The 57,671-nt window shown below is 56.1% G+C and carries 56 protein-coding genes (1 of these 56 running past the window's edge); 23 read left to right on the top strand and 33 right to left on the bottom strand.

All coding sequences use genetic code 11. The features are described 5' to 3' along the window. Positions 1-589: 589 nt before the first annotated feature. The 6 genes from G512_RS0102510 to htpX form a co-directional block, all read right to left on the bottom strand. A complete protein-coding gene (locus G512_RS0102510; RefSeq protein WP_028480332.1) occupies positions 590-1,039 on the bottom strand; it encodes a hypothetical protein in 450 nt (149 codons plus the stop codon). A 52-nt stretch (positions 1,040-1,091) separates the two neighbouring features. After that, positions 1,092-2,621, bottom strand: a complete 1,530-nt coding sequence (locus tag G512_RS19780) for an ArnT family glycosyltransferase (protein ID WP_051268811.1) — start codon at positions 2,619-2,621, stop codon at positions 1,092-1,094. A gap of 134 nt (positions 2,622-2,755) precedes the next feature. Continuing rightward, positions 2,756-4,372 carry a bifunctional phosphoribosylaminoimidazolecarboxamide formyltransferase/IMP cyclohydrolase gene (gene purH, locus G512_RS0102520; protein WP_028480333.1) on the bottom strand — a complete coding sequence of 539 codons (1,617 nt, stop codon included), beginning with the start codon at positions 4,370-4,372 and terminating at the stop codon, positions 2,756-2,758. 150 nt (positions 4,373-4,522) lie between these two features. Further along, complete coding sequence (locus tag G512_RS0102525; RefSeq protein WP_028480334.1) at positions 4,523-6,241, bottom strand: heparinase II/III family protein; 1,719 nt, start codon at positions 6,239-6,241, stop codon at positions 4,523-4,525. Between the two features lie 127 nt (positions 6,242-6,368). Next, entirely contained in the window at positions 6,369-7,814 is a 1,446-nt protein-coding gene (gene rsmB, locus G512_RS0102530; RefSeq protein WP_028480335.1) for a 16S rRNA (cytosine(967)-C(5))-methyltransferase RsmB, read from the bottom strand. Positions 7,815-8,027: 213 nt separating this feature from the next. Beyond that, positions 8,028-9,005: a zinc metalloprotease HtpX gene (htpX, locus tag G512_RS0102535; protein ID WP_028480336.1), complete on the bottom strand. Its 978-nt coding sequence runs from the start codon at positions 9,003-9,005 to the stop codon at positions 8,028-8,030. A 222-nt stretch (positions 9,006-9,227) separates the two neighbouring features. On the opposite strand from htpX, the gene G512_RS0102540 reads away from it, so the two are divergent. Beyond that, a complete protein-coding gene (locus G512_RS0102540) occupies positions 9,228-9,494 on the top strand; it encodes a DUF1674 domain-containing protein (protein WP_036488319.1) in 267 nt (88 codons plus the stop codon). A 23-nt stretch (positions 9,495-9,517) separates the two neighbouring features. Here G512_RS0102540 and G512_RS19785 read toward each other — a convergent pair whose 3' ends face one another. Continuing rightward, positions 9,518-10,507 carry a CorA family divalent cation transporter gene (locus G512_RS19785; RefSeq protein WP_051268813.1) on the bottom strand — a complete coding sequence of 330 codons (990 nt, stop codon included), beginning with the start codon at positions 10,505-10,507 and terminating at the stop codon, positions 9,518-9,520. 196 nt (positions 10,508-10,703) lie between these two features. Between G512_RS19785 and G512_RS0102550 the strand changes: the two genes are divergently transcribed. The 4 genes from G512_RS0102550 (at position 10,704) to G512_RS0102565 (ending at position 16,751) form a co-directional block, all read left to right on the top strand. Then, positions 10,704-11,900, top strand: coding sequence for an aminotransferase class I/II-fold pyridoxal phosphate-dependent enzyme (locus tag G512_RS0102550; RefSeq protein ID WP_028480338.1), 1,197 nt, complete (start codon positions 10,704-10,706; stop codon positions 11,898-11,900). Positions 11,901-11,904: 4 nt separating this feature from the next. Continuing rightward, the gene (locus G512_RS0102555) at positions 11,905-14,838 is read left to right on the top strand and encodes a DNA translocase FtsK (protein WP_028480339.1); all 2,934 of its coding nucleotides are present in this window, start codon (positions 11,905-11,907) and stop codon (positions 14,836-14,838) included. Between the two features lie 107 nt (positions 14,839-14,945). Beyond that, on the top strand, positions 14,946-15,608 hold the full coding sequence (locus G512_RS0102560) for a LolA family protein (protein WP_028480340.1): 663 nt from the start codon (positions 14,946-14,948) through the stop codon (positions 15,606-15,608). A 72-nt stretch (positions 15,609-15,680) separates the two neighbouring features. Continuing rightward, positions 15,681-16,751, top strand: coding sequence for a hypothetical protein (locus G512_RS0102565; protein ID WP_036488321.1), 1,071 nt, complete (start codon positions 15,681-15,683; stop codon positions 16,749-16,751). Here the strand turns inward: G512_RS0102565 and G512_RS0102570 are convergent. From G512_RS0102570 to G512_RS0102580, 3 genes are all read right to left on the bottom strand, one after another. Beyond that, positions 16,741-17,667, bottom strand: a complete 927-nt coding sequence (locus G512_RS0102570; protein WP_081657345.1) for an AEC family transporter — start codon at positions 17,665-17,667, stop codon at positions 16,741-16,743. The two genes, G512_RS0102565 and G512_RS0102570, sit on opposite strands and share 11 nt — an antisense overlap. 129 nt (positions 17,668-17,796) lie before the next feature. Next, positions 17,797-18,003: a DUF1737 domain-containing protein gene (locus tag G512_RS0102575; protein WP_028480343.1), complete on the bottom strand. Its 207-nt coding sequence runs from the start codon at positions 18,001-18,003 to the stop codon at positions 17,797-17,799. A gap of 98 nt (positions 18,004-18,101) precedes the next feature. After that, a complete protein-coding gene (locus G512_RS0102580) occupies positions 18,102-19,004 on the bottom strand; it encodes an HpcH/HpaI aldolase/citrate lyase family protein (protein WP_036488324.1) in 903 nt (300 codons plus the stop codon). Between the two features lie 368 nt (positions 19,005-19,372). On the opposite strand from G512_RS0102580, the gene G512_RS0102585 reads away from it, so the two are divergent. After that, positions 19,373-19,840 carry a GNAT family N-acetyltransferase gene (locus G512_RS0102585; protein ID WP_028480345.1) on the top strand — a complete coding sequence of 156 codons (468 nt, stop codon included), beginning with the start codon at positions 19,373-19,375 and terminating at the stop codon, positions 19,838-19,840. On the opposite strand, the gene G512_RS0102590 is transcribed toward G512_RS0102585, so the two are convergent. Then, positions 19,837-20,862 carry a DUF2125 domain-containing protein gene (locus tag G512_RS0102590; RefSeq protein ID WP_051268815.1) on the bottom strand — a complete coding sequence of 342 codons (1,026 nt, stop codon included), beginning with the start codon at positions 20,860-20,862 and terminating at the stop codon, positions 19,837-19,839. The genes G512_RS0102585 and G512_RS0102590 overlap by 4 nt on opposite strands. Positions 20,863-20,959: 97 nt before the next feature. On the opposite strand from G512_RS0102590, the gene G512_RS19790 reads away from it, so the two are divergent. Continuing rightward, a complete protein-coding gene (locus tag G512_RS19790; protein WP_036488327.1) occupies positions 20,960-21,508 on the top strand; it encodes a gamma-glutamylcyclotransferase in 549 nt (182 codons plus the stop codon). Here G512_RS19790 and G512_RS0102600 read toward each other — a convergent pair. The 5 genes from G512_RS0102600 to ftsE form a co-directional block, all read right to left on the bottom strand. Then, positions 21,505-21,888, bottom strand: coding sequence for a hypothetical protein (locus tag G512_RS0102600; RefSeq protein ID WP_051268817.1), 384 nt, complete (start codon positions 21,886-21,888; stop codon positions 21,505-21,507). The genes G512_RS19790 and G512_RS0102600 overlap by 4 nt on opposite strands. Positions 21,889-22,011: 123 nt before the next feature. Then, the gene (locus G512_RS0102605; RefSeq protein ID WP_028480348.1) at positions 22,012-22,809 is read right to left on the bottom strand and encodes a lysophospholipid acyltransferase family protein; all 798 of its coding nucleotides are present in this window, start codon (positions 22,807-22,809) and stop codon (positions 22,012-22,014) included. A 78-nt stretch (positions 22,810-22,887) separates the two neighbouring features. Further along, positions 22,888-23,658 carry a YdcF family protein gene (locus tag G512_RS19795; protein WP_081657346.1) on the bottom strand — a complete coding sequence of 257 codons (771 nt, stop codon included), beginning with the start codon at positions 23,656-23,658 and terminating at the stop codon, positions 22,888-22,890. 120 nt (positions 23,659-23,778) lie between these two features. After that, the gene (locus G512_RS0102615) at positions 23,779-24,855 is read right to left on the bottom strand and encodes a cell division protein FtsX (protein ID WP_208974919.1); all 1,077 of its coding nucleotides are present in this window, start codon (positions 24,853-24,855) and stop codon (positions 23,779-23,781) included. Continuing rightward, positions 24,848-25,507 (bottom strand): cell division ATP-binding protein FtsE, encoded by a 660-nt coding sequence (gene ftsE, locus G512_RS0102620; RefSeq protein ID WP_028480350.1) that lies wholly within the window; start codon positions 25,505-25,507, stop codon positions 24,848-24,850. Before ftsE ends, G512_RS0102615 begins: the two co-directional genes overlap by 8 nt. Before the next feature lie 282 nt (positions 25,508-25,789). Between ftsE and G512_RS0102625 the strand changes: the two genes are divergently transcribed. The 3 genes from G512_RS0102625 to G512_RS0102635 are packed head-to-tail and all read left to right on the top strand — an operon-like array spanning position 25,790 to position 27,678. Beyond that, the gene (locus G512_RS0102625) at positions 25,790-26,725 is read left to right on the top strand and encodes an MJ0042-type zinc finger domain-containing protein (RefSeq protein WP_051268820.1); all 936 of its coding nucleotides are present in this window, start codon (positions 25,790-25,792) and stop codon (positions 26,723-26,725) included. Next, complete coding sequence (hpt, locus tag G512_RS0102630) at positions 26,722-27,267, top strand: hypoxanthine phosphoribosyltransferase (protein WP_028480352.1); 546 nt, start codon at positions 26,722-26,724, stop codon at positions 27,265-27,267. Before G512_RS0102625 ends, hpt begins: the two co-directional genes overlap by 4 nt. Before the next feature lie 12 nt (positions 27,268-27,279). Next, positions 27,280-27,678 (top strand): response regulator, encoded by a 399-nt coding sequence (locus G512_RS0102635; protein WP_028480353.1) that lies wholly within the window; start codon positions 27,280-27,282, stop codon positions 27,676-27,678. 92 nt (positions 27,679-27,770) lie between these two features. On the opposite strand, the gene G512_RS0102640 is transcribed toward G512_RS0102635, so the two are convergent. The 4 genes from G512_RS0102640 to argH form a co-directional block, all read right to left on the bottom strand. After that, entirely contained in the window at positions 27,771-30,329 is a 2,559-nt protein-coding gene (locus G512_RS0102640) for a TIGR02302 family protein (protein ID WP_036488329.1), read from the bottom strand. 102 nt (positions 30,330-30,431) lie between these two features. Continuing rightward, positions 30,432-31,697, bottom strand: coding sequence for a diaminopimelate decarboxylase (lysA, locus tag G512_RS0102645; RefSeq protein WP_028480355.1), 1,266 nt, complete (start codon positions 31,695-31,697; stop codon positions 30,432-30,434). Positions 31,698-31,750: 53 nt separating this feature from the next. Further along, positions 31,751-31,978, bottom strand: coding sequence for a lipoprotein (locus G512_RS0102650; protein WP_028480356.1), 228 nt, complete (start codon positions 31,976-31,978; stop codon positions 31,751-31,753). Between the two features lie 145 nt (positions 31,979-32,123). Then, positions 32,124-33,521, bottom strand: a complete 1,398-nt coding sequence (argH, locus tag G512_RS0102655) for an argininosuccinate lyase (RefSeq protein ID WP_028480357.1) — start codon at positions 33,519-33,521, stop codon at positions 32,124-32,126. A gap of 30 nt (positions 33,522-33,551) precedes the next feature. On the opposite strand from argH, the gene tlpA reads away from it, so the two are divergent. Further along, a complete protein-coding gene (tlpA, locus tag G512_RS0102660) occupies positions 33,552-34,211 on the top strand; it encodes a thiol:disulfide interchange protein TlpA (protein ID WP_028480358.1) in 660 nt (219 codons plus the stop codon). A gap of 35 nt (positions 34,212-34,246) precedes the next feature. Here the strand turns inward: tlpA and tesB are convergent, their stop codons facing one another. Next, the gene (gene tesB, locus G512_RS0102665) at positions 34,247-35,122 is read right to left on the bottom strand and encodes an acyl-CoA thioesterase II (RefSeq protein WP_028480359.1); all 876 of its coding nucleotides are present in this window, start codon (positions 35,120-35,122) and stop codon (positions 34,247-34,249) included. Positions 35,123-35,265: 143 nt separating this feature from the next. Between tesB and G512_RS0102670 the strand changes: the two genes are divergently transcribed. The 8 genes from G512_RS0102670 (at position 35,266) to G512_RS0102710 (ending at position 41,804) form a co-directional block, all read left to right on the top strand. Further along, on the top strand, positions 35,266-36,477 hold the full coding sequence (locus tag G512_RS0102670; RefSeq protein WP_028480360.1) for a ubiquinone biosynthesis hydroxylase: 1,212 nt from the start codon (positions 35,266-35,268) through the stop codon (positions 36,475-36,477). A gap of 36 nt (positions 36,478-36,513) precedes the next feature. After that, positions 36,514-37,377: an SDR family oxidoreductase gene (locus G512_RS0102675; RefSeq protein ID WP_036488332.1), complete on the top strand. Its 864-nt coding sequence runs from the start codon at positions 36,514-36,516 to the stop codon at positions 37,375-37,377. Positions 37,378-37,403: 26 nt separating this feature from the next. After that, positions 37,404-37,925 carry a TspO/MBR family protein gene (locus G512_RS0102680; protein WP_208974920.1) on the top strand — a complete coding sequence of 174 codons (522 nt, stop codon included), beginning with the start codon at positions 37,404-37,406 and terminating at the stop codon, positions 37,923-37,925. A 29-nt stretch (positions 37,926-37,954) separates the two neighbouring features. Then, positions 37,955-38,146 (top strand): twin transmembrane helix small protein, encoded by a 192-nt coding sequence (locus G512_RS0102685; RefSeq protein WP_028480363.1) that lies wholly within the window; start codon positions 37,955-37,957, stop codon positions 38,144-38,146. A 51-nt stretch (positions 38,147-38,197) separates the two neighbouring features. Beyond that, the gene (locus tag G512_RS0102690) at positions 38,198-38,773 is read left to right on the top strand and encodes a cob(I)yrinic acid a,c-diamide adenosyltransferase (protein ID WP_028480364.1); all 576 of its coding nucleotides are present in this window, start codon (positions 38,198-38,200) and stop codon (positions 38,771-38,773) included. 301 nt (positions 38,774-39,074) lie between these two features. Beyond that, positions 39,075-39,824 carry an electron transfer flavoprotein subunit beta/FixA family protein gene (locus G512_RS0102700; protein ID WP_028480365.1) on the top strand — a complete coding sequence of 250 codons (750 nt, stop codon included), beginning with the start codon at positions 39,075-39,077 and terminating at the stop codon, positions 39,822-39,824. Between the two features lie 25 nt (positions 39,825-39,849). Then, the gene (locus G512_RS0102705) at positions 39,850-40,779 is read left to right on the top strand and encodes an electron transfer flavoprotein subunit alpha/FixB family protein (protein WP_028480366.1); all 930 of its coding nucleotides are present in this window, start codon (positions 39,850-39,852) and stop codon (positions 40,777-40,779) included. A gap of 143 nt (positions 40,780-40,922) precedes the next feature. Beyond that, a complete protein-coding gene (locus G512_RS0102710; protein WP_028480367.1) occupies positions 40,923-41,804 on the top strand; it encodes a 3-hydroxybutyryl-CoA dehydrogenase in 882 nt (293 codons plus the stop codon). 55 nt (positions 41,805-41,859) lie between these two features. Here G512_RS0102710 and G512_RS0102715 read toward each other — a convergent pair whose 3' ends face one another. Continuing rightward, the gene (locus G512_RS0102715; protein ID WP_036488334.1) at positions 41,860-43,053 is read right to left on the bottom strand and encodes a CobW family GTP-binding protein; all 1,194 of its coding nucleotides are present in this window, start codon (positions 43,051-43,053) and stop codon (positions 41,860-41,862) included. Positions 43,054-43,085: 32 nt separating this feature from the next. After that, positions 43,086-44,510 (bottom strand): D-alanyl-D-alanine carboxypeptidase family protein, encoded by a 1,425-nt coding sequence (locus G512_RS19800; protein ID WP_051268822.1) that lies wholly within the window; start codon positions 44,508-44,510, stop codon positions 43,086-43,088. Between the two features lie 291 nt (positions 44,511-44,801). On the opposite strand from G512_RS19800, the gene G512_RS0102725 reads away from it, so the two are divergent. After that, positions 44,802-45,221, top strand: a complete 420-nt coding sequence (locus tag G512_RS0102725; RefSeq protein ID WP_028480369.1) for a lysozyme inhibitor LprI family protein — start codon at positions 44,802-44,804, stop codon at positions 45,219-45,221. Positions 45,222-45,291: 70 nt separating this feature from the next. On the opposite strand, the gene yiaY is transcribed toward G512_RS0102725, so the two are convergent. Continuing rightward, positions 45,292-46,440, bottom strand: a complete 1,149-nt coding sequence (gene yiaY / locus G512_RS0102730) for an L-threonine dehydrogenase (RefSeq protein WP_028480370.1) — start codon at positions 46,438-46,440, stop codon at positions 45,292-45,294. Positions 46,441-46,948: 508 nt separating this feature from the next. Between yiaY and G512_RS19805 the strand changes: the two genes are divergently transcribed. After that, a complete protein-coding gene (locus G512_RS19805) occupies positions 46,949-47,353 on the top strand; it encodes a DUF1761 domain-containing protein (RefSeq protein WP_028480371.1) in 405 nt (134 codons plus the stop codon). 237 nt (positions 47,354-47,590) lie between these two features. Then, positions 47,591-49,537: an acetate--CoA ligase gene (acs, locus tag G512_RS0102740; protein WP_028480372.1), complete on the top strand. Its 1,947-nt coding sequence runs from the start codon at positions 47,591-47,593 to the stop codon at positions 49,535-49,537. Positions 49,538-49,619: 82 nt separating this feature from the next. Here the strand turns inward: acs and G512_RS0102745 are convergent, their stop codons facing one another. The 6 genes from G512_RS0102745 to trmD form a co-directional block, all read right to left on the bottom strand. After that, positions 49,620-51,020 carry a pilus assembly protein TadG-related protein gene (locus tag G512_RS0102745; protein ID WP_028480373.1) on the bottom strand — a complete coding sequence of 467 codons (1,401 nt, stop codon included), beginning with the start codon at positions 51,018-51,020 and terminating at the stop codon, positions 49,620-49,622. 123 nt (positions 51,021-51,143) lie between these two features. After that, positions 51,144-51,701, bottom strand: a complete 558-nt coding sequence (locus tag G512_RS0102750; protein WP_028480374.1) for an HNH endonuclease — start codon at positions 51,699-51,701, stop codon at positions 51,144-51,146. Between the two features lie 255 nt (positions 51,702-51,956). After that, on the bottom strand, positions 51,957-53,363 hold the full coding sequence (gene leuC / locus G512_RS0102755; protein ID WP_028480375.1) for a 3-isopropylmalate dehydratase large subunit: 1,407 nt from the start codon (positions 53,361-53,363) through the stop codon (positions 51,957-51,959). Positions 53,364-53,600: 237 nt separating this feature from the next. Next, on the bottom strand, positions 53,601-54,482 hold the full coding sequence (locus tag G512_RS19810) for a metallophosphoesterase (protein ID WP_051268824.1): 882 nt from the start codon (positions 54,480-54,482) through the stop codon (positions 53,601-53,603). A 130-nt stretch (positions 54,483-54,612) separates the two neighbouring features. Continuing rightward, positions 54,613-55,077 (bottom strand): 50S ribosomal protein L19, encoded by a 465-nt coding sequence (rplS, locus tag G512_RS0102775; protein ID WP_028480377.1) that lies wholly within the window; start codon positions 55,075-55,077, stop codon positions 54,613-54,615. Between the two features lie 207 nt (positions 55,078-55,284). After that, the gene (gene trmD, locus G512_RS0102780; protein WP_028480378.1) at positions 55,285-55,989 is read right to left on the bottom strand and encodes a tRNA (guanosine(37)-N1)-methyltransferase TrmD; all 705 of its coding nucleotides are present in this window, start codon (positions 55,987-55,989) and stop codon (positions 55,285-55,287) included. 201 nt (positions 55,990-56,190) lie between these two features. On the opposite strand from trmD, the gene G512_RS0102785 reads away from it, so the two are divergent. Next, positions 56,191-56,664, top strand: a complete 474-nt coding sequence (locus G512_RS0102785; protein ID WP_028480379.1) for a hypothetical protein — start codon at positions 56,191-56,193, stop codon at positions 56,662-56,664. Here the strand turns inward: G512_RS0102785 and rimM are convergent. The 3 genes in view from rimM to G512_RS0102800 are tightly spaced (at most 35 nt apart) and all read right to left on the bottom strand, a layout consistent with a single transcriptional unit that may run on beyond the window. Continuing rightward, positions 56,661-57,212, bottom strand: a complete 552-nt coding sequence (gene rimM / locus G512_RS0102790; RefSeq protein WP_028480380.1) for a ribosome maturation factor RimM — start codon at positions 57,210-57,212, stop codon at positions 56,661-56,663. The genes G512_RS0102785 and rimM overlap by 4 nt on opposite strands. Before the next feature lie 35 nt (positions 57,213-57,247). Then, the gene (rpsP, locus tag G512_RS0102795; RefSeq protein ID WP_028480381.1) at positions 57,248-57,640 is read right to left on the bottom strand and encodes a 30S ribosomal protein S16; all 393 of its coding nucleotides are present in this window, start codon (positions 57,638-57,640) and stop codon (positions 57,248-57,250) included. Between the two features lie 11 nt (positions 57,641-57,651). Then, a protein-coding gene (locus G512_RS0102800) for a chorismate mutase (protein WP_028480382.1) crosses the window boundary here: on the bottom strand, positions 57,652-57,671 show its 3' portion. The gene runs 304 nt beyond the window's last position; the window shows 20 of its 324 coding nt (coding positions 305-324); its start codon lies beyond the right edge, outside the window — the gene reads right to left on this strand; the stop codon is at positions 57,652-57,654.

Below are 57,671 nucleotides of genomic sequence, written 5' to 3' on the forward strand. Positions count from 1 at the left end.
AATCTGGATGCCGGAGCAAGTCCAACATGACAGCCGAGGGGAAGGCGATGGAAGGTTCGGGGGCAACGAGGCAGGACAGGGCAAAAGTGAACCGCGAAAAGCAAACAGGATCAGGTCCAGCAGCAACGCGGCGCAAAGATAAAAGGGCCAGAGCCCTACAATGAACTCTCTGCAAATTGTCCGACCGAAACCCTACCGACCTCATGCTCACGCAAAACAACAAGACCAAGATCCAACCTCGCCCCTACCCCACGCAGGTCATCCCGCGCTTGACGCGGGATCCAGACCAGCAACTACGCGCACCCGCGAGGCCCCGTGAATCTGGAGGCCGGAGCAAGTCCAACATGACAGCTGAAAAAGAAGCGAGGTTCAGGACTGGTAGGACAGCCGAGGGGGAGAAAGAGACCGAGAGAAACTCGAAGCGCCGCATGAAAAAGCCGGCACCCCATTTGGTGCCAGACACAGAATCCGGAACGCCAAATCCGGAACGTCAGGCGCTGGGGATCAGGCTTCGAGGGACAGAACAAGCTGCGTTCGTCTACTGCTACACGAACTAGCGCGGGTTTTCACCCTTCGATTCGAGAGGCTCTCATGTCTTCGGTTGCTCCAACGACTGGCGAATTTTCTGAACCCGGCGCTGAATCCCAAAAAGGATCTGATCCCACACCTCGTCGTCAACAAGGGTACCTGGCTCACTCAAACGAGTCAGCGCCATTTCTATAGTAGCGATTTGCGTTGAAAGCCGCGACAACTGCTCAGCGACTTTTGGGTTGGCGTGACAGTCTCGGCGCAGGGCGGTCAGCTCATCATTCAAATGGGCCAATTGCTCGTGCCATTCTGCTGGCTTCAGACCGCTGGCAGACAGTACAGCGACAGTGGTGCGTTCTGCAGCTGTTTCCGCCACATTCAAGACCGCATGCACGGCCCAACCTACAGAAAGGGCTGCTACAATGGTCAATATCAATGTCGCGTTCACCAACGCAAGGCTGAGATCCTTGAGCGCACGCCGGAATCGGTGGGGTTTGCCTAGATAAGCCATTGGCTCGTTCTCCCATTCAGATCATGGGAAAACAGTATCAAACAACCCTTCCCTAACGGTTAGAACTCTCACCTCCTGCCGGAACCACCAGTTCATAATAGGAGAAGTAAGTGTCGCTGTATCCCTTGTAAGGCAGGTGCACCGATGTGCCTGTGGTACGCAAAAGCGGCTGTTCGTAGAGGCGCTCATAAAGATCCTTGAGCTTTTGTGGAACCTCCTCGGACGGTGGATAGCGCCAGATCAGAAGTACAGGCTTGTCAAAAGGAACCTGAAGGGCTGCGTATTCAGGACTGGCTATGGTTTCCGTGTCCAAGTGATACCCCACAGCACCTATGAACTCCTTCGGCTCACCGAGGACGGTCGCAATGCCTTGCTCACGCACTCTTTCGGCAATTGCTGCTGAAGGAATACGGTGTGCGCTGGGGCCTTTTGAGCTTTCCCGGTTCATGTTGATGGGAAGGGCAATCACGATGGCAAGGCAACAAACACCCGCCAGAGCGAAGACCCCGGCCGACCGCGCCATCGACAGGCGTGACCACGCCGCCCCGACAACCAGAACAGGCGTGATGAACAGAGTGGGTTGTAACCATCGGTCCTTGACTACGGTTGTGCCGCTAACCAGCATGGCCACAAAAACAAGGACCAAGGCCAGCACCAACACCGCGGTTAGAAATCGAAGCTTCCTCCGATCCAAAGCACCTTTGGCGTCTCGCTCTGTGGGTTTCTTCAAAAAGAAAACCGGCAAATACACGGCAAGCAGAACAGCGATAAAACTGATCGCCGCCCGGCCCAAGGAATAAGGCCCCGCATACCAGGGCGCCTCTCCCCGGTGAATGCCGAACTTGTGAACACGTGAGAAAAGGAGATCTGCGTGCTCCACCATCCACAAGGCTGGAAACACGAGAATCCCAGCAGCGACGGCCGCCGCTCCAACAGCATATCTGGACAGAAGAAATCGGCGCCCCTCCGGATAAAGAGCCCCCGCCGCGCAAATGGCTGCAAGAAGAAAGAAGTAGTTGAACTTGGCAAGGACACCCGCCGCCACGACAGCACCCAAGGCAACCGCGCGACCCCATGCGGGGCGCTCAAAGCACAAAAGGGCGATGTAAACCGTCCATGACGCGGCAGCAAACAGCAACACTGAATGCGACAGGGCGCGCTGTGCTTCCCACGATATCTGAGGCAAAAAGAAAACCGAAGCCGTTGCCACGGCGGCAAACACCCGGCCTCCAATCCGTTTGGCCGCAAGCCAAACACCCAGATAGCCCAAAAACAGGAGGCTGTTTTTCAAAAGAGAGAGAGCGAACAGGCTTTTCCCGAACACGGAAAACATAGCAATGACCAGCCAGGAATAAAGAGGTGGCTGGGGGCCATAGCCCCACTCCAAGCTTTGGGCTGCGATAATCTGTTCAGCCTCATCCAGACCCAGATTGGAAGCACTGAGAAGACGAAGCCCAACATGAAGGAGAAAGTATCCGCCCAGTATCAGAGGAAACCAGCGCACCACCCAGTCACTGGCTGACGCTGCCTTTGTCTGAAACGATGTAACCTGACGCGTCTGGGGGTGCTGCGGGCGTACCACTGAATCTCCCGGATCTCACATGAACCTCACGAGCTGCAGGTAATGTGCAAATATCGGAAATCCAGAAAATTCTAGTAAAAATATCTCAAAGAAGGCCCGCAGACTGATCCGCGGGCCCAAACCACGGCTGGACCCTAGTGCCGGAAGTGACGCATGCCGGTAAAGACCATGGCAAGGCCGGCCTCATCTGCGGCCTTGATGACTTCGTCATCACGCATGGACCCGCCCGGCTGGATGACAGCCGTTGCACCTGCTTCTGCTGCCGAAAGCAGACCATCTGCAAATGGGAAAAACGCATCAGAAGCGACCACGCACCCCTTGGTCAAGGGTTCTGCGATCCCTGCCGATGCGGCGGCATCCTCGGCTTTGCGGGCAGCAATGCGCGCACTGTCAACGCGGCTCATTTGGCCAGCCCCGATACCAACGGTTGCGCCATCCTTGACATAGACGATCGCGTTGGACTTCACATGTTTTCCAACCCGGAAGGCCATTTTCAAATCCGCCAGTTCCTGGTCTGTCGGCTGACGTTTGGTGACCACCTTGAGTTCCAAATCGTCGACAACCCCATTGTCTCGACTTTGAACCAGTAGACCGCCGGAAACGCTCTTGACGAAAACGCCATCCGCGCGCGGATCAGACAACCCTCCGGTCAGCAACAAACGCAGGTTCTTCTTCTTGGCAACGATCGCCATGGCGTCATCCGTCGCCTCTGGTGCAATGATGACCTCGGTGAAAATCTTGGTAATCTCGAGCGCAGCATCCGCGTCCAGCGTCCCGTTCAGAGCAACAATACCTCCAAACGCGGAAACAGGGTCACACGCCAATGCCTTTTCGTAGGCCTCTTTCAGCGTTGGGGCTTCGGCAACACCGCATGGATTGGCATGCTTGATGATCGCAACAGCGGCCGTGCGGGCCGGGTCAAATTCCGAAACCAGCTCGAATGCAGCATCAGTATCGTTGATGTTGTTGTAGGACAGCTGCTTGCCTTGCACCTGGCGTGCCGTCGCCACACCCGGGCGCCGCTCCCCTGTCAGATAAAAGCCCGCCGCTTGGTGCGGGTTCTCACCATAGCGCATGACTTCATTGAGCTTGCCACCTACGGCCCGATAATCGGGAGCACTCTCGCCGATCTGCGCAGCCATCCAATTGGAAACAGCCGCATCATACGCCGCCGTGCGGGCGAACGCCTTCTGAGCGAGTTTCTTTCGCAGCACAAGCGGCACCTTGCCATCATGGCCATCCAGCGCATCAACAAACGCATCATAATCTGACGGATCGACAAGGGTGGTCACATAGGCGTGGTTCTTTGCAGCCGCCCGTGTCATCGCAGGACCGCCAATGTCGATGTTCTCAACGCCATTGGCATAGTCCGCGCCGGAAGCCACCGTATCTTCAAACGGATAAAGGTTCACACACAGAAGATCGATGCCGGTGATATCATGTGTAGCCATGGCAGTCTGATGGTCAGCATCATCGCGAATGGCAAGCAATCCCCCATGAACCTTGGGGTGCAGGGTCTTGACCCGCCCATCCATTATCTCCGGAAAGCCGGTCACCTCGGCGATATCCTTGACCGCCAGACCAGCCTCTGCAATCGCCTTGCGTGTCCCACCCGTGGAGACCAGCTCAACGCCGCGATCCACGAGCGCCTTTGCGAACGCTACCAATCCGGTTTTGTCGGAAACAGACAATAGAGCACGCTTTACCGGAACCAGATCTGGAACAGGTATGCCTTTTGACACGACAGCCATGAGCCTCAAGCCTTATGTATTTGTGGAGTTAAACTACGCAGATGGCGTGGCCGTACCATGCTTTGGCGAGATTATAAAGGCTGAGAATGCTGTTTTTTCAGGCACGAGCCCGGGGAGCACTCGTGTAACACTCTCCTGAGCCAGCTAACACTATCCAGACTTGCGCCGCCCTTTGGCCGCCGCCACACGGCGGAACATCCACGTCACATTGGGTCGCTCACTTGCGCGACCATAGATCACGATTTGATTGGTGCGCCGATGGCCGAACACATCCGACAGATAGATGGATTCTTCCAGATCGACCGCACCATCTTCAGCCATGAATTCCCATGCCTCTCCATCCGGGCATTGCAGGATCACGGCTTGCCCCGAATTCAAGGTGGAGCACTTGACCGAAGGGTGAAGATGAAACCGGAGCGTATAATGGTCGTTACCGGTAAGATCCGCGACCTTCTGAAACCGATCCACCCCATCGAGAACCGTTCCATCTCGAGACAACGTCAAGTCCCGCTCATGGATCAAGTGAAACCGCGCCGCATAGCCGTCATGGCTTGCTATGACACGTTCGGCCAACTCGTCATCATGGCGCTCGACCTGCACCTTTCTCGGCCCCGAAATCACGGGACTGCCCAGATAGCGCTCATAGCGGGCACTGTTTAGAAAGCGACAGGACGATGTTTCACCGACAGACGCAGTGGAATGCGCGGCTGTGGAGCGCGCAACCGACCGCCATTCAACGCGGTCACGCGCGGACACACCACAATTGACCACAATGCGATTGCGCAAAGAAGAAAACTCGAAGGACAGAGCCCCGGCATGAGCGGCCGCACTGAACTGGATTGGCGGCGGAGTTCCCGCATCCATGATCACAAGGCTGTCTGCTGCCGATAGACGCTGATAACCGGAATAAGGAGCGCTGGGGGACGGCGCGCCCCGCGCATCATCATAAGCCAAGACCGTGGCAACCACGTCGCCGGGGGTCGCCCCCATGCCATTGAACAGCGCGAATGACCCATCGCCATGACGGAAGAACCGGACCATGGGCATCATTCGATCAATCGCTTCCATCATCGCTGGCGAGGCGGATTGACCTTGCATGACGAGCGCTTGGCGAATGGGCAGCAAATCCACCAGAATATCCAGAACCGCTCCGGGATGGCGGGAAACATGGCCCCCATCGGGCAGTATCTGGCGCTGCAACTCCGTATCGAGACGCTTCAGCGCCTTTTTGACATGGCGTTCCTGCCCTTCGATCGAAACTGCTGCACAGGCCACTGCCATGGCGACAGTCAGACGAGGCACCCCGTCGGTGGTTTCACCCGCCGTGCGCCGCAAATACCGAACCTGTTTGCCCAGCGAGCGCATGAAGCGGCGATAAAAGTCGGCATCACAGCCTTGAAGCAACAGCGGAGACTGTGCCATCCAGCTCAGAATGCGACGGGCGACAACGTCCTGTTGCCAACCGATCGGGTCTCCCCGGCCACAAGCCTTGATCCAGTCTTCGACAAGCGCCCGTGCGTTGCGCTGTGCCATGGCGGTTTCCGCCGCCCGCAAATGGCGCAACCATGAGAACCCGTGAAGCGCCCGCGCCCACTCGGTACTTGGCGGATGCACCTCAAAGGGCGACTCCCCGCCCGTTTCGACCAGATGGCCGGAAAACAGGAAGCGCCCGGCATAAATGTCTGCTGCATTGGTAGAATCTGTGGTGCGCAAGTCCTGCGGTGCAATCAGAAGACGCGACGGCGCATGCCGCAGCGAGCCAAGACGCATGGCGGATGCACCACGTACCTTTCTCACAGCAGACTGTACAAAGTTCTGCGCTATCAAACGCCAAACAAGCGCCTGTTCAGACACCGCGCCCAACGCCATAACCGCTATAGGCCTCCTTCATGCCTGCACCGTTCCGGAAGACAGGATTGCCCTCTAAGGCCTTTAAATCTCGTTAACCATATCATTAAGAAACGTCACCACGTGTGTTCAAAAAGACGCAGTGCACTCATGCTTTGCGAAGCTTGGCAGCGAAAAACCCGTCCAAACCACTCAAACGCGCTGTTTCCTGCCGGTTGTGGCAGGGCAAAGCCCGAAAATCACCCTGTTCGTTTATCACGGCTGCGGGCATACCTAACGCGGCTGCATCAAAGAGTTCTCTGGAAAACTGCGGGGATTCCAACAGGAATCGCTGAATCTGCAATTCCCCCTCTTCTTGCTCCAAAGAGCATGTGCAGTACACCAACACACCGCCAGGCTTCAGCCACTCAGCTGCACGCGTAAGCAGTTCGTACTGGAGGTCCGCCAGTTTGGCCACGTCATCTTCCCGCTTGAGCCACGCCACATCGGGATGACGGCGGATTGTGCCGGTTGCACTGCACGGAGCATCGAGCAGGATTGCATCAAACGGCTGGTTGGGCTCAAAGCTGCGCAGATCACTGGCGATGGTTTCCACGTCAAAACCCATGCGCGCCATATTGTCAGACAGGCGCTCCAAACGGCGCGCTGACACATCAACAGCGGTGACATGGGCCCCGGCCGCAGCCAGTTGCATGGTTTTACCGCCCGGCGCGGCACAAAGATCAGCAACATGCAGACCCTGTACATCACCCAGCAACCTTGCCGGCACCGCGGCAGCCGCATCCTGAACCCACCAGGCCCCTTCAGAAAAGCCCGGCAAGTTTTCAATTGACCCGTCCGGCACCAATCGAACGGAGTCTCCGGCCGTGATCACGCCGCCCAGGCGCTCAGCCCATTCCGATGCATTGCCCTTGATCGAAAAATCGACATACGGCTCCATCAGATGTGCCTGAGCTATCGCCGCCGCCGTTTCAGAGCCGTAAACCTCACACCACCGATCATACATCCACTGCGGTGCATTCAGATGCGCAGCGCCGCTGCTTTCCAAAATCGCACGCCCTTCGCGAGTTGCACGGCGCAGCACGGCGTTTACCAATCCCTTGTAGGGCTTGGCGCGCGCATCCCGCCCCGCCAAGGAGACAGCCAGAGAAACAGCCGCATGATCGGGTATGGACATGAAAAAGATCTGGGTCAGCGCCACATGAAGAATGTCCAAAACGCGGCCGGTTTTTTCCGGGATAGGCCGTTCCAGCAACGCATCAATCACGACCTGGATTTCTCCGCGGCGCCGCAAGGCCGTGCCGATAATGGCCCGCACCAAAGCCCTGTCATTGGGTTCAAGACGCTTGTACCCCGGGTGCCCGTTGCGCAGATCCAGCTCTCCATCCAACGGCATGCGCTTGAACATGATCTTGCCAAGAAGATCCGTTGCTGCCTTGCGCGCTGCGTAGCCAGGCTCTGGCGCGGAGGACGGTGGCGGGGAACCCGCCGTTGCACCGCCCGAAGGACGGGCGCCCTTTTTTTCAGGTTGCCGACGCTTCGTGTTACGCGTCTTGTGCGCGGTGTTCTGTCGTTTTTCATTGTTCGCGCTCATTAACGCTTCATCCAGCTATCAAACACGCGATTTGCACCGCGCGCCGAGAGGAACGCCTCTCTAATGTGTTGTAGTCAATCGATATTGGCACGCCTAATGACACAATTCACGCCGGAAGGAAATGGCCCCGGTTCACTCTTGTGCCAAATGCCGTGATGTGGGCAGCCGCCCACGCCGACGCGGATCTGCGTTGGCATGGGTGGCACGGAAGGTTTATCCCCAAGGTCCACGTGGTTTGCGGGGCTGCTGTGCTCCCCAAGGGCCACGCGGCGCTTCACCCTGTGGTCCGCGAGCAGGTGCAGAAGACTGACCACGGGGCGTGGAAAATCCCATGCCGCCGCCACTGCCCATGTCACCGGCCATTTGCCGAAGGGCTGCAATGCGATTGTCCGTGTTGGGGTGCGTGGAAAACAGATTGTCCATTCGTTCGCCAGACAGCGGGTTGATGATGAACATGTGCGCGGTGGCCGGATTGTTTTCCGCATCCGCGTTGGGAATACGCGCCGCACCTCCCGCAATCTTGTTGAGGGCCGACGCGAGCCAAAGCGGATTGCCACAGATCTGGGCACCCATCTTGTCTGCCGAATACTCCCGGGTTCGGGAAATCGCCATTTGCACCAAGCTGGCCGCCAACGGCGCGAGGATCATCATCAAAATCACCCCGACAAAGCCGAGCGGATTGTTGTTATCGCGCGATCCGCCAAAAAAGAAAGCGAAGTTGGCGAGCATGGAAACCGCACCGGCAATCGTCGCGGTAATCGTCATGATCAACGTATCGTGGTTCTTGATGTGCGCCAATTCGTGGGCCATGACACCGGCCACCTCTTCCTTGCTCAACGAGTTCAGAAGGCCGGTCGTGGCGGCAACGGCGGCATTCTGGGGATTTCTACCCGTGGCGAACGCGTTTGGCTGCGGATTGTTGATGACATAAACCTTGGGCATGGGCAGGTCGGCACGCTGTGCCATTGTGCGCACCATCCCCACCAGTTCGGGAGCCTGACGTTCATCCACTTCCTGGGCATGGTGCATGCGCAGCACCATCTTGTCCGAGTTCCAGTAGCTGAAAAGGTTCATGGCCCCGGCAATGAGCAGGGCGATAACCATGCCGCTCTGACCGCCGATCAGGAAGCCTACAAACATGAACAATGCCGTCATGGCAGCGAGCAGCATGGCGGTACGGAAGTAGTTCATGATGACGTACGATCCTCTGTTAAGAACACACCGTCAGGCATGGATGCCTGTCACTTTTCCATATGTGTGGGTGTCGCGCTCGACATTGAAGGGTAGGTATACCATTTACCTGTTGCCAGAGCGTAGACTACATAGAATTTTGACCACTATAAGTCACAGCGCCGTGCCTTGAAAAACCCTGAGGCGAATGGCGTAGATGAATAAGGCAGAAAGGCGTCGCCAATGACCGCGGACAACGAGACAAAAACTGCGCTTAACTACAGCAGCCATGACATTGATACGACGCCTCCCGAAGAAGTTGCGCCGAAGAAGAAACGGTTCGAGGACCTTCCCCCTGCCGCCCAGCGCGCCCTAAAGGAAGCGGAAGAGCGCCGCGCGCAGATTGATGCGGTTACCAAACAACGGCCCACGGAAGTTGATGGCCGCGGCGGACTGGACCCCGCACGCTACAGTGATTGGGAAGTGAAAGGAATCGCGAGCGACTTCTGACGCGAAAGCCGGTGCCGTTGGCCCTAGAAGATCCGAAGGAAACGTACAAGGTAGATCTGCAAGATGGCCACCAGCACGAGCAGGCCGTATACAGCCGCGAAACCGTACGGGCTGTGAGCGCCCGGTATGCCGCCTACATTGATGCCGAGCAACCCGGTGATCAGGGAAAGGGGAAGAAAAATCGCCGCGATGATGGCCAGAAGCAACATATAGCGATTTGTCATTTCCGACCGTTTGTACATGACCTGATCATGCACGATTTCCGCCCGCTCCCGAATGGCGTCCATCTCCTCGGCAATGCGGATCACCCGATCAGCCGCCTCCCGCAGGCGTATTTGGGCGGTTCGGCTCACAATCCCCCAATCTTCAATCTCGAAGTTCCGAAGGGCGTCCCGTTGAACAAACATGGATCTGCGCATAACCGTGGCACGCCGGCGAATGCGGGCCAACTCCGCCTCCCAAGGCTGTGAGGCTTGTTCCAGAACGAGGTCTTCAAGATCCTCGATCTCGTCCGCCAACGCCTCGGACAATTCTTCAGCACGATCAGAGAGGATCAGGGCCAGCGCCGACACCAGTTCTGCCGCAGAATGCAACTGCAAACCTCGCCGGATCTGGAGATCGAGTGCTGCCAAGACACCTGTGGTATCGTTCCAGACCGAGACCACGAGCCGATCACTCACCCACAACTTCAGGAGATCAATGGTCGCGCCGAGCGCGTCTGGCTTTACAGGAAACACATAGAGATTCAGCAGCGCACCGTTTTGAGAGATCGTGCAACGCGGGCGGGCATCCTCCTGTTTCAGCTCCGCACAAATGTCTTCCGGCAGATCCAGTTGAGCCAGGACCGCCGCACCTTCTGGCCGATCTTGACGGATGTGCAGCCAATAAACATCCGGTGAACCGGTACGCCCTGCCGCCACGGCTTGAGCCGCACTTGTCTCGCGAACAGAGCCATCCTTGCCAATACATACGGCAAACACGGGACGTTCACCGTTATTCTGCGCCTCCATCATCGTTCCTTTTTTCCAATGAGCTGCAAACAAAAACTGGCTCAAACCTGCCAAATTATGACCAACATTCCCTTAATAGAGTTGCGGAATGCAAGCCTGCGGAGCCGGACCTGCATTTTAGTTAAGGCCCGATTTACCAAAAATCTTTAGAAATTGGCGGACAGCTTGTTTCTATGAATTCATCAAGACGAGAACCCCGGTGTCGAATAGTCAAAAAAAGCCTGCCTCCGGTGGCAACCCCTTCCAGCGTCTGCGTGTCCAGCTAGAGGGCATTCAGCCCGCGCTTGAGCCCATCACTCTCACGATTGGTGAGCCCAAACACGAGCCACCCCAGTTTTTCATGGAGGTCCTGTCGGAAAACCGGGAGGGATTCCGCAAGTATCCTCCAATCCACGGCACACCGGCGTTCCGTGAGGCCGTCGGAGCCTGGCTTTGCAACCGCTATGGTCTGGGCCAGTCCCTTGACGCCGAACGCAGTGTGATTCCGCTCAATGGCTCCCGCGAAGGGTTGGTAACTGCCTGCGTCAGTGCCCGCGACTATCTCGGCAAGACCGGAGACAAGCCCGCCGTGATCCTGCCAAACCCCTTTTATCAGTCCTACGGAGCCGGCGCCCACATGGCTGGAGCGGAACTGGTTTTGCTTCCCGAGCAAGGCACAGGGGTACTTCCAGATCTCAAGGTACTGGACCCGACACTTCTGGACCGCACGATTGCGTTTTACTTTGCCTCGCCAGCCAACCCCCAAGGCACCGTGGCGCCAATGGCTTATTGGAAAGAGCTGATCAGCCTCGCACGCAAACACAACTTCATGGTGTTTGCTGATGAGTGCTATTCGGAAATCTACCGCACGACACCGCCAACGGGCGTTCTGGAAGCGGCCCATGCACTCGATGGCACATTCAAGAATGTTGTAACCTTCAATTCGTTGTCCAAGCGCTCCAACCTGCCCGGATTGCGCTGTGGTTTTGCGGCGGGCGATCCGGACTTCATCCAGTTTTATGCAGACTTCCGAAACATCGCCTCCCCGCAAGTGCCGCTACCCGCACAAGCCGTGGCCGTTAGAGCCTATGGCGATGAAGAACACGTGATCGAAACCCGGCGCCTTTACAACGAAAAGTATGAAGCCGCAGAAGCAATCCTCTCCCCGCTGTTCGGCTCGGTCATGAACGACGGCGGCTTCTTTTTGTGGCTCGATACCTCGCGTTGGGGCGGCGGCATCAAAACCGCAGAAAAGCTGTGGCGGGAGGCAGGTGTAAAGGTCCTGCCCGGTGCTTACATCGCCTCGGACATGCCCGATGGTACCAACCCCGGCGCTGCCTACATTCGCCTTGCCCTCGTGGATAGCCTCGACATCAGCCGCGAAGCGTTCAAGCGCATCGTGACCTGTCTGGAGTGATCGAATGCATCAAGCCTCGACCATGCACGCAACTCGCAAATCTACCATTTCGCTTGAGGACACCGAGAGCCCCATCAAGCGCTTGATCAAACGTAACCTCATTTCCCTGTGCGGTCTCGGGGTCATCGCAGTGGCAATCGCTTTTGCCGCGGCCTTGGCAACCTGGTCCGTCAATGATCCCAGCTTGAGTCATTCGACAACAGAACCGGTGCGCAACGCTCTGGGAACGGTTGGTGCCATTTTGGCGGACCTGTTGATGCAATCCATCGGCCTGGCCACCGCCATCGTCTTGTTCCCTGTTTTGGTCTGGGGCTGGCGAATATTCTGGCACCATCGCTCCCATGTAACGCGCCGGCGCGTACTTTCCTGGTTCGCCGGAACGCTCATCTTTTCCGGTGCATTGGCAGCTCTGCCAGTGGCTGAAGGCTGGCCTCTTCCCACCGGAATGGGTGGGTTCATGGGGGACTGGATTTTCTCGGTCCCCAACACGTTTTTCAATGGCCTGACTTCCGGTGCCAAGATGCTCGTGGGCACCGTTGGCCTTGGACTGCCCGCGCTGTTCCTGATGGCCCACGCTTCCGGCTGGATCGGGCGCACGCCGGCCGAAATCGACGATGAACCCACCGCCATGGCCATGACCGCCCCGACCTATGAGGGCTATGATGACTATGAGGAGGATGAAGACGACAACGAGGATGGGCGCCTCTCTGCAGCAATCGGAGCCCTCTCGCATTGGAAGCTGATGGCCGTGAGCGCAATCAAGCGCACCTTCTTCCGCTCCAAGGCACACCCCGCGCCGACCCCGGCCTATGAGCCGGAGCCCGACTACGTCGACCAACCGTATGCGCAAGAGTATGCCTACGCCGATGACGCGAGCTATGACGCCCCGGAGTACGAAGACGAAATCGCTCCACCGGCAACCCGAGAAACCTTGATGACCCGGTTGCGGCGCAAACTGGCGGCGCGGTTGCTGCCGGAAGACGACGATGGCCTGCGCGAATTTTACGAACGCGGCCAGGTCGCCTATGAAGCCCCGGAAGGATATGAACCACAACAGGCCGGCGCTGAACCTTACGATGCCGCTCCTGCCTCCTATCATGGCGAAGGCATGGACCCGCACCCTGCACCTTGGGAAGATCCGGATCCGGCTCATCACCCGTTCTATGAGGATGACGCGGCACACGACGAAGAAGGCGACCCGGACTATTTCGAGGCTCCCTTTGAGCAGCCAACTCAACCAGTCGCGCCTCCTCAACAGGGTGCATCCGTGCGGCCAGTCGGCATCGCAAGCCCGACAGAACCAGCCCCTGTTCCCACATCAACGACACCAACCGGCCGTGTGGTGCCCCAAGCCCCCACTCCGGCACCCGGTCAGCGCATCCAGCAAGAAGCTCAGGGCCGCTTGCCGTTGCCGCACACACCGGACTATGAGTTCCCCCCTCTGGCTCTCCTGACCAAGCCTGAGGCCACCGGTCAACATCAACTCAGTCAGGATGCGCTGGAACAGAATGCGCGCATTCTGGAAGGTGTTCTGAGTGACTTTGGTGTGCGGGGCGAAATCATTGAAGTACGGCCCGGCCCGGTTGTGACGCTGTATGAACTTGAACCTGCTCCGGGCATCAAATCATCGCGCGTGATTGGCCTTGCAGATGATATTGCACGGTCCATGAGCGCCATTTCAGCCCGCGTTGCCGTGATTCCGGGCAAGAACGCCATTGGTATTGAATTGCCGAATGCCCGCCGGGAAACCGTTTATCTCCGTGAAATCCTGGCAGCACAGGACTTTGAGAAATCGAAGGCCAAGCTTGCCATGGCCCTCGGCAAGACGATTAACGGCGAGTCGGTTATTGCGGACTTGGCCCGCATGCCTCACCTGCTGGTTGCCGGTACTACCGGTTCCGGTAAGTCGGTCTCGGTCAATACGATGATCCTGTCCCTGCTCTACCGACTGACACCGGAACAGTGCAAGCTGATCATGATCGATCCGAAGATGCTGGAATTGTCCATCTACGACGGGATTCCTCACCTTCTGACCCCGGTGGTCACGGACCCCAACAAGGCCGTCGTTGCCTTGAAGTGGACCGTCCGGGAGATGGAGGATCGCTACAAGAAGATGTCCAAGATGGGTGTACGCAACATCGATGGCTACAACACCCGTGTTGAACAGGCCATGAAAAAGGGCGAGCGTTTTACCCGTACGGTTCAAACCGGTTTCGACCGCAATACCGGCGAGCCGATCTTCGAGGAAGAAGAACTGCCATTGGAAAAAATGCCGTACATCGTCGTGGTTGTCGATGAAATGGCTGACCTGATGATGGTCGCTGGCAAGGACATCGAAGGCGCCATCCAGCGCTTGGCACAGATGGCCCGTGCGGCAGGTATCCATCTGATCATGGCAACGCAGCGCCCATCCGTGGACGTGATTACCGGCACCATCAAGGCCAACTTCCCGACCCGTATTTCCTTCCAGGTCACCTCCAAGATTGACAGCCGCACCATTCTCGGCGAGATGGGGGCTGAACAGCTACTGGGTATGGGTGACATGTTGTACATGGCCGGAGGCGGTCGCACCCAGCGAGTTCACGGTCCATTCGTTTCCGATGACGAAGTGGAGGAAATCGTGAACCATCTGAAGGAACAAGGCACGCCGCAGTATCTGGAAGAAGTAACCGAAGAAAAGGATGAAGGCGGGAGCTATGACGGCCTGACTGCAGGCAGCGGCAATGCCAGCAATGACCTTTATGATCAGGCGGTCGCGATCGTGGCACGGGACAAGAAAGCCTCCACTTCGTACATCCAGCGCCGGTTGTCCATTGGCTACAACAGAGCCGCATCCTTGATTGAGCGGATGGAGCAAGAAGGCATCATCAGCCCGGCAAACCATGCGGGCAAACGCGAAATCTTGCTGCGCACCGAAGATGAAGACATGATAGGTTAAACATGGACAAGATTTAATGGCGAATGCCCCAACTTTGCCAAAGGTGTGTCTTAGGTCCGAACCAGCGCAACACAGAGCGCCAACCTGATGATTTTGGAGTTTACTTGATGAGTTTCAATCGCCACGGAAGTGTCAACTGGATGCAGCGCATGTTTGCATGCATGACCATTGCACTTGGATTGGTTGCGGCAAGCTTCATCACAAGCGACGCCAACGCCCAGGCACCCAGCAAGGCGCAGGCCATCAAGGCGATCAACAGCAGCTTCAACTCGGTCAAGACCATGCGTGGTGAGTTCATCCAGTTTGGTCCCAGCGGGGGCCGCGTGGAGGGACAGTTTTTCATCCACCGCCCAGGCAAGCTGCGGTTTTACTACAACAAACCGTCCAGCCTCGACATCATTGCGGATGGAGACATGATTTCCATCAAGGACCGGAAACTGCAAACACAGGACATCTGGCCTTTGTCGCAAACGCCGCTGCGGTTCTTGCTGGCAGACCAGATTGACCTGACCCGCGATGCCAATGTAACCGCTGTCGAGGTGGAAGAGGACCTGGTTTCGGTCGTGATTGACGACAAGACACGCTTTGCATCCGGTCGCCTGACCCTGATTTTCGACACCAAGAACTTCAAGCTCAAGCAATGGACCGTGCGCGACAATCAAGGCTATGACACCTCGGTCGCCATCTACAATGTGGAGGAAAACGGTCCCACCAATCCGGATCTGTTTGAGATTGACTATCTGGCGAATGCACGGCAGAAACGCCGGTAGATCAAGACCTGATCAGGAATGACTGGTTGAAAGGCTCGGAGAGATCCGGGCCTTTTTGTTGGATAGGAAACCATGGCAAAGTTCGTCGAGGCTTGTGACCTGCCCGGATTGTCTGTTGGCAATGAAATGCTGGCGCGCTTTTGCGCCGACTACGGCGCCCGCCTGTTCGTGGATATCCGCTACCAGCACGCCGGTTACATTCTCACGGGCTCTGGTGAGCGGCTGGTCTTCAAGGGAACCAGTTTGCCGCTTAACGCATTTGGGCCGGCTCAGATTGCCATCGACAAGGAGTACACCTCCCAGATGCTTGACTCTGCAGGCCTGTGTGTACCCGACGGTGTTCTGATCCACTCTGAGCAAGAGATCGCCACTATTCGCAGCCGAAATCCGGAGGCTGCCGAGCATATGCACACACGACGGAATGCGCATTCGTTTGCAATGGATCGCGGATTTCCGATCTTTGCCAAACCCAATGATCAATCCCAAGGCACGCATGTTCTGTGCACCACGCATGCGGGCGAACTGGATGAAGCCCTAACATTGCTGCTCAACCGCTATGGGGCGGCATTGGTGCAAAAAGCCATGCCAGGCAAGGACTACCGTGTCATTGTTCTGGATGGTGAGGTCCTTGCTGTCATCGAACGTCGCGCCCTGTCGGTCGTTGGTGACGGCCAAACTCCGCTGCAGCAGCTGATTGCTGCACACCTCGACAAGGCCACCACCCGAACCGGTGGGAAAAAGATAGAGGCCAGCGATCCGCGCATAGAAAAACATCTCCAAGCACAGGGCTACGCACTCGGCAGCGTGCCATCAACGGGCGAAATTCTGAGCTTGTTGCCCAGCGCCAACCTGTCAACCGGAGGGGACTGTCTGGATCAGACCGAGAAAATCAGTCCCTTCATCTCTCAGATCGCCTGCAAGGCCGCCGCTACACTCGGCCTGCGTTATGCCGGCATTGATATTCTCTGCCCGGATATCGCCGCCTGCGAAGGGCCATATTGCATTCTGGAAGTCAACGCAGCACCTGGGCTGACCTACTTCTATCGCGCCAACCCGGCTCATCAGGCGCGCGTGGAAACCATCTACAAGCGCCTGACTGAAGCCATGTTGTCTCCGGGCCGCCACCCCACGATCAAACAGTGATTGCCGCCACAGCGGTGACCGTAATCACGGATAGGAATGTGGTGACGAGAATGACCTGGCTGAGAAACTCTTCCGGGGCCTTGTACTGAACACCGATCACGAAGGCCAGAACCCCGCTTGGGCCGGCAGCGACCAGCACGCCCGGACCAATCCAGAACTGCGGTAAAGCGAACGCGATCGCGAACAGAACCCAAGCGATGGCGGGCACAACAACGAGCTTGAGCGCAGACGCGCTCAACACCAACGGACTGGCAAAACCGACGCGCTGTGTGCTCAACACAAGCCCCAGCGCAAACAGAGAAGCCGGCGCAGCCGCACTGCCCAGAAAATCGGCATAGACCCCGATACCGTTGTTCGTTGAGATGCCGCACAGGTTTACAGCAAGCCCCAACGCCAATGCCATGATGTTGGGATTGGTGTAAAACGTGGCACACAGATTATGAAACGGCGATCCTTGACCGTTTTTGGTCATCAACTCCAGCGCCAACACGGTCCCACCGAGAACGATAAGATTGTCGACGACGATGACCGAGACCACCGGCAAGGTCGCCTCATGGCCGTAAAGAACCTCTGCGATGGGAAGAATGAAGAAGGTGTGGTTACAAAACGCAGCCGCCATGCCAAGCAGCAGGCTTTCCTTGATGCAGCGATTAAACACCTTGTAGGCGAGAAAAAAAGTCAGCCCGTAAACCAACGCCTCGGAAAGGCTATAGCCAACAACGTAGAGATAGTCGAATTTCTCAAAGGGTGCTTGTGCCACCAGCTTGAACAAAAGTGCTGGCAAAAAGACATAGAACACCGTTTTATTGATCACATTGGCTTCATCTTTGTCAAAGAGCTTCAGCCACCCGAACCCATAACCCAGTACAACAGCGGCAAACACGGGTAATACCGCATTGAGTAATATATTTATCACGGCTTGAACCCCTATAAGACCTCAAAAGGCCTACAGGGTTTCTACCGGGATTTCGAGTTCGGGATTTGACGCAGAACCTGAAAAAAGACACTTGCGGAAGCCACACAAGCGCCTGAAATTTCAGATGATTTACCACTCACCCAATTTGGTTTCCCGCGTGTATTCCTCATCTGGCACCACTTTGACGACCGCCTGGCCGCACATCGTCACGCCCTTGGCAGCATCAAAAGTCATCGTTGGTGATCCATAAAGCTCCCAGCCACGATTGAGAGCCTGAGTTATGCGGTGACAAAACTCTGAGGAATCCGGTTCCGTGATCAGCCGATAAAGACGCATTTTTTCTTCTCCGATTACCTGTCTGGGCCCGGTTCAATACGTGCTTGAGCGGGGTGGCCGCCAAATGGTTGCCCACGCGGCGGCCCCTCAAGCACATTTCAACCTGCCATATTCCGAGCCTCAATCGCTTCTGCCACGGCAACGAGATGCCGGCCCATATCCGCATGAAGGCGCTCAACCATCTGCCCCTCCACCTGAACAACCCCCTTGCTCTTGTTGGCCGGGTCATCAAAGGCCGCAATCATTTTACGCGCCCAAGCCAGTTCATATGGACCAGGCGAAAAAGCACGGTGACACGCTTCTATCTGACTGGGATGGATCAGCGTTTTGCCATCCATTCCCATTCGTGCGCCTTGTGCGCATTCCTCGGCAAAAGCTTCTGGTTTGGAGAAATCATTGAAAACACCGTCAATAATGCTGATGCGACCCGCCCGCGCCGCGGCAACGCACGTCATGAGCCAAGGCATCAACTCGGCGCGGCCAGGCGCAATGGCAACGCCTGTTTCCTTCGCCAAATCGTTTGTCCCCATCACCAAGGCATCAAGCCGAACATCGTCTTCCAGACCAGACAACCCAATGCCTTTTGCATTCAACATGGCCAGTGGTGTTTCCATCATCGCCCAGAGTTTAATCGCCGGATCCGCCCCTTGGGCTTTCAAGATACCTGAGACCAGTTTCAGATCCGCAGGCCCATTCACTTTTGGCAGGGCAATCGCATCGGGCTTTGCCGTGATGGCCGCATCAAGATCCGACCGTCCGAATTCCGAGGTCAACGCATTGATGCGAATGACCAGCTCGCGGTGACCAAAATCGCCAGCCTTGACGGCTTGATACACTTGCTCTCGGGCATCCAGCTTGGCTTCAGGCGCCACCGCGTCTTCCAGATCGAAAATGATGCTGTCCACATCCAGCCCCTTGGCCTTCTCGATCGCCCGGGTGTTGGAGCCCGGAACATAAAGAACACTTCGACGCGGTCGTATCGTTTTACCTGCCGCTGCCATTGATCACTTCCCCCATTTGGTCACAGTTGCGATCGCTTGTCCCTTGCAAGCGCGTTTTGATAACCAGATCACAACCCGTGCGTCTTTTATTTCCAACGCAAAATCAGATTTTCAGCCATCGAGCCGCAGATGCTAACGCAAACCGCTAACAGCTTAAAGACGTTGTTTGTATGAAGATTTTTGGAAGTTTACCCAAACGGACACCAACGGCAGGCGCGAAAAATCACATTCACCTGTGAGCGGAGTACGCCGAACCATGCGATAGCGCTGTATTTCCTGCGGCAAATCAGAACTACACCTTGATTTAGCGTTTGAATTGGCGACACTGAGATTTAAATCCTTTGATATGTAACAGGACCAAATCAACCATGAGCGCTGAGACCATTCGCACCTTAGTTCACGACGATGCACCGGCTCTTGCCCCGCTTATCGCGGAGAACGCGCAGGCTCTGAGACGCGGAGCGCCTCGCCGTCCGGATGAAGTATATGCCGAACGCCTTCTAACCGCAGGTGGGGCCGAGTTTTTGGGCGCTTTCTGCAGTGATGAGCTGGTTGGTTTCGCTCTGTTCTATGATTTGCCGGACCTGATTTCGGGCCGGCGCATTGGCCAATTGGAAGACATCTATGTGATGCCAAGCCATCAGAGTCAGGGCATTGGACGCGATCTCGTGGCCCATGTGGCCGGCATCGGAAAAATCCGTGACTGGTCTCACGTGCGTTGGATGGTACCCGCCAAAAACGAAGTTGAGACGGGCCTCTACGAACAAATGGGCGAGCCGGGCGACAAGCAAAGCTACAATGTTTCCGTCGAGCGGCTCGCCGAAGCCAATACCTAAAACAACGGCGGCACAGGGCCCAGGTCGATGAACGCGATCCGGGCCCGACCGTTCTCCAGTGTTACAGGCAGCTGAATTGTCGGCTGACCATTCACCATATTGCTTTTGCCGATGCTCATCGCCGTCTTTTCAAGACTTTGCGGCAAGCGTGAACCATCTGGAAACAACGGCGAAAGCACCTCGGCCAGCTTGTCCACGCCAGAGACAGTCAGCGGCAGAGTGCCAGAAAGGCGCCCCTGATCATCAACCGTAACCGGGCCCTGCGTCTGAACAAAGAAGTCTCCCGAGGCCACGCGCGCGGTGCGCACTATCAGGTCCAACTTGCCATCGACAAGCAGATCCCGTGGATCGCGCAGTTTTCCTTCAAGGACCGACGCCCCTTCCGGTGCGGTGACGATAAGCTCGATATCAAGCGGTTGCTCCAGTGCCATTGTCTCTGAGGTGAACTGTTTGACCAGAACGGCTGCATCGACACCTTCGGCCTCCTCACCGCTTTCACGCAGATGCATTTCCGCCGCTTCAGCCGCAAGACGCAGCGGTGTCTGCAACGCCACCACTGAAAGCGCCGGGTTTTCAATCACCATGTCCGCCTTGCTAATCCGTCCCGAACCCACATGGGCGCTCAGGCGGGCGCTGTCCCATGTGGCAGCATATCCCGGACCGCCCTGCCCGGCGATCACCTCAAACGGACTGTCCGCCTCCAGAATGACGTGAGTGGGATTATAGGCCAGCGCCACACCCCGCATCTCCTGAGCAAACAGGCTCTGCGCGCCCCGCTCCAAACGCAAGGGCGAGCAGGTCACCTCAAAACGAAACGGATAACCGCCCACCGTTTCATTGGTACAGTTGAATGCCGCACCCTCCACCTCTGCGATCCGATGGGCATTTTTCAAGGTGTCACTGATCGCGCCACTGCCGATGTTCCAGTAGGTTGACCAGGCCGCAATACCCAGACCAACCATCCCTGCCAGAATGAAGTAAGATTTTTTTGAGGGGCGCTTGGGACGGGATGTTGTGCTCATGCTAATTATTCTCACCTCATACTGACGGGCAGTTGCGTTGACTCTTGCGGACTGTTACCCGATGCGCAGCAAATTAAAACACGGAAAATAGCAGGTTATGCGAGATTTATGGGTGTTTGGCTACGGATCACTGATCTGGCGACCGGGATTTGAGTACGAAGAGGCTGTTCCGGCGCTCGTTCGGGGGGTCCACCGCTCCCTATGTGTCTATTCTTGGGTTCATCGCGGCACACAAGAACAACCGGGTCTGGTGTTCGGTTTGGACCGGGGCGGTTCCTGCCGCGGCATGGCCTTTCGCGTGGCCGGACAAAATCGCGAGCGCACCATCGCCTATCTACGGGAACGCGAACAGGCCACCATGGTTTATCGGGAGACAGTACGCGGGGTTGAGCTGGACGGACGCCCGCACGATCCGGTGGAAGCGCTGACCTATGTTGCAGACCGCACCCATCCGCAATACGCCGGTGCACTTCCGCGTGAACGGCAGCTGGAAATCGTTCTGTCAGCCTGCGGTCAATCAGGCCCTAACCCGGAATATGTGGTGAATACGGCGCAACACCTCCATCACCTCGGCATTCACGACCGAGATCTGGAGTGGCTGGAAAAACAATTGATCGCGCACCGAAACAAAACGGCGACAAACTAGTCTGAAAACAGCCCCGCCGTAAGATCTTCAAGAGTTTGCTGACGGTCCGCATCTGAGTTGCACAACAGGTGAACATAAAACCCAAGCCGGCGGCGCCGTTTGGGGAGGCTGCGCGCGCCCATCAACTCCCCTTGTGAATCGGCCTGCCCAAGCCAGACGACCAAATGATCCATGCGATCGTCAGCTACCAACACAAGACTGTTGGGATAGTCCTGCAGTTCATTTTCCTTGATCTTGGAAAACAGGTAGCGCTTGCCAGAGTCCCCTTCCCAGTACCGGAAGCGGTCCCCTGCGGACAGGAGTTCGGATACACGGGCGGCCCGCCCGCTGGCTGAATTGGACCGGAATAGGGAATACTGCACGGTTGATACTCGCTTCATTACCCACTCGATGATTCTGAGTATAGGAACAAAATATGAACGAAAAGCAACCAGCGCAACAAAAAAGCCACCTGCGATCGCTCACAGCTGGCTTTTTGAGGTTCTGCGTTCGTTTTGAAGGCTTTATGACGACGCCTGAGCAACCGCCTGTGTCGTTTGGGCTTGGCGTTCACGGGCTTCCTTGACGATAATGTTGTCCGGAGTCGCAGCCGCAGCCTCTTCAAACAGTGCATTGGAGGCCGTCTCGATGTCGTGTTCCAAACGCGCAAGAAACGCTTTTTGGTCCAATCCCGGCTCTATCGGCGGCAGAATTTGTGCGCTGATCGTGCCAGGAAAACGGAAGAAACGCCGCCGTGGCCAGTAGACACCGGAATTGACAGCGACGGGCACCACCTTGCAGCTCAACGAGGAATACAGGTGCGCAATGCCATACTTGTATTTGGGTTCCGCCCCCGCCGGACGCCGGGTTCCCTCTGGGAAAATAATGATGTGGCGTTGCAGGTTGATGGCCTCCTCGGCACTGCGCGCCATGGACGCCAATGCCGCAGACCGCTTTCCGCGATCAACCGGAATCTGCCGCAGTTTCCAGATGTACCAACCGAAAATCGGTATTGCCCTCAACTCGCGCTTCAAGATGAAGGAAGGCGCCTTCAGATGCGCCAGCAAGGCAAAGGTTTCCCATGCCGACTGATGCTTGGATGCAATGATGCAACCTTCCTCGGGCAGATTTTCCAGACCACGAATGTCCGATTTGACGCCCCCTACCCAGCGCAGCAGGAACAGATTGACATTGCACCAAATGGGCAAGATCCAGAATCCCCACCGCCAAGGCAGCAGAAAGATCGGCATGAACGCGATCATGAGGACAAACGTTGTCAGATAGAAGAGCAAATTGAAAAGAACCGAACGCAGTAAAATCATGAAACCCAGTCTGTATGTTCGCACGGGGAAATTGCGGCAAGCAGACACTTGCGCCGGGCTCCAGAAAGACGGTCCGCCCTACAGCAAGGCGTTCCAGCTCACCCGAACCCGCACAAGCGTATACTTCACAAATTCGCGCAGGAGAAGCTTTGTTGTTTCCCCTTCAAGATACCAATGCCGCAAATCAAGCCCTTCATGAAAGACCGGATTGGGAATAATCTCCACATCCGGCAGCAAGGCCTGAAGTTCCGTCAGTGCCCGGGGCATATGATAGGCGCTTGTCACCACAACGATGCTCTTGAACTCGTTCTTGTGCGCCCATGCCGCCGTTTCCGCAGCGTTGCCGATCGTATCCCGGGCACGTCGATCCAAGTCCACACAACACTGAAACAAGGCCATCTTGCGCTCGGTCAGGCGGGAAATCTGTTCGGCGGTGGTTTCAGGATGAACGCCGGAAATGAGAAGGCGCTTGGCTTTTCCTTCGGCCAACAAGCTCAACGAGTTGGTGATGCGCTCCCGTCCGCCCGTGAACACCACGATACCATCGGCGGACCGCAGCTCATCCATGGGAGCCGTGTTCAAGGTGGCGACGAAGCTGAAGAAACTGGTCCCCAACGCGACAAGGCACGCAAACAAGACACCGACCACGAACAGGATCAACCGTCGAAACGTTATCCAACGGGAGCGCCGTGACCGAACAATGCGCCTTGGCTCCTTTGCATTCTCACAGGCATCTGACGGACCTTGCGAGACGCGCGCACGCTGCTCCGGTTCATTCGAGCGAGCCGAAATCTCACTGGCCTTGGAGCCGGCCGAACTAGGGGGAGCCAAAGTATCGTCTTCTGTCATATGTGAGTGGTCCGCGCGCATTTTGCCTCGCCCGTGGCGCGCCTGTTCATTGCCTCAATTTCCTTGAAGTGACCTTAACACCAGATCATGGCCAAAAGTGAACTCAAATTTAGCGAAAGATTAGTCCATCCCCGCCAGATGCGAATGAACGGCTATTCGTGACGTCAAGGCTGTCAAAACAGCAACCAGAACAACCACCAGGCCGGCACCGACATATCCCAACCAACTGACCGAGATCGTACCGAGCAAGGCTTGCGCCTGACCTGCGGCACCGAACTCGTTGGGTGTATTCCCCAAAAACTCGATGAGCATGAAACTGAGGCAGCCGATAGCGCCGCCCACAAGCCCGCCTTTCAAGCCCAGAACCAGAAAGTGACGTTGGAACTGAGAGGCGATGAAACTGTCTTCCGCCCCCACAAAGTGCAAGACTTCCACCACCTCCTTGTTACCGGACATGGCAGCGCGGGTGGCAAAAACCACGGACAGGATCATGGAGGCCAGCACAAGGATCAGGATCCCGAACCCGATGACAACCGCACCGTTGGCCATGGAGGACAGCTGCTGGGTCCACAGCCGATGATCATCAAGACTGGCGCCGCGTATGTCATCCTCGATGGTGGCTTTCATCTCCGTGAGATCGAGAAGCTCCGGCTGGGCAATCTTCACAAGGATCAAGCGCGGAACCGGCAAGTCATCCAGATTGAGATCCCCTCCCAGCCAAGGCTGGAGCAACTCCTGAGTTTCCTGATCGGACAAGGCACGCACATGGCCAACTCCCTGAAACTCCTGAGCCAACGCCACCGTTCTGTCGATCTGCTGCAACATGTCGATGCCATCCACCGGGCGGATCTGAATGGTGATCTCGCGAACAAGCTCGTTGCTCCAGTCCGTGGCAGCATCATTGACAACAGTAACGAACCCCACCGTCAGGCACGCGAGAAAGCTCATGATCGCCACAACCAGCATCAGCGCCCGCCCGGCAACCGCCTGAGGCGGCACGATGGGGGCTTGCCTTGGCTTCTGGATGCGACGTTTGCCAGCCTGGGTCTTTTTGACGGGCTTTTTCGGGGCCTTGAAGGAACGCCGGATACCGCCCGGCCCCTTTGGGGCCTTCCCCGAGGGGCGTGGGCCACCCCCTCGTTGGGCCTGTTCATGTCTTGTCAGAGCCGGCTCGCGTCGTTCCATACTGTTACTCATCAACTATCATGCGGCCGTCATGCAGCACCAGATGACGGGCGTTCACCTGCTCCAACAAGTGAAGATCGTGGGTCGCAATCAGAACAGATGTTCCAAGCCGATTCAATTCAATAAACAATCGAAGCAGGCGTCTGGCCAGTGGCGCATCCACATTCCCGGTCGGCTCGTCCGCCAACAACACTTCAGGACGGGTAATCAACGCCCGCGCGATGGCCGCGCGCTGCTTTTCCCCGCCTGACAGAACGGGCGGCATGACGTGCATGCGGTCCCCAAGGCCAACCCACTTCAACAGGTCGATGACATCCGATCGGTAGTCCGCTTCCATCTTGCCGGCCACTCGATGGGGCAAGGCCACATTCTCGTAGGTTGTCAGATGGTCCAGCAAACGAAAATCCTGAAACACCACCCCGATGCGCCGACGCAACGCGGGAAGCTGTGATTTCGTCACCCGGGAAGTATCCGTCCCGAACGCAGAAATAAGGCCACGCGTTGGACGCAAAGACAAAAACAACAAGCGCAAAAGGCTGGTTTTGCCGGCCCCCGACGGTCCGGTCAGGAACTGGAATGACTGCGGTTCAATGGAGAATGTCAGATCCTTGAGGATCTCCGGGCCCATGCCATAGCGCAAACCGACGTTTTCGAACCTAATCACCAGCAGCTCCTTCGTGTTGGCGCCACGCTACAAGCCCGCTCGTTAATGGATCATTAAGCATGCACCCTTTCATTCTGCAACTATCCCCAAATCATTGACAGAGTTAAGAACAGCAGAAATCAGTGACTTGCATTTTCCACCATCGGTTTATAGCTAAACTGACAAGAGAGTTTAACAATTCCTTAATCATATGAAGATTCTGTTAGGCCCAGAAACCATCTGCGGAGTGGCTGGTGCCATGTTGGGGCAGAACGGACAGAGCCGAGGAAACCAGGATCTTCCATGAAATTGAAGATCAGATGCCCGGAATGCAACACCACCTACGAAATTCCCAGCGAGAAAATCGGCGGGGAAGGTCGAACGGTGAAGTGCACCCGCTGCAGCACAAGTTGGCGCGCCCGCGCTGATGATGCTGATACCATCGCCCTGAATGAAAAGAAGGCAGACGCTGAATGGCAGCAGCTGGACCGTGAAAGCGCGCAGGCCGCTCCTCCACCACCACCTCAGGATCCGGCCCCTTCCACGACCGAGACTGCCGAACAGATGAGCGCGGATCAAACCGCTGCCACTGCCGAAAATGAAGCAGACGCAGACCCGAGTGAACAGGCGGACGAAAAAACCGCATCTGGCGCAGACAGCCCGCAAGAAACCGGCGAGAACGACGATGCGGCCGCTGTCGAAGCCGCAGCAGCCAAGGCAACCAAAGCGCGAGATCGGGTGCGGTCGCGCTACGCCCATTTGGCCAAAAAACGGCTTGGCGCCTCTCCGCGCGCGCGCCGGATCATGGGCGGGGCACTTTTTGCCGCTTCCCTTCTGGTCTGTGCGACGACACTGGTTTATAGAGACACCTTCGTTAGACAGTTCCCGGATCTGGCTGGCCTTTATCAGTTGGCCGGACTGACGGTGAATCTGCGCGGTTTGGAGTTTCGGGATCTGAGAACCTTTCGCGAGGTTGAAGACGGCACCACCGTTCTTGTGGTGGAAGGGGCCATCGAAAACATCACGGACAAACGTGTGGGGATACCTGCCGTCCGATTGTCCCTGCGGTCGCATGATGGGCACGAACTTTACGCCTGGACCGTGGAGCCGCGCTTGATGACGCTGGATCCGGCAACCAAGACCAGGTTCCGCACCCGGTTGGCTCAGCCACCGGACCGGGCCGCAGACATTCAAATGCGCTTTGTAGAGCGCCAACAAAGAAGAGCGAGCACTAGATGACCGGTACACCGGAAATCCGCGTTCTGTATGATGAGGCGGCAATCGCCGAACGCATTACGGGCATTGCAAAGAGCATTGCAGACCATCAACCCGAGGACCTACTCGTCGTCGCCATTTTGAAAGGCAGCTTCATGTTCGCGGCTGACCTGGCGCGCGCTCTGCATGCAGCAAATATCGCCCCGGAAATGGAATTCCTTCACCTGTCCAGTTACGGCACCGGAACCGTTTCTTCAGGGCATGTTAAGGTGTTGCGTGACATAGAAAGTGATGTCACGGGACGAGACGTGATTCTCGTGGACGACATTTTGGAGTCTGGACGGACATTGAAGTTCGCGCGCGACATGATCGCTGAGCGCGGTGCAAGCTCCGTCCGCGTGGCAGCCTTGTTGGATAAGCCGATGCACCGCAAGGCAGATATTGAAGCAGATTATGTGGGGTTTGAATGCCCCGACAAGTTTGTGGTCGGCTATGGCATGGATATGGCCCATGCGTGGCGGCAACTCCCATTCATCGGGTATGTGCCGCAGGACGGTGACGCTTAGAAGGGGGACAAAATGGCCCGCGTACTTCTGACTGAGGATGATGACGCCGTACGTGCGTTTGTAAAACGTGCGTTGGAGCTGGACGGCCACACGGTTACGGCCGTTTCTGACGGCAGCGAGGCCGCTGAAGCCCTGACGAACGAGCAAGGTGCGTTCGATCTGTTGCTCTCGGACATCCGCATGCCGGAGATGGACGGCATCGCGCTGGCCATGCAAACCAGCCAACGCTATCCGGGCCTGCCCATTCTGCTGATGACCGGCTATGCCGACCAGCGTGAGCGGTCCGACGAGGTCAGCAATTGCGTGCGCGATGTGTTGACCAAGCCATTTTCGCTCGTTGAAATTCGCAGTGCTGTGACAGAGGTTCTTGCGGATGAAACAGTGACAGAAAAACGGCGCCTCTACGCGTAGGCCTTGCTCGCATCCCGAAACTGTTCGCCGCCGGCCACGGATTTTCCATGGCCGGCGTTGCACTATCTGTGGCCTTTTAAGCCATTTTCCGATCAGTAGCGATTGAGCAAGCGCTCCAGATAGTCCAGTTCCAACTCGGGACGATCGGGCTGAGAAAAACGGCGACGCAATTCTTCAAGAATGCGGCGAGCCCGCTGAATGTCGATTTCATCCGGAACTTCAACCTGATTGCCAAAATCCGGCCCTTGGGTGCGCCGCATCCGGCCGAGCGGATCTTGACTGAACGGGGCGTTGCGGGTCATGCCCGGCCCGTTTCCTTCCCCAGCCAACTGTTCCGCCATCTGTTGCGCACCGTCCCGCAACTGATCGAGCGCCCGCCCTTGATCGCTCAGGGCCTGTCCGGGAGCTGATTGGCCCAGCGCGCCGCGCGCATCATCCATTGCGTCTCCGGCACCCTCGAGTTGCTCGTTGCTGCCCATTCCGTTATTGGCAAGCTCATCCAACATCTTTTGAAGCTGATCTGACAGGTTTCCCTGCTGTTGCTGCAGGTTCTTCATTGCCTCGGCCAACTCTTCCGGGCTCATCTGGTTGCCGGACTGATTGGGATAGGAGCGCATCCGCTCATCCTGGCTGTTCGGCGCATAGGGATGGGTCTGATCCATCAGATCCTGTTGACGCTGGATCATCTCGCCCAACTCATTGAGCGTTTCCATCATCTGTTGTTGTTGCGGTGATGGAGCACGTGGCTGGGCCGTCTGCAGGTTCTCGAGCATTTGCTGCATCTGAGAAAGCAATTCGCGCGCCGCATCCAATGAGCCCTGCCGTGCCAACTCTTCCATCTGCCGCATCATTTCATCCAGATCCTGCGGATTCAGCTGTTGCGCATTGGGGTTCATGGGCATCTGTTGCATGGCCTGCGGGTTTTGCTGCATTTGTTGCATCAGGGCCTGTAGATACTCCTGAAGGGCTTCACGCAGGTTGTCCATCAAGCGGGCGATTTCCTCCGGCGACGCGCCCTCTTCCAATGCCTGTCGCAGCTCTTCCTGCGCATCCCTCAGCGCCTGTTCAACCGCTGACAGATCGTTGTCCTCAATTGTCAGGGCAAGTGTCCACAAGACATCAATGACCGCGCGAAGTTCCTCATCGCTTTCGGCATCGACAAGCTGGCGATACGCAAGACGCATGGGAAGAAAAATGCCAGCGTCATTGATGAACCGCTCAGGTGCCAACATCAGGCTGTCGAAAGCATCGATTACCCGGACATGCTGATTGGCATCCATTGCCAGATCACGGCGTTGTTCGACTACAGCGCGCGCCAATGGCTTCGTGAAGCGACGTTCCGGCAAGGCAAGCACAAGGCGATCGGACACGCCAAGCTGGCCCGCCTCGTCCCGCGCCTGCAACTGAACGCGCACCTTGGACCCGGCCCATGGATGGGCAGTCAAATCCTTGAAGGTTTCCCCCGTGCCCTCACGTGCCAGTTGACGCGGCAGGGAGAGTTGAATTTGCGGCGCCTCGATCAAGGGCCGAGGTGGCTCAGCGGTCTGGCCCCTGGGCAATTGAGTTACTACCGCTTCAGCAGAGGCAACGCCGTAATCATCTTCAACCGTATACTGAAAGCGCAGGCTACCGGAAAGCTGCGGCTCCGGATCCTCAAGATAGGCAATCGAAGGTGCGTGGTCAGGTGCCACATTGAACCTCCACAGATAGGCCGTGGTTCCGTCGTCAGTTACGGACAGCTCGGATGTCTGGCGCAACTCAAAGCGCCATTCCTGACCAGTCGATTGCGATGTGTCGCTGCCATCCTTGGCGTCAGTTCCTGCCAGTTTGACCGCCTCTCCCGAGACGACCGACACATCCACGTTCGGTCCGTTCTGCACTCGAACCAGAAGCTCACTGCCTTCCGGCACCTCATAAGGAGCCGACGCATCACGCAAGTCCTGGGCTGTGCCTGTCAGAAAGATGGGTGCTTCCCCCGTGTAGGCAGGAGGGGTAACCCAAGCGTCAATGCGCGCCGGAACAGCCGACCCAGACCCGCTGAAATCAAAGGGCTGACCAAGTGTCGTCCAGCGATCCGGACCGGAAACGGCAACGGCAACCACAAGAAGCATGGCCGCCAAGGCGCGTAGACCATAAGGATCCTTGGTAAAACCGCGACTGTTGGGACCGCGTACCCGCAAGTGTCCCACCAACGCCAGAAGCTGGCGGCGGTGATACTGCCACAGCGCTTTGGAAGCGGGATCCCCCTCGCCCAGCGCCATGGTGTCTTCCAGCGATTGAAGCGGCGCATGGGCCAATCGGCTCGATTGCTCAATGCGGCGAATGGCCTTGGTGCGGTCCGGCCAACGAACGCTCAACAGGCCACGGGCGGACCAAAGGCCAACGCCAACAAAACCAAGAGCAATGAACGCAGACACAAAGCTGGGCAGATAGCGCCATAGGCCCAAAAAACTGAGCGCAATATAAAACGCCAGCAAGATGCACAGGGGCACCAGATGGGGCCACACCTGTTCCCACAGCATATACAGGCGCGCGCGCAGCTGCAGTCGGTACACCCGCGCATCAAGAGCCGACGAAAATGCCAGATAGGTCAGGGAATGCTGCGCCTTTGGGGAAGAACGCGATGTGTCTTGCGGAGCCTTGTCTGCCACGGGGCCTCACTGATCGCTTTTTCTCTTTAAGGTGGAGCATAGGGCGATCAGTGACAAGGAGCAATTAACTTCCCTAAGGAAAGTTTCACGTAACCCTTACTTTTAAGTAAGCCACTCCGGGAGCTCGTCCTGTCCCAGAAGGTCATCATAGGAGGGACGCTTGCGAATAACGGCGAACTTGTCACCATCCACCAGAACTTCCGGAATCAGCGGCCGCGTGTTGTAGGTCGATGCAAGCGTTGCCCCATAGGCCCCGGCGGAATAAACCACCAGCAAATCCCCTTCCGTGACCTTGGGCACGGCCCTGTTTTGCGCCAGATAGTCGCCCGTCTCACAAACCGGCCCGACGACATCGGCCATCATGGTCGAGCCGTTCTGAAGGGCCTCGTCCACGGCGCCAATTTCGTGATGCGCATCATAAAGCGTGGGACGAATGAGGTCATTCATGGCCGCATCAACGATCACGAAATTCTTCGCCTCACCTTCTTTCACGAAAATTGTTTCCGTTACCAGAATGCCCGCATTGCCAGCAATCATGCGGCCCGGTTCAAAGACAACCCGGCATCCCAACTTCTCGACATGCTTTCTCACCACTTCAGCATAGGCGACAGGGTCAGGGGCATTCATGCTGTCCGCGTAAGGAATTCCAAGGCCGCCGCCTACATCCACGTGTTCAATCTCGTGGCCATCCGCCTGCAGCGTTTCAATCAGTTCACCAAGACGAGAAAACGCGCTGTCAAAAGGGTCGAGCGAGGTGATTTGAGAACCGATATGCATATCGATACCCGCCACCTTCAGGCCTGGCAATGCGGCAGCATGGGCGTAAATTTCCCGAGCACGCTGCCAGGGAATGCCAAACTTGTTTTCCGCCTTGCCGGTTGAAATCTTGGCATGGGTCTGGGCGTCCACATCCGGATTGATGCGCAGCGACACCGGCGCCACCTTTTCCATGGCGGAGGCCACTTCAGAAAGACGTCGCAATTCCGGTTCGGATTCCACGTTGAAGCATAAAATTCCGGCCTCCAAGGCAAACTGCATTTCCTTGCGGGTCTTGCCGACACCGGAAAACACCACCTTGCTTGCCGGAATACCGGCCGCCAAAGCCCGGCGCAACTCGCCTTCTGACACCACATCCGCACCAGCGCCCAGGCTGGCAAGAACCTTGAGAACGGCAAGGTTCGAATTGGCTTTCAGTGCATAGCAAACCAGATGATCCACGGATGCAAACGCATCCTTGAAAACACTGAAATGCCGCTCAAGGGTGGCGCGCGAATAGCAATAGAAAGGTGTTCCCACGCTTTCAGCGATTTCGGGAACAGATACCCCCTCGGCGAACAGCACGCCGTTCTTGTACGTGAAATGATGCACTGGCCAGTTCCTCTAAGGTCACCTGCCGGCTCACTCGGCAGGAGAAAACTCGTCTAGAGGCCCGGGTCGATCAGCGGATCCAGAAGAAAGCGCTTCTGTTCCTTGGTCTCGGGGGCCTCCGGTGTTTTGGAAACCTCGGCTTGGTCCTGCGCTTGCGGTGTTTCCGCGCGAACCGGTTCAAGACTTCCTTTACGCCCACAGGCTGCCACGCTCATGGCAAGACCGGCCACAACAGCAACAGTGACCAATTTCGGCGCGACCTTCGAGAATTGACTGCTCATTCTCTTTTCAACTCCAGTTGATGGGCACCCATCATTAAACCGTGTTCGCCTGCCGGACGCTGACCCCCGAAATCCATCGGGGATCAACTGGTAATTCCATGCATCGCTTTTTGGCGAACATCAAGGGTCCAGTTTTCATAAAGATTCAGGACCGTTTTGCATCCCGCTCCAGTTGCTTCAACCAGCGCCGTGCTTGCTTGCGCACGTTTGCCGGACTGGTGCCCCCATAGCTGACGCGGCTGCGCACGGACTTGTCTACAGACAGAACACTGTACACGTCATCCGTGATATTTGGCTCGACGCTCTGCATATCTTCCAGCGAAAGCTTATGCAACTCCACATTTTTCTCAACCGCCTTGGCAACCAATGCACCGGTCACATGGTGTGCATCGCGGAACGGCATGCCCAGAACCCGCACGCACCAATCTGCCAGATCGGTGGCGGTGGAGTAGCCAGACCCCGCCGCTTTCTTCATGACCTTGGTGTTAGGCTCCATGTCGCGCACCATGCCGGTCATGGCCGCCAATGCCAACGACAGGTTCGGCAAGGCATCGAACGCCTGCTCCTTGTCTTCCTGCATGTCCTTGGAATAGGTCAGCGGCAGGCCCTTCATCATCACCAGAAGCGCGTTCAACGCGCCATAGATCCGGCCCGTCTTGGCACGCACCAGTTCCGCGGCATCCGGGTTCTTCTTCTGCGGCATGATGGAAGAGCCGGTAGAAAACTTGTCGGACAGCTTGATGAAGTTGAACTGGGCCGAGCACCAGATCACGATCTCTTCCGCCAGACGCGACAGATGCATGGCGCAAATGGAAGCATCAGACAGCGCTTCCAGAACAAAGTCACGGTCTGACACGCCGTCCAGAGAGTTGGCGGTTGGGCGGTCAAAGCCCAGCGCCTTGGCCGTCATCTCACGGTCGATCGGGAAGGACGTACCCGCCAGCGCCGCGCAACCAAGCGGGCTTTCGTTCATACGCGCCCGCGCATCCTGAACACGGGAGCGATCGCGGGCAAACATTTCAACATAGGCCATCATGTGATGGCCAAAGGTCACCGGCTGGGCAGACTGCAAGTGGGTGAACCCGGGCATCACATCGCCGGCGTGCGTCTCAGCCTTTTCACAAAGCGCCTGAAGCAACTCGGTCAACTGGTCTTCAAGATTGTCGAGCGTATCACGCACCCAAAGACGAAAATCCGTGGCAACCTGATCATTCCGCGAGCGCGCGGTGTGCAAGCGACCCGCCGTCGGACCGATCAATTCCGCAAGGCGCGCCTCGATGTTCATGTGGATGTCTTCAAGCGCGCGCGAAAATTTGAAGGTCCCTGCCTCAATCTCTGACAAGATTGTGTTTAGACCAGACACAATCTTTTCGGCATCATCGCTTGAAACGATACCTTGCTCTGCCAACATGCGTACATGCGCCTGTGACCCGGCAATATCCTGTTTGTACAGCTTTTGGTCGAAATCGATAGACGCATTGATTTCTTCCATGATTGCGTCGGGTCCTTCGGCAAACCGACCGCCCCACATGCGGTTGCTCATGTAACGCCCTCTTAGTGTTTGGGAATAGATATGAAGAATTCGACCACTACCGGAAACTTTGGACTTCGAAAAGCCCTTGTCGCAGGTTTGGCCGGATTAATTGTCGGCTTGGGCGGTATTTACATATATCAAACACAGGTTGCGACCGGATCTGCCGCAAATGCCTGCCAATCATCCATGGCGGCAGCCGAACAGCTCAAGCCTTTTGCCACCGGCGAAGTTGCTGCGTTCCTGCCGGCGCAAAAACCTCTGGTGGTCAGCGACCTCACCTTCAACACGCAAGACGGTGCCCCCCTTTCCATGGCGGATATCAACGGCACCAAATTGATGAACATCTGGGCCACGTGGTGTGCACCTTGCCGCAAGGAAATGCCGCATCTGGACCGCCTGCAGGCCGAGATGGGCGGTGACGACTTCAACGTGATTGCGGTCAATGTCGACAGGAACGATACCGACGACAAGCAGATCGCCTTTCTTGAGGAAATCGGCGTCAGTCACCTCGCCTACTACTCTGACAACAGCATGAAGGTGTTCAACGACCTGCGGGCCAAGGCCCGCGCCATGGGTCTGCCGACAACCATCATGGTGGGGCAGGACGGATGTGAGATCGGGTCCATGTACGGCCCGGCAGACTGGGCATCACCAGAAGCTCTGGAACTCGTCAACCGGGCCATGGCGGCGCAGGAATAAAGCACATCGAGGATCGTTTCTTATCCGATACGATCCTATTCCTCTTCCTTGGGGCTCACCAATCGCATCAGGCCTTCCTGGGTGGTGGAGGCGACCAGAACACCGTCGCGGGTGTAAAGACTTCCGCGATTAAACCCTCTCGACCCAGAGGCACTCGGGCTGTCTTGCGTGTACAGCAACCACTCATCCGCCCGGAACGGACGGTGAAACCACATGGCATGGTCGAGGCTGGCCACCTGCAGGCTGCTGTCGAATACAGACCGCCCATGCGGGTAAAGCGCCGTATCAAGCAACGTCATGTCCGAGGCATAGGCCAGAACGCATTGATGAATGCGCGGATCATCCGGCAACGCCTCCGTGGCGCGCACCCATACATGTTGATAGGGCGGCAACTTCTTGCTGCTCAGAAAGTGGGTGTAGTCCACCGGACGCAGTTCGATCGGACGCTCCCGGCGCCAGTAGCGCTTCACCGCCTCGGGCGCATGGTCAATGAACTTTTCCTTCAGTTCGTTCTCGCTGGTCAGATCCTCCGGCATGGGCACATCCGGCATGTCGATCTGATGTTCGATCCCCTGCTCGGCCACCTGAAAGGACGCAGACATGGAAAAGATCGCCTTGCCATGTTGAACGGCGACCACGCGCCGGGTGGTGAAGCTGCCGCCATCGCGGATCCGATCCACCTCATAAATAATGGGAACCTGAGGATCACCGGGACGCAGGAAGTAGCCATGAAGTGAGTGCACGGATCGGCTGTCTTCCACGGACCGTGAGGCAGCGACAAGCGCCTGACCAATCACCTGTCCGCCAAATACGCGCTGCCACCCAGCTTGTGGACTGCGACCGCGAAACAGATTGTGTTCAAGAGGTTCCAGATCAAGTATGTCCAAAAGAGCTGCAACAGCGCTTGTCATAACGACATTCCTACTTCAGATATGTATTACGGATCGCCCGTGACTACGCAGGGTCGCAGGGCATAAGTCAATGGGACCATGAGTGCAGCCCACAACGCACAGGGAAGCCGATGAGTGAGAAAAATATGTCCACTGCTGATGAAATGCTAGATGTAGTCATCGGAGGGGGCGGCTATGTAGGCCTGTCACTGGCATTGGCGCTGAAACAATCCGAACCGGACATGAAGGTGGCGCTTGTGGATCTGCGCCCGCGCTCCGCCATTGAAAACGACCCGCGCGCTTCTGCCATCGCCGCCGCAGCATCTCGCATGTTGGACCAACTGGGTGTTTGGCATCAACTGCAAGATGACGCCCAGCCCATCAATGACATGATTGTCACCGACAGCAAGCTTCACGATAGCGTGCGTCCGGTCTATCTGACTTTCGATGGCGAAGTGGAAGAAGGCGAACCGTTTGCTCACATGGTCCCGAACAACCGCATGGTGGGGGCCCTGCATGATGAGGCCGTGCGCGAAGGCGTAACGATCATCGCACCAGAAAGCATCGACGATTTTTCTACCGACGCGGCTTCTGTCACCATCCGCCTGCGCTCCGGCGAAATGCTTCATTCCCGCCTGCTCGTGGCCGCCGATGGTGTCAGATCGAAACTGCGCGGTTTGGCCGGCATCCCGGTCAACCGCTGGGACTACAAGCAATCCGGAATCGTGACCACCGTTGCCCATGAGCGCCCGCACAATGGCCGTGCAGAAGAACACTTCCTGCCCTCCGGCCCTTTCGCCATCTTGCCGCTCACCGGCAATCGGTCCTCCATCGTCTGGACCGAAAAGCCGCTTGAGGCACAACGCCTTGTCAATGGTGATGAGTTTACCTTTGAAATCGAGTTGGAACGCCGTTTTGGTCGCCATCTTGGCGAGCTAAGCCTTGACGGCCCGCGCGCAGCTTTTCCGCTCAGCCTGACGCTGGCTCGGTCCTTCATTGGAAACCGCTTTGTGCTTGCCGGTGATGCTGCGCACGGCATTCATCCCATCGCCGGCCAAGGTCTCAACTACGGCTTCAAGGATGTGGCAGCACTGGCTGAAGTGCTGGTGGACGCCCATCGGCTGGGCCTCGATATTGGCGCAGCCCACATTCTGGAGCGCTACCAAACCTGGCGCCGGTTTGACACCTACCGCATGGGCGTTACCACCGACATGTTGAACCGTCTGTTCTCCAATGACTTCGATGTGGTCCGCGGCGTACGTGACTTCGGACTGGGACTGGTAGAGCGTATGCCGTTCATGAAAAAGATGTTTATTGGCGAGGCGGCAGGCACCACGGGCACAACACCAAAGCTGTTGATCGGAAACCCGATCTGATCAACCAACAACATTCTGAGATTGAGGGGCGATCTCGTGTCAGCACCAACCGCTACCGGGCGCAGCATCCTGATTACGGGCTGCTCATCCGGCATTGGCTATTCTGCCGCAAACATCCTGAAACAGCGAGGCTGGGACGTCTTTCCCACCTGCCGCCAACAAAAGGATGTGGACCGGCTGCGCGAGGAAGGTTTTTGCGCGTATCTGCTCGACTATCAAAAACCTGAGACCATTCAAGCCGCTGTCGAGGCTGTGCTCTTGGAAACCGGCGGTCGGCTTGATGCGTTGTTCAACAATGGCGCCTACGCCCTGCCCGGTGCCATCGAGGATTTACCGGTCCAGGCCTTCCGCGATCAGTTCGAAGCCAACTTTTTCGGCTGGCACGATCTGACATGCCGCGTGATTCCGATCATGCGCAACCAGGGCCATGGCCGTATCGTTCAGTGTTCCTCGGTACTTGGCCTCATCGCCATGAAGTATCGCGGCGCCTACAACGCCAGCAAGTATGCATTGGAAGGCCTTACCGATACGCTGCGCATGGAGCTGGACGGATCCGGTATTCAGGTCAGCCTGATTGAGCCCGGTCCGATTGAGAGCAAGTTCAATGAAAACGCCATGGCCATGTTTCACCGTGAACTGGGTGACCCGGTCATCGAGCGGTCGGCATTCAAGGCGGCCTATTATCGCCGCCTCAACCATTTGAAAAAAGGCGGCGCCACCCGGTTCAAGCTGGGGCCGGAAGCGGTGGTGGATCGGCTGATCCATGCCATTGAAGCCAAGAAGGCCAAGCCCCGGTATTTTGTCACTGTGCCAACTCACCTGATGGCCATTCTGCGCCGCATCCTTCCAAACCGAACCCTCGACAGGTTCTTGATCCGTGCCGCAGATGCGGAGGAATAAACCAGACAACAGGAGGCGTAAGGCACATGTTCAGCTTTTCAGATGAAACCAAGGCCAAACTGCGAAACCGCGTTGTTTGGAGCCGGCTGGTTGGATGGGCATTGCTGTGTTACGCCGCCGCAATTTATGGCGGTGTCGTCACTGCGCCGGCTATTCCGGAATGGTACGCCGGCCTGACCAAACCCTGGTTCAGCCCACCCAATTGGTTGTTCGCCCCGGTGTGGACCACGCTCTACGCCATGATTGCCGCAGCCATCTGGATCGCGGTTGAATTTGATCGTTCAGGTGCGGAGAAAGCGCAGAAACTGCGCCTTCAACTTCTGTTCGTCTTTCAAATGGTCCTGAATGGGCTCTGGTCCTGGGCGTTCTTCGGCCAAAAGTCTCCCGCCATCGCCTTGGCCATTCTTGCCATTCTGCTCTTAACAGGCATCGTAACATTACGTATATTCGCCTCTCGGCGTCCTTTGGCGGCCTGGCTGTTCCTGCCCTATGTGGTGTGGTTGAGCTTCGCGGGTCTGCTCAATGCGGCAATCGTACGCCTGAACTAGCAGCAGTCGGTTCAAGGAAAGGAACAGGTATGGGCGGTGTCATTAACGCCATGGTTCCAGTCGCGCTCGCGGCTGTGGCTGTGGTGCTGTGTTTGGGGCTTTGGAACATGATGCGGGGCGGCAGTCCAAACCGATCTCAAACGTTGATGCGGTGGCGCATTATTCTGCAATTTGCGGCGATAATCCTCATCATGGCGAGCGTGTATTTTCTGAAAAGCTGAGGCCGACCGGCTCTGAACCCATCCAATCAACTATTTAATCTAGGGGACCACATGGTTGTTCTGAATAAAATTTACACCAAGACGGGTGACGACGGCACCACCGCGTTGGGATCCGGTGAACGCCGGCCCAAATACGACTTGCGTGTTGAAGCCTACGGCACGGTCGACGAAACCAATTCGATCATCGGACTGGCTCGCCTGCATTCTGCCACAGCTTTGCCGGAGCTTGATGAGACGCTGGCCCATATCCAGAACGATCTTTTCGACCTTGGGGCAGATCTGGCAACCCCTCATACCGACAAGGACCTTGGCTATGAACCGTTGCGGATCACCGCCAAGCAGGTTGAATATCTTGAAATGATCATCGACCAGCTCAACAGCGAGCTGCAGCCGTTGCGGTCTTTCGTGCTGCCGGGGGGCACCGCGCTGTCTGCCTATCTGCATCAGGCACGGACGGTGTCACGGCGGGCAGAGCGTCTGGTCGCGGAACTACGCGAAAAGGAACAAGTCAACGCCGAGGCCATGCAATACCTCAACCGGTTGTCAGACCTCATGTTTGTGGCGGCCCGTTTTGCAAATGACCGGGGCGAAACCGATGTTCTCTGGGTCGCCGGCAAAAACCGCTAGGCCAAAGAGAGCCCCGCGATTCAACGACAGTCCAACGATGGTTGAGGTTTTTGTATTCACAGGTCATTCCAAGGTCGATCAATCTCCTGCCAGCCCGTTTTCAAGGCTTAGACTTTGGTTGGAACAGGGGCGTAAATTACCTTAGGCCATCGTTGACAGTACTCATATGGCTGGCTACCGTCGATGCCAACTGCAATGCACAACGGGTTTCGCAGTCGGCCGGGATAAAGCTGTTGCGCCAGCTCATGCCAGATAGCCGCAGCGCCGGGGCCATTGCAATTCTGGTGGAGGTTCAAGGAAAATGAAAATTCTCGTGCCCGTGAAACGGGTCGTCGATTACAACGTCAAAGTACGTGTCAAGGCGGACGGGTCTGGCGTGGAACTCGCCAACGTCAAAATGTCCATGAACCCGTTTGACGAAATCGCGGTGGAAGAAGCGCTGCGCCTGAAAGAAGCCGGCAAGGCCACTGAAATCGTCGTCGCCTCCGTGGGGCCGCAACAGGCCACCGAAACGATCCGCACCGGTCTGGCCATGGGTGCCGATCGCGGAATTCTGGTCAAAACCGACGAGACGACCGAGCCGCTCGCAGTCGCAAAGATCCTCAAGGGCATTGTCGAGGAAGAAGAGCCTGGCTTGGTAATTTTGGGCAAGCAGGCCATCGATGATGACTGCAATCAGACCGGTCAGATGCTGGCTGCCCTGCTGGGCTGGGCACAGGGCACTTTCGCTTCGAAAGTGGATCTGGGCGACGGCACCGTTGATGTCACCCGTGAAATCGATGGCGGTCTGCAAACCGTGAAGCTGAACATGCCTGCAATCGTCACCACCGATCTGCGTCTCAACGAGCCCCGCTATGCGTCACTGCCCAACATCATGAAGGCCAAGAAAAAGCCTATTGATGAAAAGGCGCCGGGTGACTACGGCGTGGACATTGCCCCGCGCCTGAAGGTGCTCAACACCGCTGAGCCGGAAAGCCGCAAGGCCGGTGTGAAAGTCGAGAGTGTCGCCGAACTGGTCGACAAACTGAAAAACGAAGCCGGCGTGCTTTAAGGCCCGACAAGAGGAGTTGAAACAGATGACCACGCTTCTTGTAGCGGAGCATTCCAATTCGGAACTCAATGAAGCCACGGCCAAGACGCTGACTGCAGCGGTTGCGCTGAGTGGCGACGTGCACATCCTTGTTGCGGGCAAAGGTTGTGCCGCAGCAGGCGAAGCCGCCGCAAAACTGGACGGCGCTGCCAAGGTTCTGGTGGTGGAAGGTGATGCCTATGAACATCAACTGGCTGAGCCGATGGCTGATCTGATCCTGTCATTGGCGGGCGAGTATGATGCCATTCTTGCGCCTGCAACCACCAACGGCAAGAACATCCTGCCGCGCGTGGCGGCAAAGCTTGATGTCATGCAGATCTCCGACATCATGGCAGTCGATGCGCCTGATACCTTCAAGCGTCCCATTTATGCGGGCAACGCCATCCAGACGGTCCAGTCCACGGATGCAAAGAAAATCATCACCGTTCGGACCGCGTCGTTCAACGCCGCCGGCGAAGGTGGCTCCGCTGCCATTGAAACCGTTGGTGCGGGTGCAGATGCGGGTATCTCGTCGTTTGTCGGCGAGGAAATTGCTGAATCTGATCGTCCGGAGCTGGCATCAGCCCGTGTGATCATTTCCGGTGGTCGCGCGCTTGGCTCTGAAGAAAAGTTCAACGAGGTGATTACGCCGGTTGCCGACAAGCTGGGTGCCGCCATTGGCGCATCGCGTGCTGCGGTTGACGCGGGCTATGCCCCCAACGACTGGCAGGTGGGTCAGACCGGCAAGGTTGTCGCTCCGGAGCTTTACATCGCAGCAGGTATTTCGGGTGCCATCCAGCACCTCGCCGGGATGAAGGACTCCAAAGTCATTGTTGCCATCAACAAGGATGAAGAGGCCCCAATCTTCCAGGTTGCGGATTATGGGCTGGTCGCCGATCTGTTCGAGGCTCTTCCGGAGCTTGAAAAGGCTCTCTAGGGCCGTTTACAATGTATCGACGAGCCCCGGGATGCGAATTTTCTTTCCGGGGTTCTTGCTGTTTCAAGAAAGTCTTGTCATGAATATGCAACTTCTTGGAGCAGCTTCTTTGGCTGTTGAACACAAAACGTTTGGATCACACGATGGTGCTAGAGATTAAAAAAGTCGGGGTAGTCGGTGCCGGTCAGATGGGTAACGGTATCGCTCATGTCTGCGCCCTCGGCGGGTTTCACGTCGTCCTCTACGATGTGTCCCAGGAGCAGATCGAAGCGGGCATGGAAAGTGTTCAGGCCAACCTCAACCGCCAGATTGGCAAGGGCAAGATTTCCGAGGAAGACCGCGATCGCGCCCTCACCTTCATTCATCCGACCGGAAACATCAATGACTTGTCAGATGCCGATCTTGTTGTTGAGGCGGTCAACGAAAACGAGCAGGTCAAGCGCAAGGTTTATTCGGCACTCTGCCCGGTGCTGAAGCCGGAAGCAATTCTTGGCACCAACACCTCTTCGATTTCCATTACACGTCTGGCATCTGCCACAGACCGGCCCGAGCGCTTCCTGGGCGTTCACTTCATGAACCCGGTTCCGGTAATGGAACTTGTGGAGCTGGTGCGCGGCATTGCGACGGAAGACGAGACCTTTGAAGCCTGCCGTGTCTTTACCGAAAAGCTCGGCAAGACCGTTGCGGTTTCTGAAGATTTCCCGGCATTCATGGTCAACCGCATTCTGCTGCCGATGATCAACGAAGCCATTTACACCCTGTATGAAGGGGTGGGCTCGGTGGAAGCCATTGATACGGCCATGCGTCTGGGTGCAAACCACCCGATGGGGCCGCTTCAACTGGCAGACTTCATCGGTCTAGACACATGCCTGTCAATCATGCAGGTGTTGTACGAAGGCTTGGCCGACACCAAATACCGTCCCTGCCCGCTGCTGGTCAAATACGTCGAGGCGGGCTGGCTTGGACGCAAAACTCAGCGCGGGTTCTACGACTACCGCGGCGAGGTTCCCGTGCCGACGCGCTAAGGCGCTGCACAGGTTCAGCTACCAAAAGCCCGCCCAATGGCGGGCTTTTTCATGCTTACTTGAAGGACCCGCTGAAGCCAGAAATAGACAACGGATTGTCCATCATCGCCTGGCGATCCGGGGTATCGGATTGAACCTGTCCGGCGAAGGCATCGAACATCCGCTTCACGAACCCCTCCGACAAGTCTTTTGTTATGAACACCATACGCGTGCGTTCATCACCATCGGGCCACTTTTCAAGCCGCACTGGCGGATGAAACACGTGCTGAACCCCGTGGATGACCAAGGGCTGGTCCGGCTTCTCCGAAGTCTTGATGATGCCTTTGACCCGTAACAGCTTTGGCCCATGGGCCGATCGCAGCAGATCAATGAACATCTCCAACGCCGCTTCAGGAATGGCTGTAGATGTTGCCAGCGTAAAGGCGCGCACCGTGTCTCCGTGACGGTTCACATCATGGTGGTGATGACCATGATGGTGATCGTGGTGGTGATGGTGGTGATGGTGCCCGTCACCGTGATGGTGGTGATCATGCTCGTCACGGTAGGCTTCTTCCTTGAGCCACCGCGCCACTTCCGGGATCTTCGTGTCGGGATTGTAAAGCCCGCAGTTGATCAAGGCTGAAGCTGCAACGTTTCCGTTTTGCGCATCCAGAACCTCGGCGCCGGGGTTCAACTCTTTCAAGCGCTGGCGCAGCTGCTCGTAGCTGGCCTGCCGAGCCTCACTGTCCAGAAGGTCTGTCTTTGTCAGCACCACACGGTCTGCCACTGCAGCCTGTTTGACCGCTTCCTCATGGCCGTTGAGGGTGTCCAGTCCATTCACCGCGTCAACCAAAGTGACAACACCGTCCAACCGGTAGCGCATCACGAGATAAGGATGAAGCATGACGCTGTGCAGCACGGGCGCCGGATCAGCCAATCCGGTGGTTTCAATGATGACGCGGTTCAGCTTCTTCATCCGACCATTATCGATCCGCCGCAGAAGGTCTTCCAGCGTGTTGATCAGATCGCCCCGGATGGTACAGCACAGACAGCCCGACGATAGCTCGATGATACCATCTTCGACCGTATCAACCAGCAGGTGGTCGAGCCCGATCTCACCGAATTCATTGATGATGACCGCCGTATCCTCCAGGATCGGATCCTTGAGGATGCGGTTCAAAAGGGTCGTCTTGCCCGAGCCCAGAAAACCGGTAATCACCGTCAGCGGAATTGGTTCCGGCGGCCGCTTCCGCCCGTTTTCACTAGCCATACCTACCCATAAGCCACAGGCTGGGCAGCGCGTCAATTGATCCGCGTCGGCTCTCGCTCTGATTTGTACAACCCGCCGGGCCCGCCAAAGAAGTGTTTTTCAATTGGCGGCGAACCGGCGTCGCGGTCCACCAGTTGCACACGGGGCTGCGCCTCACCCGCAAACAGAAGAGACGCATTGTGCCCATTGACCCCGTCCCGCACAAACGGATCAGGGTGGCGCAGATAGCTCTGCTTTCTGGGCGGCACAGGAACGTCCGCTGGCACGGCCACCGGGGACGCCTTGAACGGCTTGGGCATGGGCAGCGGAACTTCCGCGCCCGGCACCAACAACTGCGCAATTGCGCTGGCCGGTTTGCCTACATGAACTTCATAGGGCTGCAAAGCCGCCAACCGCGGCCCCATCAGCTGTTCATGCACCAATGTCCAGTCTATGCGCTTGTTGTCCTTGAAAACCGAAAGGCCCGCTGGCGCCGGTTGGTCTGTTTTTGCGTAGGCCAGCAACGGCGCATTCACGCGTTTCTCGCCAAACCGGTCTACCAGTTGCTGTGCATCAGGCTGTTTGTTGCGCTGACAATAGCGCGGTTCCGGCAGCGGCAGGGACCCGGCGGTATTCAGATCCGCAATGGACGGGCCGCGATGGCGCTTGAAGCCCGTTTCAATCAGGCGGCGGGCGAAGGCGTTGCGTTCCAGTTCGGAGGCGGACCCCAGCACCACAGCCAACAGTGTGCGCCCCTTGCGCGTGGCAGTAACCACCACATTGAAGCCAGAGTCACAAATATACCCGGTCTTGATGCCACTGGCGCCCGGAACCCGCAACAGGAACTCGGCAATGCCCGACTTCATCGTGCGCTTGCCAAAACGAATTGCGGGCTTGTTCAGATAGTCATGATACTGCGGAAAATGGTTCCACAACGCCATGCCCATCAGTGCCATGTCTCTGGCAGACGTTACCTGCCGCTCATCAGGCAAGCCGTGCGGATTGACGAAGGTCGTCTGGCTCATGCCCAGGCGGCGGGCTTCCCCATTCATCAACTGTACGAAGGCGTCTTCTGAACCGGCAACACTGTGAGCAATGGAGGCGGCGATGTCATTGGCCGATTTCACCATCAGCATCATCAAGGCGTCGTGCAGGCTGACTTGTGTTCCAACCTTGAACCCCATTTTGCTGGGAGGAAGCTCATGTGCTGCAGCGCTCACAACCACAGGGCTGGAAAGGGTCAACTCCCCCTGTTCGATCTTCCGAAACACGACATAAGCGGTCATCATCTTGGTAAGGGATGCCGGATGCCAGGGGCGCGTTGCCGAATACTGCTCAAGCACGGTTCCATCGCGGGCATCCACCACCATCCATGCAGCAACATCAGCCCGCGCCGGTGCAGCACTCAAAATCGCTACCAGAACCAGCACGAAACTGCAGGCAATCACCTGACCCTTGCGCAACACTGCATGGCACATACCAAAATCACCCTTGTTTGTTCGCGATAAAGCGTCATCCCTGTGCAATCTGACAGAGAACACCCTAACGTCAACCAACCTTAAACCCCAGTCCTGTGTGGCCTTATCCGCCCATTTCGCAGGAATGTGGATGCACCCGCCCACAATGACCGCAATCCACAGGGATATTTAGGCGCACCTTAACCAACGAGATCCTCAAGGCACACAGGAAGCTAACACGCAAACATTTCGGTTAGGTTGCATTAGGACAATTACGATAGCCTGACAAAAACAATAACAAGGCGCAAATCCATGAAAAACCTTGGTTCGGCACTCTTCAGCATTCCGTTGGCTTTCCTTGCAACTACCCTTCACGCAGACGAGATTGATGAATGCCAGAAAACGCTCGGAGCCGCACAGCGTCACCTGTGCGCCGATGCCGAATACCGGAAAGCTGCAGTTCAACTCCTCAAAACCTATGAACAAGCGCAAAACGCGATCAACACAATGGACGCTCCGGAAGATCGCAAGGCGCTTGCCCGCCAGCGCCTTGAATCCAATCAGACAGCCTGGGTCTCTTACCGCGATACAACCTGCAACATCGTGTCCAACCTGACAGACCAGATGGCGCCGAAAACCGCCAAGTGTCTGACGAAGCTGACCCGAGAACGAACCGATGATCTTGAAAAATTGTTGGAGTCCGGTGCTGTGTTCGCGCCACCGCCACAATGAAAAACGCCGCGGACACAATGGCCCGCAGCGCTTTCTCAGGTTCAAAAGTTGAGGCCTCCCTGAAAAGCCCTTACATGGCAGCCTTGTAGATTGCCGTGATTTCTTCGGCGGTTGCCTGTTTTGGATTTGTCAGACCGCAGGCATCCTTCAACGCATTTTCTGTAAGCGTGGGAATATCTTCTTCCTTCACTTCCAGCTCCGTCAAGCCGGCCGGAATGCCGATATCCTTGGCCAACTCCTGAATGGCAACAAGAGCGGCTTCTGCCCCCTCTTGCGGGCTCATGTCGGTCACATCCACACCCATGGCCTTGGCTACATCACGCAACCGCTCTGGACAAACCTGCGCATTGTACCGCTGGACATGCGGCAACAAGATCGCGTTGCAAACACCATGTGGCAAATCATAGAACCCGCCCAGTTGGTGCGCCATGGCATGCACATAGCCAAGCGAAGCGTTATTGAAGGCCATACCTGCCATGAACTGCGCATACGCCATCTGCTCACGCGCATCGATGTTCTGTCCGTCCTTCACCGCCGTGCGCAAATGCAACTGAATAAGTTCAATCGCCTTGAGGGCGCAAGCATCCGTGATCGGCGTGGCGGCGATGGAAACATAAGCTTCAACCGCGTGTGTCAGCGCATCCATACCCGTTGCTGCGGTCAACCCGGCGGGTTTTGCCAGCATCAGCTCAGGATCATTCACCGAGATCAGCGGCGTTGTGTTCTTGTCCACGATCGCCATTTTGATATGCCGCTCTTCATCCGTAATGATGCAGAAGCGGGTCATTTCAGAGGCTGTACCAGCCGTGGTGTTGATCGCCACAAGCGGCAACTGTGGTAGGGAGGACTTGTCCACGCCCTCATAATCAGCAATGCCGCCGCCATTGGTGGCAACCAAGGCAATGCCCTTGGCGCAGTCGATGGGCGAGCCACCGCCCAGCGCGATCACGAAGTCACATTCCTCTTCCTTCAGCAGCTTGACGCCGCCCTCAACGTTCCCGATCGTCGGGTTGGGCTGAGATCCGTCGTAAATCACTGTGGCAACGCCATGTTCTCCGAACAGCTCAGCTACCGATTGGACAACGCCGAGTTTGCTCAACACCTTGCCGCAGACAATCAAGCCCTTTTTGAAGCCGCGATCCTTAACATCCGCAACGGCTTCCTTCAGGCATCCTGCGCCCATCATGTTGACACTCGGAATAAAGAACGTGCTGGTCATGCGCATCTCCCTCACCAGTCATGGTGTTACTGCTAAAGTCTCCCGAACACCCCACACAACCGAGACGGCTCCATTTAGGGGCAGCACCACCGTTCATTTCAGGAAAAAGGTAGCATGAGCTAAATCGATACAATTGATCTAAAGCAAAACTAGTAATTTCACTAGTACTTTTGTATTTCACAAAGTATCCAATTGTGTTCAATCCAAAATAGTGAATTAATTTCATTCTAATCTGCCGAAAACTCTTGAGCAGCATTAGAATATATTAGGCGTATCTAATTTATATAACTTTCAAATGGAATAGCGCCTTGGACGAAAAGTTAGGTCCTTGGCCTTGTACAGGTCTGGTAAACTTCATTGCTTCACAGCGCAAAAAACAGCGGATTCGGAAAATCATGAATTGTATCGGCGGCTTGTCCCGTTGCCCATGGCCCCTTCCAAAGACCGGTTTCAAGCATGCCCAACTGATCAGAAAATGCGCGCGCCGCACGGCAGGAGACGCGAGCCGATGATGTTTGATGGCGTCTACTTGCCAGCTGTTGTGTATGCTGCACTTTTATCTTTTGGGTTTGGGGCCGCCTATTATCGGCTGCTCGCCGGGCCATGGCGACGGGCAGCCGGGCTGACACACAGCGAAGCGCAGGTTAAATGGCACACAATACTGCTTGCATTCGCTTGTGAAACCTTGATGGCCTTCGTATTGGCCGGTGTGATTTACCATACGGCGGCAGTCACCCCGCGCAATGGCATCATCTCGGCGGTCATGATCTGGGCCGGGTTCATGGTCATGGGTTTGATCATCAACCACCGTTTCCAGAAAGCCCCCTGGGCCCTGACAGTCATCAACGCCGGGCACTGGCTGGGAGTGCTTGTCATCCAGGGGGCAGCCTATGGATACTTCGCCCCCACCTGAAAAAGGCGTTTTTGCGAAGTTTCCCGCTCGGCAAGGGGCAGAGCCAACACCTGCTGGCCGTGAATTCTACTCAGGCCCCAACTCGTTTTATCTATGAAAAACTCAATACATAATCACGGGTGGCAGGCTACCAAAGTTCGATAGCAATCGGCTGGACGGTCAAAATATCCACTCCCATAATGCAGCCGATGACGAGTTGGCCCGCCCGTGGGCTTTTCTGCATTGGGGAGGAACGCCATGACAGGCGAAGTGTTTCCGGTGCCGGCAGATATTGCTGCCGATGCACTGATCAACAATGACCGCTATTTGGAACTCTACAACCAGTCAGTTTCCGATCCCGAAGCTTTCTGGCGCGAACACGGCCAGCGGATCGACTGGATCAAGCCTTACACCAAGGTCAAGAATACATCCTACGACTATCACAATGTGTCCATCAAATGGTTCGAGGACGGAACGCTCAACGTGGCCGCCAACTGTGTTGATCGACATCTGGCCACGCGCGGTGACCAACCGGCCATCATCTGGGAGGGGGACGATCCTTCTGAGCACAAGGTCATCACCTACAAGGAGCTGTCGGAGGCGGTGAACCGGCTTGCCAACGTGTTCAAGGCCAATGGTGTCGAGAAGGGAGATCGCGTCACCATCTATATGCCGATGATCCCGGAAGCGGCCTATGCCATGTTGGCCTGCGCGCGCATCGGGGCCATTCACTCCATCGTTTTCGGCGGTTTTTCGCCAGACAGCCTGGCGGGCCGGATCGAAGATTGCCAATCCCGCTTTGTCATCACCTCCGATGAAGGACTGCGTGGTGGACGCACGGTGCCGCTGAAAGAAAACACGGACCGTGCCATCGAGAAGTGCGGCGGGGTCGACAAGGTGTTTGTCGTCAGGCGCACCGGCGCCGACGTCCCCATGACAGCGGGCCGCGACCTCTGGTATCACGAGGAAATCGAGAAAGTTCCCGCCGAATGCGCGCCGGAAGAAGTGAACGCTGAAGATCCGCTGTTCATTCTTTACACCTCCGGATCAACCGGAAAACCGAAAGGGGTAATGCACACCTCCGGCGGCTATCTGGTCTACGCGTCAATGACCCATGAATATGTTTTTGATTACAAGCCGGGCGAAGTGTACTGGTGCACCGCCGATGTGGGCTGGGTGACAGGGCACAGCTACATCGTCTACGGGCCGCTCGCCAACGGTGCCACCACGCTCATGTTTGAAGGCGTGCCAACCTATCCGTCACCTGCGCGTTTCTGGGAAGTCTGTGACAAACACAATGTCAGCATCTTCTACACCGCCCCCACCGCCATTCGCGCGTTGATGGGAGCTGGCGAGGAGCACGTCAAAAAGACCTCGCGGAAATCCTTGCGCATACTGGGATCTGTGGGCGAACCCATCAATCCGGAAGCCTGGATTTGGTATCACGATGTGGTGGGCGAAGGCCGGTGTCCAATCGTCGACACATGGTGGCAAACAGAAACCGGCGGGATCCTGATTGCCCCTCTCCCGGGCGCAACGGACCTCAAGCCCGGCTCTGCGACACGGCCTTTCTTTGGCGTCCAGCCGGCCATTGTGGATAGCGAAGGCAACTTCCTCGACGGCGCGACCGAAGGTAATCTGGTGATCACCGACAGTTGGCCAGGCCAGATGCGTACGGTTTACGGCGACCATGAGCGCTTCGTGCAAACCTACTTTGCCACCTACAAAGGTCTTTACTTCACCGGGGACGGGTGTCGCCGCGATGAGGACGGGTACTACTGGATCACGGGCCGCGTTGACGATGTCATCAACGTGTCTGGGCACCGCATGGGTACCGCTGAAGTGGAAAGCGCTCTCGTCGCTCACCCCAAGGTCTCAGAGGCTGCCGTGGTGGGCTACCCTCACGACCTGAAGGGACAAGGCATTTATGCCTATGTCACGTTGATGGAAGGCGAAGAACCTTCAGAGGAATTGCACAAGGAACTGGTCAAGCACGTCCGAGCCGAAATCGGACCAATTGCATCACCCGACCTGATCCAGTTTGCTCCTGGTCTTCCCAAGACCCGGTCGGGCAAGATCATGCGTCGCATCCTGCGCAAGATCGCCGAAGACAGCTTCGATAATCTGGGCGATACCTCAACTCTGGCTGACCCAACCGTGGTGGGGGATCTGATCGATAACCGGCAAAACCGCGGCAAGGCCTGATAACGCAGAAAATACGCATTTCATTCAAACCAACGCAAAAGGCGCTCAAAATGGGCGCCTTTTCTTTTCTACACCACCTACGCTATTTGGAGAGGTAGATCGCCTTGATATCCTGTGCAATCTGAGCGAAGGCGGCGGTCAAATCTTCAGCACTTTTGGCATTGTAATACGTGTCATCCTCGTCGGTTGCGCAGTATTTCATCAGGCGTGCAGGACGAGAATAATCATCTCTTCCGAAGTAAACAGAGTATATTCTGATCTTTTCATTTTTGTTCTTCGTTTCTTTCATATGATCGCAAATGTCTTCAGCAGTTTCCTCAGAATCATATACTGGATTCTGCCCACATCCGCTATAACGAATAGTTGCCCATCCGCTCAAAGAACGGCAATACCAATCCCAATTACTTCGTTTATATTCTCCACTCTTCCTGAAGGTCGTATTGAACTCACCATCCGTCATCAGGACAATGAATTTCAGATCGTTGTCCTGATAATAGTCGGCCGGCATGCTCCCGTTGTCGATGGAGTTCCAAAGCGACGCCCAATTGGGAGACAGAGTGTAGTAGCCCCACGCAATGCCGGTGTGCCCAGCCGTACCGCCACTTGCTGACATCTTATTGATTTCATTTTTTAATTTTTCTTTGTTGGAAGTCAGAGGAACCAAGGTGGACTTTGACGGGCACCCCGTGCTGCCCCCACCGAAATACTCGATCCGGTTGTTGACCTTCTTGTTCCAGGGCGCATCTGTCGTGCTGTCATCCCCCATTCTTTCAGTCAGGCAATGTTTTCTGGCCTGACCATTTGAAACCAAATCCGACAGCTCGATATCAGGTCCGATGCGCGTTACCGTAAGTTCGCCATTCACACCCTCACTATACGGCACCAGCGCAATACGCACACGGCTTCCCGAGCCGGTCTTGGCATCCGGAAGCAAGGTCGTGACCAGGTTCTTGGCCGCCTTTTTCAAGTCAGTCATATGGTTTCTCATGGATCCGGTGACGTCCAGAACCATCGTAACCTCAGCATTTCTGGTCGGGAAAGACGCTTGAGCCGACGTTCGAACAGAAAGAGACTTCAGTTCGGATGTGTCATATCCCATCAGGTCGAGATGATGGATAAAGAAGGTCGGCACCTCCGCAATGATGGATGCTTCGACCCGCCCGCCAATCGGGTCCAAGGAAAATTCAGGCGTCCGGCGGATCACGTCGTCATAAAGTTGTCCATCCTGCAAATTGGCGTCGAAATAGGCAGCAAACGTAGATTTCGCCTGAGCTTGGGTCATGATTGTTGTCGATGCCTCGCGCGCAACTGCCAACAATGCATTGTCCATGGCGTGATTGAGAGTTTGGCGGGTGTTGATTGCCCGCGCGAAGTCAATCGCTGCCCCAGCCACCACGATAAGAATGACTATCATGACGGCCGCAATGGGCAGCACAACTCCCCGTTCGCAGCCAAGAAAACCGGTTGCCCGTTTGAACGGCATTGAAGACACCCCTACCCGAAAATATTATTAGGTAAGGATACCAGTACCGCATTTGCGGTTTGAGAATTGTTAAAGTTTTATCGAGCCGAACGTTCCTGCAAACAGCGTAAACACCGCATTAACTCATGGTTCCAATTCGGTATCCCAATACAGGAAGTCGATCCAGCTTTCATGCAGGTAGTTGGGCGGAAACATCCGTCCATTGTTGTGCAGATCATGAACGGTTGGCATGTATGGCATCTGCAACGGCTTCATGTTCATTTCCTGCCATGACTTGTTGGATTTGCGCACATTACAAGGCGAACAGGCGGTAATGACGTTGTCCCAGGTTGTCAGTCCCCCCTTCGAGCGCGGAATCAAGTGGTCGAAGGTGAGATCATGATGCGTGCCACAATATTGGCACTGAAAGCGATCTCTCAAGAATACATTAAAGCGGGTAAAGGCGGGATATCGGTTGGGTTTGACGAAGTTTTTGAGCGCAACAACGCTCGGAAGTCGAAAGTTGAAGCTCGGACTTCGAACACTCACATCATAGTGCGAGACAATGTCCACCCGGTCCATGAACACCGCCTTGACGGTATCCTGCCACGACCATAGTGACAGGGGATAATAGGACAAAGGCCTGTAATCCGCATTGAGCACCAGAGCCGGATGGGTGCCAGCGGGTACCGCAGTAGTCACGTTTTGTTCCTCACTTGCGACCTAAAGATCATAGTAAGTTCGTTACGAATGTCTTCGGTGCCTAGATTATTGTAGGCACTGGGTGACAGTCTTGTGAAGACAGAACGTGAACCTGTGGTCTACTTATTCCTTCCCAAAGGTTATTAGAGCCAAACAAGTGGTTGTTTTTATGGATATCTGCCGCTTTGCAACCGAAAAACAAAAAAACGGGCATTACGCCGCAATGCCCGTTTCCCCATAAACTTGATGGCAGATTTATGACCAATCGCGAATATCAACGAAGGTTCCCGTCACAGCCGCAGCGGCTGCCATGGCAGGCGAAACCAGATGTGTACGCCCCTTGAATCCCTGACGCCCTTCAAAATTCCGGTTCGAGGTCGATGCGCAACGCTCTCCTGGTGCCAACTTGTCCGCATTCATGGCCAAACACATGGAACACCCCGGCTCCCGCCATTCAAACCCGGCAGCTTTGAAGATTTCATCCAGTCCTTCGGCTTCGGCTTGCGCTTTCACCAAGCCGGAACCGGGCACAACCATCGCGTTCACATGGCTCGCAACGGTTTTTCCCTTCACCATCTCTGCCGCAGCGCGAAGGTCTTCTATGCGCCCATTGGTGCACGATCCGATGAAGACACGATCCAACTTGATGTCAGTGATCTTCTGTCCCGGAACCAATCCCATGTATTCCAGCGCACGTTTTTTCGACAGGCGGCGGTTTTCGTCTTCAATGCCGTCAGGATCCGGCACTTCCCCGGTGACCGCAACAACATCTTCCGGTGAAGATCCCCACGTAACAATCGGCGGCAAGTTCGCAGCGTCCAGTACGATTTCCTTGTCGAACTGCGCTCCATCATCCGAATAAAGCGTTTTCCAATAGGATTTGGCCATTTCCCACGCTGCGCCTTTCGGCGCCTTGGGACGCCCCTCCAGATATGCAAACGTTACCTCATCCGGAGCAATCAACCCTGCCCGTGCCCCAGCTTCAATAGACATGTTGCACACGGTCATGCGACCTTCCATGGACAATGCCTGAATTGCTTCGCCAGCATATTCAATGACATAGCCAGTGCCACCTGCCGTGCCCAACTCTCCAATGATAGCCAGCACGATATCCTTGGCAGTGACCCCTGCAGGCAACTGCCCATTCACGGTGACGCGCAGATTCTTGGCCTTTTTCTGAATGAGTGTTTGCGTCGCAAGAACATGCTCAACTTCAGAGGTTCCGATGCCATGAGCCAAAGAGCCAAAAGCACCATGAGTAGAGGTATGGCTGTCACCGCATACGATGGTCATACCCGGCAAAGTAAACCCTTGTTCTGGCCCGACAATGTGAACCACACCCTGGCGTTGATCCAGCTCTGAATAGTATTCAATACCGAACTCGGCGGCGTTCTTGGCAAGTGTGTCCACCTGCAACGCGCTCTCGGGATCATCAATGCCGTTGGAACGATCTGTTGTCGGCACGTTATGATCCACTACCGCCAAGGTACGTTTGGGATGACGAACAGGACGACCAGTCATCCGCAGACCTTCGAATGCCTGCGGGCTCGTCACCTCATGAACAAGGTGCCGATCAATGTAAAGCAGGCTCGTTCCATCTTCCTGTGTCGTGACAACGTGGGTGTCCCATATTTTGTCATAGAGTGTTTTGGCCTGCGACATTGCGCGATCTCCTGGAAAGCCCGTCTCACATCATGCCATATCCTTTGACGCGGCACCTGCGAGTATCTTGTTCTCTTGTAAATTTGCTTCGAGTGTTAATCCCGACACTCTGCGGGCGGTCGATAAAGGCATACCGTCCGTGTTCTGCGAAGTATAATGAGGCCAAGCCGGTAAAAAGCGCAAGAACCGCGACATTGAGAATCTCTCAATACCTTTTGATCCAGAAACCAAAACAGCTCAATGCCTTGGTTTCTCTGGGTTTGCAGGTACCAGATCAATGAGTAAAACCTCCGGCGGACAATTGAACCTGATTGGCAACCGCGAACACCCCAGACCGGCTGTAACAATCATCTTCACCGATCCTTTCTCGAACACCCCTTTCGCGAACCGGCGCCCAAACCTTGAAGGAACCATGATCGCGCCCCAAAACGGCAATCGAATTTGGCCGCCGTGAGTATGGCCACTCAAAATCAACCCTATCCGCTCTGGCACTTCATCAAAAATGTCCGGTTCATGGGCGAGCAATATGGCGGGGTTCCCGTCGGCGGGAATGGATGCAAGCGTGGCAGGCAGATCATCTGCGCGCTCGCGCCCCTCAAACATCTTCCCGTTGGTATACTGATCGCCCAACCCGGCAATCCAAACGCCGACCCCGTCAGACAGGGCAACAAACCGAACCTCGTTTTCCAGAACCTTGATTTGCTGTGAAGTGAGAATAGCGCGCGTTCCGGCGAGATCCTCCGCCCAGTCATGATTCCCTAGAACGGCATAACGACCCAAAGGCGCATGCAAAGACCCAATCGCAGGGCCCCAGTGTTCGGGTGAAACTGCCTTTGAGGAACAAAACGGCGGATGCATACCGGTTTCGAAATCGCCCAGAAGAAAAACCAGATCAGGTTTGATCCGGTTCACTTGATGGGCAATGCGGCGAATACGGCGCGGCGACATCCAAGGTTTGCTCGCATGAAGATCGCCAAGCGCCACAACGCGAACCGGTTGACACAAGCCCGCCAAAGAAACGTTGAAGTGACGCAAGACCGGGTCCCGAAATGGCTCAAGCAACACGGCATAAGCCAGAACAAGAAGGCCGAGAATGAAAATGGCTATCGCAATCCACATTTCCTCAACCTACTGGCTCCTCCCATTGGTATCCAGCTAGCAGTTCTTTTAGGGACAGATGGTACCGGAAACGAAAAAGGCCCCATGGACCAAAATCCACGGGGCCTTGAATAGCGTTGGGATACTTGGCTTATTCGCCGGAAGCTTCCGCAGCTGCTTCTGCCTTCGCAGCAGCCTTGGCTGCGCGTGCTTCAGCTGCTGCCGTACGCTGTTGTTCGTTGAGACGCTTCGCACGAGCGTTGGTCGCTTCAACAATACGTGCAGACTTACCGCGACGCTCACGCAGGTAGTACAGCTTCGCACGACGTACCTTACCGCGGCGGATCACCTCTACACCCTCAATCATCGGGCTGTAGACCGGGAATACACGTTCAATGCCTTCGCCGTAGGAAATCTTGCGAACGGTAAAGTTCTCGTTGATACCGCCGCCAGAGCGAGCAATGCAGACACCTTCGTAAGCCTGTACACGGGTACGTGTACCTTCTGTCACACGTACGTCAACACGCACGGTGTCACCCGGAGAAAACTCAGGAAGCTTACGCTGTTCTTCAATGCGCGCCATTTCTTCGGCGTTCAGCTGCTCGATGATATTCATGGCAGTTTTTCCATTCTTCAATTGGTCAGAGCGTCCACAAACGATCCAGCCGTGGGGGACGGGTTCACCAAACCTAGGCATATGCCGGAAACTGGAGCGACAAGGGCTCCTATTCAATCGGTGCAGACAGAATCTGCCCACCGGTTGGCGTGGTTGATACCTCTTTTCGGCGCCATTGTCACCGGGTTTTGTCGATTTTTTTCAGTCTCAACCGTCGTTTTTTGCCAGATAGGCCGCCCATAGATCAGGCCGCCGCTCCTGCGTCAGCTTTCGCGACTGGTCCAACCGCCACTCGTCAATCAAGCGATGGTTGCCGCTGGTCAATACTTCCGGTACCAGCCGCCCCTCAAACTCCTGCGGGCGCGTATAATGCGGGTGTTCCAGCAAGCCGTTTTCAAAACTCTCCGTCTCGCCGCTCTCGTGGTTTCCCATCACACCTGGCAACAGCCGTACCACCGCATCCAGAACGATGGTTGCCGCCATTTCGCCGCCGGACAAGATGTAGTCACCGATGGACACTTCTTCCAAATTTCGAGCTTCGATCACCCGCTCATCAACACCTTCAAAACGGCCACACACGATAATTACGCCCGGCCCTTGGGCGAGCTCACGTGCACGTTCCTGGGTAAGGGGCTTGCCACGCGGGCTCATCAAAAGCCGAGGCCGAGGGTCGTCAACTTCGGTCACATCGTCGATGGCCTTGGCCAGAATGTCAGCGCGAAGCACCATCCCGGCCCCGCCGCCGGATGGCGTATCATCAACCGAGCGGTGCTTGTCCGTGGCATAGTCCCGAATGCTGGTTGCAGCCAGCTGCCAATCGCCTCGCTCCAGCGCTTTGCCCGAAAGGCTCATACCCAGATTGCCGGGAAACATTTCTGGATAAAGGGTGAGAATGTCCGCGCGAAAACTCATGCTGTCCTGTCAATACACTCGATCTCTTTGTGGCTGCATACCCTATCTACACCATCAAAAACAACAAAATCCAAAGCCGCGGATGATGGAACCGAACGCGGTTCATGTTTGACATGGATTCATGCTCATAAGCTGCCTTACTTTAAGTAATCATTAGAACATGGAGGCGCCTAATCTAAGGGAACACACCGGGACGCAGCCATGATGAAACACTTATCTATCTGTAATAAAACACTTTTCTTGAATATCTCATCTTTGGTGATTCTATTTTTGTTTGCACCCGCCCTGTATTCGGGTGCAATCCCGTCAGCATCACAAAGCTTAGGTGTTTTTGCTCATCTAAGCTATTTTGCTATCCTGACCTGCGCCCTGTTCAGATTTTTCAATCACAAGATCGTTCCAACCTTTCTGACAGGTTGTTGTCTTGCAATTCTCGGCGAAGCACTTGGCGCGCTATTTGGGCTTCAAGAGCCGAAGATCATGATGATTGTTGCTGCAGGTTTAGGGGTGACTTGCGCTTGCTCACTGATGGGACTGATGAGCGCTGATAGTCGGGCTTTGCAACGATATGCGGTACCAGGTAACCACGATCATCGTGCACGCCGGATATCTGATCCGCTGAGCGGCCGCTTCAGGTTGATCCCATGTGAAAAGCGATCGACGTTGCAGTTCTAATTGCCGGCCGTTTCGTCTTCAGGTTCCCCGTCCTCAAAGAAACCGAGGGGCGGTTCAATATAGATGAGGCCATTTTCAAGATCGATCTCGGGAACCGTTTGTCTGTCAAATGGGAAGATAACAGTCTTTCCCGAGCGGTCGCGTACCTCAATCAAGTCTCCCGCGCCAAAGTTTAACAGCGCGATCACGGTGCCATAATCGGTGCCGTCTCGTCCTTGGGTGGGTAACCCGATCAAATCAGAATGATAAAATTCATCCGCATCTTCCGGCGCAGGTAGCCGTTCGCGCGGGATGTAAAGCTTGACGCCATTCAGTGCTTCAGCTTCATTCCGGTCGTTCACACCTTCAAACTTGGTAATAACCACGTTCTTTTGCAGGCGTGCACGTTTGACTTTGAACTTGCGACTGCCGTCTTCTGTTTCCAGCTTGCCGTAGTCGGTGAAGGAGAGCGGATCATCCCCAAATGGTTTGACCCGCACCTCCCCCTTGATGCCATGTGCGGCGCCAATCTGTGCCATTAGAATACGTTTACCGGCGTCAGGTGCCATGAATTCCAAAACTCCGCACAGACTGGTTGCAACTATTATTCGGAAGCTTCAGCTTCGCCAGCAGCAGCTTCTTCAGCTGCAGCCTTGGCTTCAGCTTCGCGAGCCAGCTTCTCGTCCAGACGCTCCTGAGCCTTCTTGCCCAGCTTCGCCTTGTTTGGATTGTTGCGTGGCTCACGCTTCAGGATGCCAGCAGCATCAAGGAAGCGATGAACGCGGTCGGTTGGCTGAGCGCCATTGCCGAGCCAATGCTTGATGCGCTCTTCGTCAAGTTCCACGCGCTTTTCATCAGCCTTTGGCAGCATTGGGTTGTAGCGACCTACAACTTCCAGAAAACGACCATCACGCGGTGCGCGTTCGTCAGCAACAACAATGCGGTAGAAAGGACGCTTTTTTGCGCCACCGCGAGCGAGACGGATTTTCGTAGCCATTTTTTATTCTCCTAGTAATCAGTTTTGCCGC

The sequence above is a fragment of the Pseudovibrio exalbescens DSM 16456 genome (genome assembly GCF_000422785.1).
GTDB classification, from domain to species: domain Bacteria; phylum Pseudomonadota; class Alphaproteobacteria; order Rhizobiales; family Stappiaceae; genus Pseudovibrio; species Pseudovibrio exalbescens.

Bases quoted from the DNA above. Each gene is read 5' to 3' on its own strand.
- G512_RS0102510 (WP_028480332.1), bottom strand. From the start codon at position 1,039: ATGGCTTATCTAGGCAAACCCCACCGATTCCGGCGTGCGCTCAAGGAT.
- purH (WP_028480333.1), bottom strand. From the start codon at position 4,372: ATGGCTGTCGTGTCAAAAGGCATACCTGTTCCAGATCTGGTTCCGGTA.
- G512_RS0102525 (WP_028480334.1), bottom strand. From the start codon at position 6,241: ATGGCGTTGGGCGCGGTGTCTGAACAGGCGCTTGTTTGGCGTTTGATA.
- rsmB (WP_028480335.1), bottom strand. From the start codon at position 7,814: ATGAGCGCGAACAATGAAAAACGACAGAACACCGCGCACAAGACGCGT.
- htpX (WP_028480336.1), bottom strand. From the start codon at position 9,005: ATGAACTACTTCCGTACCGCCATGCTGCTCGCTGCCATGACGGCATTG.
- G512_RS0102540 (WP_036488319.1), top strand. From the start codon at position 9,228: ATGACCGCGGACAACGAGACAAAAACTGCGCTTAACTACAGCAGCCAT.
- G512_RS19785 (WP_051268813.1), bottom strand. From the start codon at position 10,507: ATGATGGAGGCGCAGAATAACGGTGAACGTCCCGTGTTTGCCGTATGT.
- G512_RS0102555 (WP_028480339.1), top strand. From the start codon at position 11,905: ATGCATCAAGCCTCGACCATGCACGCAACTCGCAAATCTACCATTTCG.
- G512_RS0102560 (WP_028480340.1), top strand. From the start codon at position 14,946: ATGAGTTTCAATCGCCACGGAAGTGTCAACTGGATGCAGCGCATGTTT.
- G512_RS0102565 (WP_036488321.1), top strand. From the start codon at position 15,681: ATGGCAAAGTTCGTCGAGGCTTGTGACCTGCCCGGATTGTCTGTTGGC.
- G512_RS0102575 (WP_028480343.1), bottom strand. From the start codon at position 18,003: ATGCGTCTTTATCGGCTGATCACGGAACCGGATTCCTCAGAGTTTTGT.
- G512_RS0102580 (WP_036488324.1), bottom strand. From the start codon at position 19,004: ATGGCAGCGGCAGGTAAAACGATACGACCGCGTCGAAGTGTTCTTTAT.
- G512_RS0102585 (WP_028480345.1), top strand. From the start codon at position 19,373: ATGAGCGCTGAGACCATTCGCACCTTAGTTCACGACGATGCACCGGCT.
- G512_RS0102590 (WP_051268815.1), bottom strand. From the start codon at position 20,862: ATGAGCACAACATCCCGTCCCAAGCGCCCCTCAAAAAAATCTTACTTC.
- G512_RS19790 (WP_036488327.1), top strand. From the start codon at position 20,960: ATGCGAGATTTATGGGTGTTTGGCTACGGATCACTGATCTGGCGACCG.
- G512_RS0102600 (WP_051268817.1), bottom strand. From the start codon at position 21,888: ATGAAGCGAGTATCAACCGTGCAGTATTCCCTATTCCGGTCCAATTCA.
- G512_RS0102605 (WP_028480348.1), bottom strand. From the start codon at position 22,809: ATGATTTTACTGCGTTCGGTTCTTTTCAATTTGCTCTTCTATCTGACA.
- G512_RS19795 (WP_081657346.1), bottom strand. From the start codon at position 23,658: ATGACAGAAGACGATACTTTGGCTCCCCCTAGTTCGGCCGGCTCCAAG.
- G512_RS0102615 (WP_208974919.1), bottom strand. From the start codon at position 24,855: ATGAGTAACAGTATGGAACGACGCGAGCCGGCTCTGACAAGACATGAA.
- G512_RS0102625 (WP_051268820.1), top strand. From the start codon at position 25,790: ATGAAATTGAAGATCAGATGCCCGGAATGCAACACCACCTACGAAATT.
- hpt (WP_028480352.1), top strand. From the start codon at position 26,722: ATGACCGGTACACCGGAAATCCGCGTTCTGTATGATGAGGCGGCAATC.
- G512_RS0102635 (WP_028480353.1), top strand. From the start codon at position 27,280: ATGGCCCGCGTACTTCTGACTGAGGATGATGACGCCGTACGTGCGTTT.
- G512_RS0102650 (WP_028480356.1), bottom strand. From the start codon at position 31,978: ATGAGCAGTCAATTCTCGAAGGTCGCGCCGAAATTGGTCACTGTTGCT.
- argH (WP_028480357.1), bottom strand. From the start codon at position 33,521: ATGAGCAACCGCATGTGGGGCGGTCGGTTTGCCGAAGGACCCGACGCA.
- tlpA (WP_028480358.1), top strand. From the start codon at position 33,552: ATGAAGAATTCGACCACTACCGGAAACTTTGGACTTCGAAAAGCCCTT.
- tesB (WP_028480359.1), bottom strand. From the start codon at position 35,122: ATGACAAGCGCTGTTGCAGCTCTTTTGGACATACTTGATCTGGAACCT.
- G512_RS0102670 (WP_028480360.1), top strand. From the start codon at position 35,266: ATGCTAGATGTAGTCATCGGAGGGGGCGGCTATGTAGGCCTGTCACTG.
- G512_RS0102680 (WP_208974920.1), top strand. From the start codon at position 37,404: ATGTTCAGCTTTTCAGATGAAACCAAGGCCAAACTGCGAAACCGCGTT.
- G512_RS0102685 (WP_028480363.1), top strand. From the start codon at position 37,955: ATGGGCGGTGTCATTAACGCCATGGTTCCAGTCGCGCTCGCGGCTGTG.
- G512_RS0102690 (WP_028480364.1), top strand. From the start codon at position 38,198: ATGGTTGTTCTGAATAAAATTTACACCAAGACGGGTGACGACGGCACC.
- G512_RS0102700 (WP_028480365.1), top strand. From the start codon at position 39,075: ATGAAAATTCTCGTGCCCGTGAAACGGGTCGTCGATTACAACGTCAAA.
- G512_RS0102705 (WP_028480366.1), top strand. From the start codon at position 39,850: ATGACCACGCTTCTTGTAGCGGAGCATTCCAATTCGGAACTCAATGAA.
- G512_RS0102710 (WP_028480367.1), top strand. From the start codon at position 40,923: ATGGTGCTAGAGATTAAAAAAGTCGGGGTAGTCGGTGCCGGTCAGATG.
- G512_RS0102715 (WP_036488334.1), bottom strand. From the start codon at position 43,053: ATGGCTAGTGAAAACGGGCGGAAGCGGCCGCCGGAACCAATTCCGCTG.
- G512_RS19800 (WP_051268822.1), bottom strand. From the start codon at position 44,510: ATGTGCCATGCAGTGTTGCGCAAGGGTCAGGTGATTGCCTGCAGTTTC.
- G512_RS0102725 (WP_028480369.1), top strand. From the start codon at position 44,802: ATGAAAAACCTTGGTTCGGCACTCTTCAGCATTCCGTTGGCTTTCCTT.
- yiaY (WP_028480370.1), bottom strand. From the start codon at position 46,440: ATGACCAGCACGTTCTTTATTCCGAGTGTCAACATGATGGGCGCAGGA.
- G512_RS19805 (WP_028480371.1), top strand. From the start codon at position 46,949: ATGATGTTTGATGGCGTCTACTTGCCAGCTGTTGTGTATGCTGCACTT.
- acs (WP_028480372.1), top strand. From the start codon at position 47,591: ATGACAGGCGAAGTGTTTCCGGTGCCGGCAGATATTGCTGCCGATGCA.
- G512_RS0102745 (WP_028480373.1), bottom strand. From the start codon at position 51,020: ATGCCGTTCAAACGGGCAACCGGTTTTCTTGGCTGCGAACGGGGAGTT.
- leuC (WP_028480375.1), bottom strand. From the start codon at position 53,363: ATGTCGCAGGCCAAAACACTCTATGACAAAATATGGGACACCCACGTT.
- G512_RS19810 (WP_051268824.1), bottom strand. From the start codon at position 54,482: ATGTGGATTGCGATAGCCATTTTCATTCTCGGCCTTCTTGTTCTGGCT.
- rplS (WP_028480377.1), bottom strand. From the start codon at position 55,077: ATGAATATCATCGAGCAGCTGAACGCCGAAGAAATGGCGCGCATTGAA.
- trmD (WP_028480378.1), bottom strand. From the start codon at position 55,989: ATGAGTTTTCGCGCGGACATTCTCACCCTTTATCCAGAAATGTTTCCC.
- G512_RS0102785 (WP_028480379.1), top strand. From the start codon at position 56,191: ATGATGAAACACTTATCTATCTGTAATAAAACACTTTTCTTGAATATC.
- rimM (WP_028480380.1), bottom strand. From the start codon at position 57,212: ATGGCACCTGACGCCGGTAAACGTATTCTAATGGCACAGATTGGCGCC.
- rpsP (WP_028480381.1), bottom strand. From the start codon at position 57,640: ATGGCTACGAAAATCCGTCTCGCTCGCGGTGGCGCAAAAAAGCGTCCT.